Raw genomic sequence first — 57135 nt, forward strand, 5'->3', positions numbered from 1 at the left:
ATCAGATGGATGCAGCCTTAAGTGCAGATGGCAAGATTTCAGCATTGAAAACCAAAATGGTTTCTCAATCAGTAACAGCCAGAGCATTTCCAGCCTTTGTAAAAGATGGTAATGATCCTTTCATGGTGGAGGGTTCCGCAAATCTGACTTACGACATTCCGAACTTAGAAGTTCGTAATGTGATTGAAGAATCTGGAATTCGGGTGGGTTACTGGCGCTCTGTGAGTAATACGCTTAATGCCTTTGCTGTTGAGAGCTTTATGGATGAAGCCGCTAAAGCAGCTGGCAAGGACCCAGTGGCATTTAGACTGAGCGCTTTATCAAAGCAACCTAGGGCTGCCGCAGTCTTGAAATTAGCTGCACAAAAATCGGGTTATCAAGCTGGTAGCAAGCGTTTTGGTGTAGCTCAGATGGAGTGCTATGGAACTTATTCTGCTTGTGTAGTTGAATTAGATCCCTATGCTGCAAGTACTTCAGTGAAAAAAATTACCTTTGTCTCTGATTGCGGAATTGCCATTCATCCTGATCAGGCGAGAGCTCAGCTCACAGGGGGTATTTTGTATGGATTGGGCGCCGCTCTCTATGATGAAATCACCATCGAGCAAGGCCGAGTTCAGCAGAGTAACTTTAATAACTACCAAAGCATCCGAATCAATCAAGCCCCCATCGTTGAGGTCTATCTGGTACCAAGCCAGGAAACGCCGGGTGGTCTTGGCGAGGTTGGGGTACCCCTGGTTGCACCAGCTTTGGTCAATGCGATTGCGGCGGCAACTGGTAAGCGCATTCGGGAGTTACCGATTAAAGTCTAAAACCATTCTGTTTAGAGTGAACGAGCGCGCCTTGAGTGGCGCGCTTCCTTTTTAAGCCTCATCTACAATAATCAAACTATGACCGTAAACCTACCGCTACCTCTCAGAAGTGAACTGCAGCCAGTCAAAGGCTTTCAGATGGGCATTACAGAAGCAGGCATCAAGAGGGCAAATCGTAAAGATTTGCTTGTCATGACCTTGACGCCTGGCTCTCAGGTTGCAGGGGTGTTTACCTTAAACCGCTTCTGTGCAGCACCTGTACAAATTTGTCGAGAGCATCTGGCTCGTCATGGAGGTGCTGGAGATATTCGTGCCTTGGTAGTGAACACAGGCAATGCCAATGCTGGCACGGGCGAGAGTGGCATGAAGCATGCTCAGGAAACTTGCGTCGCTTTAGCAAAAGACTTGCAATTAAAGCCCGAACAAATTCTGCCTTTTTCGACAGGTGTCATTTTGGAGCCTCTGCCGATTGAAAAAATCATCACCGCCTTGCCTAAGGCAATTTCTAACTTAGGTGAGGATAACTGGTTTGATGCCGCAGAAGCCATCATGACTACGGATACTCAGCCTAAGGCCGCCTCCCTTACCGTAACAACATCTGCTGGGAGCGCCACGCTCACCGGTATTTGCAAGGGTGCCGGCATGATTCATCCTAATATGGCAACGATGCTAGGATTTATTGCGACTGATGCTGGATTTGCTCCAGGCTTGTTGACCACGCTGACTAAAGAAGTAGCCGATCTTTCGTTTAATGCCATTACGATTGATGGCGATACTTCAACTAATGATTCATTCATCATTATGGCAACAGGGCAGTCGGGGATTCAGGTTGCTTCGGCACAAGACCCTAATTACGGCTTGCTAAAGGATGGGTTAATCACCTTAGCTAGGCAATTGGCGCAAATGATTGTGCGCGATGGTGAGGGCGCCACTAAATTTATAACGATTGAAGTATTGGGTGGCAAAACTGAGCAAGAATGCAAGATGGTAGCTGAGGCTGTTGCCCACTCTCCTTTGGTGAAGACAGCTTTTTTTGCCAGTGACCCCAATTTAGGTCGAATCTTGGCGGCAATTGGCTATGCCGGCATTACCGACTTAGATGTTGGCCGAGTACAGATGTGGCTTGGCGATGTTTGGGTTGCAAAGGATGGTGGACGCAATCCTCATTACCAAGAGGCTGATGGACAAAGGATCATGAAGGCGCCAGAGATCACGGTCAAGATTGATCTTGGGCGTGGTTCCGCTGCGCAAACGATGTGGACATGCGATCTATCTCATGACTACGTCTCAATTAATGCGGACTACCGCTCATAAGCTGATATGAACGATAAACTTGATAGGCTACTGAGCCATTTAGAAACTTTTTTACCGAAGTCACTTTCTGATGAGCAATGGAAATCGACTACTGCGTTTAGATGGCGTCGGAGGGATAGTATTTTTGGAAGTATTGGTTTTTTGCAGCCAGTCAAGCATGTCTCAGATATCACTTTCGAAGATCTCCAGAATATTGATCGCCAACGTGATGCTATTCGCGACAACACTAAAAACTTTATCCAAAAAAAGCCGGCCAATAATATTTTATTGACGGGCGCGCGAGGTACCGGAAAATCCTCATTGATTAAGGCAAGCTTGCATGAGTTTGCTGCGCAAGGCTTGCGCTTAGTGGAAGTCGAAAAAGAGCATTTAGCAGACTTGGCCGATATTACGGATCTCTTAGCAGATCGCCCTGAGCGTTTCATCATTTTTTGTGATGATCTTTCTTTCGAAGATGGTGAGTCAGGATATAAGGCCATGAAATCCGCCCTCGACGGATCGGTATCTGCCCAGGTCGATAACATTTTGATATACGCGACCTCTAATCGTCGCCATTTACTGCCTGAGTACATGAAAGACAATGAAAGTTACACGCACACTGATGATGGTGAACTTCATCCGGGTGAAGTGGTTGAAGAAAAAATCTCTCTTTCAGAACGTTTTGGTTTGTGGCTCTCTTTTTATCCGCCAAAGCAAGATGAATATCTCGCCATCGTGGCACATTGGCTCCAACATTTTGGGCTTAATGCTCAGCAAATTGAAGCAGCCCGAGCTGAAGCCCTGGTCTGGGCCCTAGAGCGGGGCTCACGCTCCGGTCGTGTTGCCTGGCAATTTGCGAAACACTGGGCTGGTTCGCACGCATAAGTATTCAATGAATGACTGAAATCAATCGTCCAGTAACTGAGGTTGCTGCCGGAATCTTGATTAATCAGGATGGTAAATATCTATTAGGCCAACGTCCAGAAGGCAAGCCTTATGCTGGCTATTGGGAGGTTCCGGGCGGAAAAATAGAGGCTGGTGAAACTGTGTTTGAAGCTCTCAGACGAGAGCTTCAGGAAGAGCTTGGAATTCATATTGATTCTTGCGAAGAATTCATGGTCCTTGAATATGATTATCCACATGCTTATGTCAGACTTCACGTCAATATCATTCGGAGTTGGCAGGGTGAGCCAATAGGCTGCGAGGGGCAGCAACTTTCTTGGCAAGATCTGCTCGCCGAGAAACCCAGTGTTGAGCCTTTATTGCCGGCCGCTTGGCCGATGCTAGAAAAACTGAAATTGAGTCTGAGTTAGAACTGACAGAGTGTCAGCCTAAAGGGCACATCATCGTTCATGAGTTGCGCTTTTTTATCTCGATCGGCTTTAAGAAAACGAATCGATAACAAATATTTATTTGCACTGATCTCCGAATAAAGGCTGTCGTCCTCAAGGGCAATTCTCATCAATTGATAGACCTTGCCCGAGGGTGCTTGCTGAAAGGAGCCGTTATGGCCAATCACATCTTTCGCTTCTCCAGACTGACGCAGTAGACGCAAGAATAATTGTCCCGCTTCATACCAGGGCAATAAAGGAGTAATGTAATTTTCTAGTAAGGCGCGTCGTTCAACGACAGGACTATTTTTCCAAGCATGGTAGCTTGGTAAATCAATCGGGCTGGTGCCACCTGGAATATTTAGGCGAGTACGAATTGCATTAAGCCATTCACTTTCTGTAATGATCGCATTTGGCTTGCCCAGTGAACGATTAATTTTGGATGCAGCAGCATCAATTTCCGTAATCGTTTGTACAAGAGCTTCTTGATCTACTTTTTGCGAGGACTTCAAGCCATTGAGTGAATATTTTTGACGCTCAAATTCTTTTAATAAAAGAGACTTAATATCCCCACGGGCGCCGATATCACCTAAGTCAAACAAAATGGAGATAGCGTTGTGATGAAGTTCGGGATCATCTGATCGTAAAAAATGGTTAAAACGGGCGAACAAATACTCTAGCCGAAGCATGCTCCGGACTAATTCGTTGAAGGGGTATTCGTAGACAATCACAAGACCATATTCTATGACGAACTGGGCTAGCGCTTACGAATCTGTAGGATTTTTTGATGCAAAAGTTGGACTTGAGGCTCAAGGTCTTCTAGGCTACCCATGTTTTCGATGACCGTATCAGCTTGCGCCAAGCGCTCAGCCCGACTTGCCTGAGCCTGGAGGATGCTTTCGACCTCTGCTTTGGTGAGGCCATTTCGCTCCATGACCCGCTTGATCTGAAGCACTTCAGGGCAATCTACCACCACGATATGGTCAATATGCTCAAACCACTCAGAAGACTCTAAGAGCAGGGGAACAACAAAAACGATATACGGCGCCCGATTTTGGATGGCTAGGCTAGCCTCTTCAATTGCTTTAGTCCGAATCAGGGGGTGGGTAATCGCTTCTAGGGCCTTTCTAGACTGTGGGTCTGCGAAGACTAAAACCCGCATTTTTTTCCTGTCTAAAGCGCCATCGGGCTGAATAAATTGAGCACCAAACTGCTCCCGAATAGGCTCAATTGCAGGCCCGCCGGTGCTGGTCACTTGGTGTGCAATGACATCCGAGTCGATGATGGCAGCCCCATAATTTGCTAGCCTCTCTGCAATGGCAGATTTTCCTGATCCAATGCCTCCAGTAAGGCCGACTAATATTGCGGCCTCCTTGAGGGTGCTTAAATTCACTGAATGAGAAGATAGGTTTGAATTGCCTGAGGCCATAAGAGTTCTATGATGCCAGCAAAGGCCAAAAAGGGCCCAAAAGGAAAAGGATGATTGATCTGAGATTTCTGCCACTTGAGCCATAGGAGCCCTCCGACTAGACCGCTCAAAGAGGCAATTAGCAGGATCTCTGGTAAGGCATCGGCACCGAGCCAAGCACCCAAGGCAGCTAGGAGCTTGGCGTCCCCCATGCCAATCCCGCTCTGTTTTTTCAGGGAGCGATAAATGAAGTTCATCAACCATACAAAACCATATCCCAAGACGCATCCGAGGAGGGCATTCGTAGAATTGGTAAAGCGCAGTGGCGTTAGAAAATTAAACATTAGCCCCAAAAAAATCAATGGAATTGTCAGGGCATTAGGAAGTCGAAAGCTAGTGAGGTCGATGTAGGCTAAATAAATGAGCGCTAGAACGAGTGTCATTTGAACCAAGATAATGAGATTGGGTGATTGCATCAGACGACTTGTCCCAAGTTAAATATTGGCAGATACAGAATGACCACTAAGGCCCCAATAATGAGGCCAATGCCAATCATTAGCAAGGGCTCTATGGTTTGACCAAGTGTATTGAGTTGACTGCTCAGGCGAGTTTGCAAAACTTCTGCACGTTTATTGAGCATCTTGGCTAAGGAAGCGCTTTCTGCCCCAATCGATAACAGCTGCAGTGTTTCCTGATCAAATAAATAGTGATGTGGATCAGATCTATTGAGGGATTCTCGCAATGGCCAGCCACGGGTTAGATGTTTAAATAATTCAGCGCTGAGATCGTGACTCAACCAATGATTAGACGATTGGGCCGTGATACGAATGGCATCAGGTAATGCTAATCCAGAATGCAGGAGATGACCCAGGGTGCGACACCAATTACTCAGCGTTGCTAAGCGCAGTAGATTGCCAAAAAGGGGTATCTGAAAGCTGGCTAGATCACATAATTTCTGTAGTCGGATTGACCGAACCCAAAAAAATATAAAGATGCCAACTCCACAAAGGCCTAGTAGAAGGATTAGTAGAAAGAATTCCTGGATTAAATCCGAAGTCGCAATCAACATCGCAGTAGCTGGTGGTAGCTCCGCCCGAAAATTAGCAAACACCTCCTTGAAAACAGGAATTACCCAAATCATCATTACTAGAAGTAAAAAAATAGAGCTCAATAAAGTGATGATGGGATAGGTTAGCGCTTGCCGAATCTGGTTGTTGAGTTCGATTTTTGCACTCAGTTGGCGGGTAATCGTTCTTAAAGCTAATTCAAGATCGCCAGTGCGTTCACTGACCCGAATCAAATTAATAAATTCTGCTGAGAATAGTTCCCCTTGAAGTAATAAGCTCTGAGTAAGGCTATTGCCTTGCTTCAGTTTGGTATACAGCTCAGGCAGAAAGTGGCTATAGTCAGATCCGTTTACTTGTTGTAGCAGTTCAATCGCGTTCAGCAGTGGTAGGCCAGATTCTAGAAGGCTCAGCAGTTGCTCTGCAAACTGCAGTTGGACTTTGATTCCTAAATGACGGCGGAGGATAGAGCGCATCACAGGCAAGCTGACCCAATTTCATGGGCAAGCATATCTGGATTAATCAGACCTTGACGAACATAGCGCATACCCGCTAAATGCAGATCCATTGACGGTTCATTCTGATCAAAAATCATGCGACGATTCAATACTTCATGAATGCCAATTCTGCCGAAGTAGCCAGAACCTTTGCATGTTGAGCAAGCTGAATCAAGAGCTACCCCTTTGCAGGTCTGACAGTAGGTTCTGACTAGGCGCTGGGAGCTAACGCAATGAAGACATGATTCGATATGCTCCCGTTCAATTCCTAAAGTTTTAAGCCGGGCGATAGCGCCCCGTGCATCACGAGTATGGAGCGTGCTGAGAACAAGATGCCCCGTTTGGGCTGCTTCAATAACTACTCGAGCAGAAGCGGAGTCTCTGATTTCGCCAACCATGAGTACATCGGGATCTTGACGTAAAAGTGCTCGAATAATCGTTGCAAAATCCAGACCTGCTTTTTCGTGGAATGCAACTTGATTAACTCCGGGTAGACGAATCTCAATAGGGTCTTCAATAGAGCATAGATTTTTCTCGGGCTGATTCAGCTCTCTTAGGCAGCTATACAGTGTGCGGGTTTTTCCAGACCCAGTTGGCCCAGTAACTAATATCAAACCATGAGGTTGCTGAATTGCTGAGCGAAAAATACTGAGTTGCTCTGGTATCAAACCCACACGCTCCAATGCAAGGTCGCCGATTAGACTTGGAAGAATTCGGACTACTGCTTTTTCTCCATATAGAGTAGGCATGGTTGAGACGCGACAATCAATATCCGGCTTACTAAAGTCGCTACCGATGCATAGTCGGCCATCTTGAGGAAGACGCTTTTCAGCAATATCAAGACGCGCTAATATTTTGATGCGCGTGATTAAGCGTTCATGCAGAGAGTTTGGATAACGCGCTAAAAGTTGTAGTGCGCCATCTATTCTGAGACGAACTACTGTCTCTTGAAGGCCAGCTTCAATATGAATATCCGTAGCCCTAGATTGCAGCGCATTAACTGTAATCTCATGCCAGGCTCGGATAATGAGGCTGTCGTCTTCAAGTTGACTCAAGCCCCACCGATGGGATGATGGGGTTGATGGAGTTTGACAGTTTTAATTCCCTGATCATCAAACTGGACAATTTCCATGACGATGCCCGCAATTCGAATGCTGACATCATGGTCTGGAATAGCTTCCAGCTTTTCTAGGATAAGTCCGTTGAGCGTCCTTGGTCCATCAAGGGGAAGTTCCAAATTAAGAAGTCTGTTGAGATCTCTCAAAGAGGCGCCGCCACTAGCTAGATAAGTGCCGTCTTGAAGCCAGCGAGCCTCATTAGAAAGATTGGAGAATGAAGTGGTGAATTCGCCAATGAGCTCTTCAACAATATCTTCAAAAGTAACAAGGCCTAAGACCTCCCCATATTCATTCACTACCAAGCTAAGGCGCTGCTGATTATCTTGAAAAAATTGCATTTGTTGTAAAACTGGTGTTCCGCTAGGAATGAAATAGGGCTCATTCAATAAAGCCCTAAAGTCTTCATGCTCAAGTTCTTGATGACCAAGGAGACTGAGCGCTTTTTTTACAGACAAAATACCAATAATTTTTTCTGAGTCACCATCGCATACAGGTAATTTATTGTGATAGCAGGTTTCTAGGTCCTCAATCACATCCCGAATAGGTCTCGAGATATCTAGCATTTCAATTTTGGATCTCGGTGTCATGACATCATCGACCAAAATATTTTCGAGATTAAAAAGATTGAGCAAAATATTGCGGTGATGATTAGAAGAGAAGCGACTGGATTCCAAAACCAAACTACGCAGCTCTTCTTTACTCAGTGCTTTATGTTCATTAGAGGCTTGCAGTCTAAATAGACTCATTAAGCTGGATACAAAATAATTAATAAACCAAAGCAAGGGCTTGAGAGCAAAGATTAATGGGAGGATGAGCCAGCCGACGCTGGAAGAAATCCGCTCTGGAAACGCTGCACCAATCACTTTGGGGGTGATTTCACTAAAAACAATGATCAAAAATGCTGCTACCAGGGTCGCAATTGAGAGAACATAACCAGTGTCGCCAAAGAAGTGCAAGGCGATCCCTGTTACCAAGATCGATAAAACCGTATTAATTAAGTTATTCGAAATCAACAGGACTGAAAGTAGGGAATCAATTCTCTTGAGGAGTTTTTCTGCTAGAGCTGCTCCGGTATTGCCAGATTTGGCCATGGCTCGCAAGCGGTGGCGATTGGCAGAGATCATGCTGGTCTCAGCCATCGAGAAAAATCCCGATAGAGCAAGCAAGAATATTACTAGAGCGACTTGAGCATAAAAAGGCCAGTCGTGAAAAAAATTATCCATTGAATCCATCTTTTAATGTCATGGCAATCAATATAGCAAAGTAGTAGCTATAGAGCTATCAACTCGAAGCCTTCGACTACTGCAGCTTTCGTAAACCTATGTCAGAATATTCTGAATGGCTACCCCTAAGTCGACTGCCGACACAGAAGCTTCACATTACTGCGTGATTCAGGCGCCCTTTGGCCGCCTCGGAATCTGGACTGAGGTGGTTGATGGTAGCTTGATGTTGGCAAAGATCGATTACCTGCCAATTCAATCAAAACTGATTGCCCCGAGAAATTTGTTGGCAAAGGAGGTTCAAAGACAGTGTCTAGCCTACTTTAAGGATCCTCACTTTGAGTTTGATATCCCATTAAAGCCCATCGGTACAGCACATCAAGAAAAGGTATGGCGTAATGCCCAACAGATTCCACTTGGCCAAACTGCAACCTATGGCGAGATTGCTAACAAAATGAAAAGTGGACCAAGGGCTGTTGGAAATGCTTGTGGCGCCAATCCTTTTCCGCTCATTACGCCTTGCCATCGAGTAGTGAGCGCCCAAGGACTTGGTGGCTATATGAAAGAGGACTCGCCTGGTTTCTACCGCACGATCAAAATTTGGCTGTTACGTCACGAAGGCGTTTTGTAAGCACTCTTTATTTCAGCAACTTTCTGAGATCTTGACTACTGAGATAGAAAAAAAGTTTAATCAGAAGGTTGCTTTGCGCTGCCAGTTTTGTGAAGCCATAAACTGTCCACACTACTCTACGCGTGAGCTTTTGCTCGGGAATGACCTTGGCTGAGTCTTTGCGGGCAATGGCATTTAGGGTTAAGACAGCTAATCCAAAGGCTAAAAAGCAAAAGCGGCGAATGCCCACATCTTGTTTTGGGATCAGCAAAATGTAATTACGGGCTTCTAAGAGTTTGTTGTAGGCAATTGTGAGTAGATCACTTTGACTCATTTTGGAGGGCCTCCAAGAAACTCCGCGGGCACGATCTTCTGAAGAGTCTTTCAAGATGTTGGTCATCTGTAGAGCTTGCCCAAAACCGATACTCAAGGATTCATTGCCCTGCATACTTTGAGCAAAGTGAGCGGAATGATTGCTAAAGAGATTAGTGAGTAACTCCCCCACAACACCTGCAACGACATAACAGTACTCTTCAAATTCTTTTAAATCGCTTAATCCGGCTGTCGATTGCCTAGTGTGAAAACGAGACATGCCTAAAGACATAATAGAAACACATTTGGTAACGGCCTCTTGATCTTGGGTAGTGCAGGTGTGCAAAATTCTCAAGACCGCAGGAATATGCTCAATCAGATCAAGCTCACTCAGATTGGAATGGTTTTTGAGGGCTGCCAAGCATGGCTCTACAAAAGCCTGGGGGGTCACTTTACCCACCACACTGTCCAAAAATAGTTGGGATAGCGCTTGTTTCGTGGATGGCTCTAGGTCAGATGCATCCTCGATCGTATCGACAATGCGACAGAGTAGGTAGGCGTTGCCGACGACTTTTTCCAAAGACGCTGGCAGTAATGGGATCGTGAGGGCAAAGGTTCTCGAAACCGAGCCCAGAATCGATTTTTGATAGGCTAGGTCGGCTTGCGGATTTGCCGAGGAAGTGTTCACGCCTGAATTATGTCAGAAGGGCTTGCCTCAAGTTGGTTCAAAACCTTCCTTTGCCATAAGTAACAAGATCTTATAATTTGGCAAATTCATAAAGGAACTAGATTGTGCTGATTTGGTTTGTGATCATTTATTGGGTTATATCGGTGGGCATTGGCCTCTGGGCTGCCTTGCGCGTGAAAGACACAGCAGACTTTGCTGCTGCAGGTCACAGCCTGCCACTCCCGATTGTTACCGCCACTGTATTTGCTACCTGGTTTGGTTCAGAAACCGTACTCGGCATTCCAGCAACCTTCTTAAAAGAGGGAATGGGCGGAATCGTCGCAGACCCATTTGGTTCTTCACTCTGTCTCATTCTGGTGGGCCTCTTTTTTGCTCGCCATCTCTACAACCGAAAAATGCTCACTATTGGCGATTTCTTTCGAGAAAAGTATGGCCGTACAGTCGAAGTTTTAGTCACCCTCTGTATTGTTGTGTCTTATCTTGGTTGGGTTGCCGCACAAGTTAAGGCTTTAGGGTTGGTGTTCAACGTTGTTTCTGAAGGAAGTATTTCTCAGACGGGCGGCATGCTCATCGGCGCATGTAGTGTATTGATCTACACCTTGTTTGGAGGAATGTGGTCAGTGGCGATTACAGACTTCATCCAAATGATCATCATCGTGATTGGCATGCTGTATATCGGTGGCGAAATGTCCACGCAAACGGGCGGAGTGATGCCTGTGATTCAACATGCAGCTGCTGCAGGCAAGTTTAATTTCTGGCCCGATATGAATTTAGCTTCAGTACTCGGTTTTATTGCTGCTTTATTCACCATGATGCTAGGCTCAATACCTCAGCAAGATGTGTTCCAACGGATTACCTCATCTAAAAATGTCAATATTGCGGTTCAGGCTGCAATCTTGGGCGGAGTTCTTTATTTCATTTTTGCCTTTGTGCCGCTCTATCTGGCCTACTCTGCAACACTCATTAGTCCTGATTTGGTTAATCAATATCTCGATACTGATCCGCAAATGATCTTGCCTAAGTTAGTCTTAAATCATGCCCCAATGATTGCGCAGATCATGTTTTTTGGTGCCTTGCTCTCCGCGATCAAGAGTTGCGCTAGTGCAACTTTGTTAGCGCCCTCTGTCACTTTTGCAGAAAATATCGTCAAAGGTTTTTTTAGACATCTTTCCGATCAACAGTTGCTCAAGATCATGCGCATCACCGTGATTTGTTTTGCTGTGGTGGTTACTTTCTTTGCAGTCAATTCACAGCTCTCTATTTTTAAGATGGTTGAGAGCGCTTATAAGATCACGCTGGTGGCAGCTTTTGTACCACTGGCTTTCGGGGTGTATTGGTCGAAGGCCAATTCCTTGGGCGGTTTGTTGGCAATTGTGTTTGGGCTCACTATTTGGATTAGTTGTGAAATGTTGGCTCCAGATGCTGTGATGCCGCCCCAGCTTGCTGGTTTATTGGCAAGTATTTTTGGGATGATTGCAGGAGGGTTTACCCCAAGAGCGCTCTTAAAAGCAGTGTAAAGATTGCTATTACCTAAAAATTGAGTCATTTTTGATATTGCACTGCAAAATATTCTCATCTAATATGACAGTAATTCAATATTATTTTGCAAGGCAGTCATGAAAATTTGCGTCATCGGTGGAGGAGGTGCTATCGGCGGATATCTAGCCGTCATGCTAGCCCGAGCTGGAAATGAAGTTACTGTTGTGGCGCGCGGGGCAACCTTAGCTGCCATCCAGGAGCGCGGCTTGGCTTTGATCATGGATGATCAGCCAGAGCCACTAATAGCACAAGTCAAAGCAGTAGAAAAAATTACTGATGTCAAAAATCCTGATATCGTGATTTTGGCGGTGAAGGCTCATCAAGTAGAACCCATCGTTGATGATTTAGCAAACATTATGGGCCCCAAAACCATTTTGATTCCAATGCAAAATGGCATTCCTTGGTGGTACTTCCAAAAACTGGCAGGACCATTTCAGGATCATTCCGTTGAGACGGTCGATGCGGGTGGTAAGGCTAAAAAAGCGATTAACCCCGAAAACATTATTGGCTGCGTTGTTTACCCCGCGACCTTTACCCAGGCGCCTGGAGTGATTCGTCACGTTGAAGGTAATCGCTTTCCGATTGGCGAACTCAATGGTCAAGTTACAGAGCGAATTCAAGCTGTGTCTGAAGTCATGGTTGCTGCCGGATTTAAGTCACCCGTCTTAGAGGATATTCGTTCTGAAATTTGGTTGAAGCTCTGGGGCAATATGACCTTTAATCCCATTAGCGCTTTGACACATGGAACTCTCGAAGGTATTTGTCAGTACCCTCTGACTAGGGAGCTAGCCCGGAGCATGATGGCGGAAGCGCAAACGATTGCTGAGAAATTAGGTGTCACTTTTCGTGTCGATATTGAGCGTCGTATTGCTGGCGCAGAAAAAGTGGGTAAACACAAAACCTCAATGCTGCAAGATTTAGAAGCAGGCCGCAGTTTGGAGGTGGATGCTTTGTTAGGGTCGGTAATTGAATTAGGAAAGATTACTGAGACTCCAACTCCTTGCTTGAATACAGTCTTTGCTTTGACTAAGTATCTTGACGAGAACGTGCAGGCATCCAAAGGAAGTCTATCGCTTCCATCCGTATCAGGATATTAATATTGGCGGTATTGAGTGAGTTGTCAAGCTCACTCAAATATATTGTCGAGTCGACCTACACTATCGATCACGATACTCACTTGACTGCCTGGTTTCATGGAGCCAACGCCAACTGAAGTTCCGCAGGCAATAATGTCGCCCGGTTCAAGTGGAACATCCTGTGAGATGAGACTGACAAGCTTTTCGGGTGGAAAAATCATATCGCTAACAGGGTAGTTTTGGCGCTCTTGCTCATTCAAAATGGTTTTGATGTGGAGTGACATGGGATCAACACCGCTGGTAATGTATGGGCCGAATACACCAAAGGTGTTAAAGCTCTTTGAGCGCGTCCACTGCGCATAACCAGGATCGCGATTGAGAATCTCTATCGCAGTGACATCATTGATGCAGGTGTAACCAAAGATGGAGTTTTGTGCCTCAGACTCAGATGCTTCATAGCAGTGCTTACCAATCACAATACCAAGCTCTCCCTCGTAGACCACTTTGCCGGAATAGGATTTTGGAGTACGAATCACTTTGCCATTCGCTAGGAAGGAATTATTACCCTTCAGAAAATACAAAGGTTCAGCGGGAATTGCATGCTCTAGCTTGCTAACTAAGGCATGAAAGTTATCTACCATCGCAATCATCTTGGAGGGCGCGCAGGGGATATCAATTTCTACCTCTGCAAGAGGAATCCTCTCCCCTGTGGGCTGCGGATTGGCAAACATGTTTCCAGAGTGAACTTGGATCTGTTCTCCTAATAGTTGACCGAAGCCCGGTTTATTGTGATGAGTAAATCTGAGCCATTGCGCCATAGTGTTCCTCGATGAAAGAGATCAATATGATTATCTTACAGGGCAAGCGCTGGTCGGAATGAGAGGATTCGAACCTCCGACCCCCTCGTCCCGAACGAGGTGCGCTACCAGGCTGCGCTACATTCCGTTAGAAATACTTTAGCAATAATTAGGATTGTCTAGCAAGTGAGTATTGGCATAAAGCAAACAAGGCATCAGTAGCCTCATTTTTGGGAAAGGAGGCTAGGCACTCTTTCGCTAAATGCGCCTCTTTCTGAGCGGCCGCCTGGGTGTAATCCAGCGCACCAGAATCTTGAACTGCTTTCAGAATTTGAGCGAAGACATCTTGAGGTAGATCTTGGTTTTGTTCGATCGCTGCCCGCACTAAAAGCTGTTCCTCATGGCTTCCTTTTTCGAGGAGATAAATGAGGGGTAGAGTTGGCTTACCTTCGCGTAAATCATCACCAGCATGCTTTCCCATTTGTTCGGCATCTGCTGTGTAGTCTAGCAAGTCATCCATGAGTTGGAAGGCGGTGCCAATATGGCGACCAAAGGCAGCGGCGGCTTCTCTCTCGGCTTCACCTGCTCCAGCAATGATTGCACCTAGTTCGCTAGATGCTTCAAATAATTTGGCAGTTTTATAGCGAATGACTCTGAGGTAACTTTCTTCGTCGACTTCAGGGTCATTCATATTGAGCAGCTGTAAAACTTCGCCCTCGGCAATCGTATTGGTTGCGTCTGACAGAATCTCCATGACTCTGAGGTCATTAGGGCCGACCATCATTTGAAAGGCTCTTGAGTATAGGAAGTCGCCCACCAGAACACTGGCAGCATTGCCAAAAGCAGCATTGGCGGTTTCGCGCCCTCTCCGAAGCGTGGATTCATCAACCACATCGTCGTGCAGCAAAGTCGCCGTATGAATGAATTCAACTACGGCAGCAAGCTCTAGAGCGTGAGGCATTTCTTTGCCCTTGGATAGGGCCTTGGCAACTAGCATCAGTAGGGCAGGACGGACCCGCTTGCCGCCAGCCTGGATGATATAAGTAGAGATTTGGTCAATTAAGGCCACTTTTGAGGCCAAACGTAGCCGAATGAGGTCGTCTAAGGCCTTGAAATCTAAGGAAATAGGCGCCAGAATCTGGTTTAGCTCATTGTTTTTGACAGAGGTGGTCATGCAAGATATAATAATGGGCTTGGCTAATCCAGGGTGGATTAGCCCAAAATGTAGGCTTAAATTGAGGTTTCAAACCATGTACGCGGTCATAAAAACCGGTGGCAAACAGTATAAAGTTGCTGCTGGCGAAAAATTGAAAATAGAACAGATACCAGCGGAAATCGGCAGCGAAATCACTCTTGACCAAGTCCTCGCCGTAGGCGAAGGCGCATCACTGAAATTAGGTGATCCATTGGTTAATGGTGCAGCTGTGATGGCCACTGTCGTCTCCCAGGGACGTCACGATAAAGTGACAATCTTTAAGATGCGCCGTCGCAAGCATTATCAAAAGCACCAAGGCCATCGTCAGAATTTCACTGAGATTCTGATTAACACGATCAAAGCCTAATTAGGCGGGAATAGCAGGAGAAAGATATGGCACAGAAAAAAGGCGGCGGCTCGACACGAAACGGCCGTGACTCAGAATCGAAACGTCTAGGCGTTAAGGTATTTGGCGGCGAGCATATTAATGCTGGCAGCATCATCATTCGTCAACGTGGCACACGTGTTCATCCAGGTGCTAACGTTGGTATTGGTAAAGATCACACTTTGTTCGCCTTGATTGATGGACAAGTTGAGTTTGGCGTGAAGGGTGCTTTGAAGAAGGCCCAAGTTTCAGTCTTGCCTCGTTCATAAGGCGCCTGACTGAGACACGTTTTAATTCAGATTGATTCCGAATTTAACTCTTAGGAACAGGCCTCGCTAAGCGAGGCCTTTTTTATTCATGAAATTTATAGACGAAGCACGTATCGAAGTAATCGCAGGCCAGGGTGGCGCTGGAAGTGCTTCTATGCGCCGTGAAAAATTCATTGAATTTGGTGGCCCTGATGGTGGTGACGGTGGCAAAGGCGGAAGCGTCTGGGCAATCGCCGATCGCAACATCAATACCTTAATTGATTACCGTTACGCTAAAACCCATACGGCAAAAAATGGGGAGCCAGGGCGAGGCGCTGATTGTTATGGTCGTGCGGGCGATGATATTGAATTGCGTATGCCGGTTGGCACAATCATTGCCGATTACGAAACAGGTGAGCCAATTGCTGACCTTACTACGCATGGGGAGCGTTTGTGCTTAGCCCAGGGCGGAGTTGGTGGTTGGGGCAATATTCACTTTAAAAGCAGTACTAATCGTGCTCCTCGACAAAAAACAAATGGTAAGCCAGGTGAACGCCGAAAACTGAAGCTTGAGCTCAAGGTGTTGGCTGATGTAGGCTTGTTGGGTATGCCAAACGCTGGTAAATCAACCTTGATTACCGCCGTTTCTAATGCGCGCCCCAAAATTGCAGATTACCCATTTACAACCTTGCACCCGAATTTGGGTGTGGTGCGTGTTGGCAGTGAGCGAAGTTTTGTGATTGCCGATATTCCTGGCCTGATCGAGGGTGCCGCAGAAGGTGCCGGCTTAGGCCATCGCTTCTTACGTCACCTTCAGCGTACCGGTGTCTTATTGCATCTCGTAGATCTTGCGCCCTTTGATGAAAATATCGATCCTGTTGCAGATGCAAAGGCAATTGTGAACGAGTTACGTAAGTACGACGAGGCTTTGGTTGAAAAACCCCGTTGGTTGGTGCTCAATAAGGTTGATATGATTCCCGAGGAAGATCGGGCTAAAGTGGTCGCTAATTTTGTGAAGAAGTTTAAGTGGCAAGGTCCTGTTTTTGAAATCTCTGCATTGACAGGCTTGGGTTGCGATAAGCTTTGTTATGCCTTGCAAGATTATTTAGATTCCGTTCGCCGTGATCGTGACGAGGCAGATGAACGTGCTGAGGACCCACGCTATCAAGTAGAAGATAAGAACCCAGATTAAAGTATTCACGCATATGCATAGCAGACAATCAAAACGTGTCGTTGTCAAAGTTGGATCTAGTCTCGTCACCAATAATGGTGAGGGCCTAGACCGGGCAGCGATTGCGAAGTGGGCAGAGCAAATTGCTGCATTGTTAAAAGCAGGGCACCAAGTCCTGATGGTGAGCTCAGGCGCAATTGCTGAGGGTATGCAGCGCTTGGGTTGGGCTACTAGACCACAGGAAATTCATCAGCTGCAAGCAGCAGCAGCGGTTGGGCAAATGGGCTTGGTTCAGGTATACGAAAGCTGTTTTGCACATTTCAATTTACGGAGTGCGCAAATTCTATTAACGAACGCAGATCTGGCAAATGATGAGCGCAATGCTAATGCCAAGGCGACTCTCGAAACGCTATTAAAGCTGGGTGTGATACCCATCATTAATGAAAACGATACTGTAGTGACCGATGAAATTAAATTCGGAGATAACGATAACTTAGCTGCATTAGTAAGTAATTTAATCGAGGCGGATCTTCTGATTATTCTGACGGATCAGGGCGGTTTATATAGTGCTGATCCACGCCATGATGTATCTGCGCATTTAGTCAGTCAAGGTATGGCTGGTGATCCAGCCTTAGAAAAAATGGCGGGTGGTGCAGGCAGTCATCTGAGTAAGGGTGGAATGTTGACTAAAGTATTGGCTGCGAAAGTGGCAGCCCAAACTGGAGCCTCTACAGTGATTGCCTCTGGCAAGGAAGACGATATTCTGACACGCCTACTGTCAGGCGAAAGTATTGGCACCTGCTTAAGCGCCAATTAATCATTAGTTGCCTATCACTCCATTAGAGTTTGAAGGCTGTGTCCCACCAGTAAATTTCTCTGGATTAAGAGCGCGCAAAACTGCCGGCAGATGGGTCTCTTGACTATTAAAGCTGCATAAGGCACCCTGAGCTAGCGCTGCTTGATAGCGGTTTGGGGTATGGAGCTTAATGTCTTTCCACTCGCTTAATGGGTTTGGTCGCCAAGCTCCTGATTCAAAGGTGCCGTAAAGTCGCCACTGGTAAGAATCACAACGTATGCCTTCGTATTGCGCTTGTTGTTGGCCGCTGGGATTAGTCATCACTACGATATACCGAGTTACACCATCAGCTCCAATCAAGATGGCACTCGTATCAATTGAAAACTTGAAAACGGTCTCTTGAGAAACATAAAAAGACTGAAGCTTATCCGGGTTTGGAGGGTTTAAAGGCATCGTTGTTACCCCCTCTTTAAAGACAGTTGGGGCAAAAGGGTCTACGCCGCTCACCATTGGGTCGCCACCGCACGCAGTCAGGATTAAACAAGCAAGGGGAATCAGAATCCTTAAGCCAGTTTTTGAAGAAGATTTAATCATTCGAGTATTTACCCTCTTTCGCGTCTTTGACAGAACCTTCTTTGGGATAAAAAGATTGCATGAGTTCAAGAGGAGATCCCCAGACCAATTCTTGCATTTTGCTACTCCGACTCAGATATCGAGCCAACTCAGAAAGAGCGAGCTGATAAACCTCACGTTTGAATTCAATAACGGAATTGAGCTCAATCCAGAATGGAACCCAGCGCCAAGCATCAAATTCTGGGTGCTCCGATGCTCTTAAATGAATATCACTATCTAGCCCGACTAAACGCAATAGAAACCAGATTTGCTTTTGACCACGATAGGCGGGTCGATGAACGCGGGTAGGGTGTTGTCGCCGCAAGTACTCTTCAGGGACGTCATAGCGAAGCCAATCCCGGGTTCGCCCAATAATTTGGACGTGCTCAGGCAGTAAGCCTACCTCCTCATGCAATTCGCGATACATGGCCTCTTCTGGACTCTCGCCATGCTGAATTCCGCCCTGCGGAAACTGCCACGAATGCTGCCCAACACGTTTTCCCCAGAAAACCTCGTTGTGGCCATTGAGGAGGACAATGCCAACATTGGCTCTATATCCTTCACGGTCAAGCATGATCGTGCCCCAAATCCTTTAAAATCAACGATTTGATTATATCCATACATGAAAGCTTCACAATCATTTCTCGCGACGCTAAAAGAAGCCCCCTCGGATGCTGAGGTGGTCTCGCACAAGCTTATGGTGCGCGCAGGGCTTATTCGAAAATTAAGCGCTGGTATTTATAACTACCTCCCTTTAGGGTTAAAGGTGATTCGTAAGGTAGAAAATATCATTCGCGAGGAAATGAATCGCGCAGGCGCAATTGAATTATTAATGCCCATGATTCAACCTGCCGAGCTTTGGCAAGAAACTGGCCGTTGGGAAAAAATGGGCCCAGAGTTACTCCGCATTAAAGATCGCCATGAGCGTGATTTTTTAATTCAGCCTACATCAGAGGAAGTGATCACTGATCTGGCGCGCAATGAGATCAAGAGTTACAAGCAACTGCCCATCAATTTCTATCAGATTCAAACAAAGTTTCGGGATGAGCGTCGCCCCCGTTTTGGAATCATGCGTGGGCGCGAGTTCAGCATGAAGGATGCTTATTCTTTCGACCGTGATGTAGAAGGCCTAAAGAAATCCTATCAAATGATGTTTGATGCCTACACGCGCATTTTTCAAAGAATGGGTCTCAAGTTCCGTGCTGTAACTGCAGACAACGGGGCGATTGGTGGCTCTGGTAGTCAAGAATTCCATGTGATTGCAGATACGGGCGAGGATGCGATCGTCTATTGCCCAAGTTCGGATTACGCAGCAAATCTAGAGGCCGCTGAATCTTTAGCCTTGATTGCCAGCAGAGCAGATGCAAAACAGGCAATGCAAAAGGTGGCGACTCCAGATAAAACGAACTGTGCAGAAGTGGCGGTGCTATTAAATATCCCACTTGAGACAACAGTGAAGTCTCTCTTATTTGCTGTCGATCAAGAAAAAGGCCCGGCTAAATTATTTATGTTGCTATTGCGTGGTGATCACGAGCTCAATGAAGTGAAAGCGAGCAAGATTCCTGGCATGGCGGATTCTCGTTTTGCAACAGAGGCCGAAATTTCGCAAGCTTGTAACGCTCCAGCGGGATACCTAGGTCCTGTTGGTGTTGGTGCCGATGTCACAGTGGTGGCAGATCGTACTGTCGCCAATATGTCTGACTTTGTTTGTGGTGCCAATCTTGTAGGTCATCACTTGACCGGTGTGAATTGGGTGCGCGACCTACCTGAGCCTGTGGTGATGGATTTGCGCAATGCGGTAATTGGTGATCCATCGCCAGACGGTAAAGGCGTTGTGGATATCTGTCGAGGGATTGAAGTCGGCCACATTTTTCAATTGGGAACACGTTATTCAGAGGCAATGGGCTGTACCTATCTTGATCAGCAAGGTAAATCTCAGCCAATGGTCATGGGTTGCTATGGTATTGGCGTTACGCGTCTTCTTGGGGCTGCTATCGAGCAAGGTCATGATGAGCGCGGTATTGTTTGGCCGATTTCGATGGCGCCGTTTGAAGTCGTGATCTGTCCGATGAATTACGACAAGTCTGAGCAGGTTAAGACCGCTGCTGACGAATTGCATGAACAGTTAATCGCGGCAGGTATTGACGTGATCCTTGATGATCGTGGTGAGCGTCCGGGCGCGATGTTTGCTGACTGGGAGTTGATTGGTGCACCATTCCGGGTAGTGATTGGCGATCGTGGCTTAGCAGATTCGCTGGTGGAATTTAAAGGACGTACTGATGCAGAGTCCAAAAATATTCCGATTGCAGAAATCAAAGACAAAGTAGTTGCTGCTGTGAATGCAGCGAAGCAATTCGTCGTTTAATTACTTTTTAAATAAGCCGCCGATACCCTTGGCGGCTCCCTTAGCGGCCATACCCGCCATAGCGCGGGCCATCTTCCCACCTTTGAATTGCTTCATCATGGTTTGCATTTGCTCAAACTGTGCGAGTAAGCGATTGACCTCTTGAACTTCAACGCCAGCTCCTGCAGCAATGCGACGTTTACGACTGGCTTTCAGAAGTTCAGGTTTGCTGCGTTCTTTTGGTGTCATGCTGTCGATGATCCCGCGCATTCGGATGATTTGTTTGTCAGCCTGACCCATATTGGCTTTACTCGCAGCTTGCGCCATATGACTTGGGAGTTTGTCCATCAGACTCGCCATCCCGCCCATTTGCTGCATTTGAGAAATCTGATCCCGAAAGTCCCCCAGATCAAATCCACCTTTAGATATTTTTGTCGCTAGCTTTTCTGCTTTAGCAACGTCTACATTTTGTTGTGCTTGTTCTACGAGGGCAAGGATGTCGCCCATTCCCAAAATACGGTTTGCCATACGTTCAGCATCAAACGCTTCAAGTCCATCCATCTTCTCCGCAGTGCCAATGAACTTGAGTGGGACGCCAGTGATCTGACGAACCGAGAGTGCGGCACCTCCGCGTGAATCACCATCCAGCTTGGTGAGAATGACGCCCGTTAGTGGCAACGCATCATGAAAAGCTTTGGCGGTATTGACTGCATCTTGACCAAGCATGGCATCGACGACAAATAGGGTCTCAATCGGGTTGAGTTTGTCATGCAGCTCTTGAATCTCTCGCATGAGCACTTCATCAATGCCCAGTCGGCCAGCAGTGTCTACCAGCAGCACATCAAAGTAATGGCGGCGCGCCCAGTCCAGGGCCGCTAGCGCGATGGCAGCAGGTTGTTGATCAATGCTACTCGGAAAGCACTCGGCGCCAACTTGCTTACTAACGGTGGCCAACTGTTCAATAGCAGCAGGACGGTATACGTCGCAGGAAACGGTGAGCACCTTCTTTTTCTTTTTCTCTTGCAGCCATTTAGCCAGTTTGCCTACCGAAGTGGTTTTACCAGCACCTTGCAGGCCAGCCATGAGAATGACTGCTGGAGGTTGGGTTGCTAAATTGATTTCACCGCTCTTTAACCCATCACCAGCCATTACCTGAGCGAGTTCTCGTTGGACTACCCCAACTAAGGCCTGCCCAGGACTCAGACTTCCAACCACCTCTTCACCAAGGGCTTTAAATTTAATTTGCTCAAGAAGCGTTTTAACAACAGGAAGGGCTACGTCAGCCTCCAATAGGGCTAAACGGATTTCCCGAAGCATTTCTGTAGTGTTGCTTTCGGTCAAGCGAGCTTGCCCCCGCATGGTTTTCACAACACGAGATAAGCGATCGGTCAGGTTCTCTAGCATTTATGGATTAGACTTTCTAGATGGACATTTTAGGTTACCTCAGCTGCAGTTGGCTCACACCAGCCCTTTATCTTCTACTTTTAGTCTTTTTGACCTTAAGTGCACAGGCTTTGGCGCAATCCCCATTCTTTATTGGGCTGGTTCGCATCAGCATCTTTTTTATCCTGATCATTCACGGCATCCAGTTGCATGAATCGGTTTTTACAGCGCAAGGCTTCGTTTTTGGCTTTGCTCAAGATCTCTCCCTGATTGCGTGGGCGGGCCTGGCTTTTTATTGGTTCCAGTCTTGGTTTTTGCCCATCGTCAGTTTGCGTTGGATGGCCTTAATCTTTGCGATGGTTTGCTCCGCGCTACCAGGTCTTTTTCCAGGCACTCTCCTGTCCCCGGCTGCGGTCTCTGATCCTTGGTTCAAGGGGCACTTTATTGTTGCCACGCTATCAGTGGGCCTGTTGAGTCTGGCAGCAATGCACGCTATGTTGATGAGTATTCAGGATCGGGCCTTGCATAGACAGCTCAGTATTCGGCCTAATGGATTTTTGGCGCATTGGCTAGAAGATCTGCCACCCTTGCTCACCATGGAAAACCTATTGTTTAGCCTCCTCTATGTTGGCTTTGCGCTCTTAAGTTTGACAGTGTTTTCAGGCTTATTTTTTTCCCAAACTCTGTTTGGCAGACCTTTGGTGTTTGATCACAAAACCGTTTTTGCCCTGATCTCTTGGTTTTTATTTGGCGGCCTGTTAGCAGCGCGCTGGCGAGTTGGGTTACGCGGCAGAGCGGCAGTGCGTTGGGTGTTAAGTGCCTATAGCGCATTGTTGTTGGCATACGTAGGGAGCCGATTTGTTTTGGAAGTCATCCTCCATAAGGTCTGAACTTGATTAAGTGGCTACTTTTAGTGCTGGGCGCTGCTTACTTCTACTATTGGTTTAAAGGTAAGGAGCGGGCTGCACAAGCTAGGCTCGCTCAAGCCCAGCTAGAGGCCCAAAGGAAAGGCGCCATGCCTCAGGTAATGGTGCAGTGTCAGCTTTGCCATGTGCACCTTCCAAAATCTGAGGCGATTAAACAAGAAGACCGTTTTTATTGTTCGGCTCAGCATCTGTACGCTCTAGATCATTCCGGTTGGCTTGGGGCAGCCCTGTGGCGACCCTCCCCAAACCATGATTCCCGTCCAGACGGCTGTAGCCCCGACTTAGTGGTGATGCATCACATTAGTTTGCCGCCCAGTGAGTTTCAGAAGCGCACATGCACCCAATACATTATTGATTTTTTCCAAAATACGCTTGATCCGACTGTGCATCCTTACTTTGCAGAAATTAGTAGCCAAAAAGTATCTAGTCACTTTTTAATCTCTCGCCAGGGTCAAATCTTTCAATTGGTTTCTACCAAGCAAAGGGCCTGGCATGCAGGGGTCTCTGAGTTTTTGGGTAGAGAGCGTTGTAATGATTTCTCGATCGGGATCGAAATGGAGGGGGACGGCGATTCTCCATTTGAAGAAATTCAGTATCAAGAGCTCAGCACATTGATTCAATATTTGGAGAAAGCATTTCCCCAACTGCAATTTGCAGGACATAGTGATATCGCACCTCAAAGAAAAACAGACCCTGGAAAATATTTCGACTGGGCTAAGTTGCAGAAAACAACACTCATTCCTGAGAAAAATTTCCCATTTGGACTGGATTCGCGCTAGTTAAAAATTCTGATGTGAGGATCTACTCACTTCTCTAGCCCCATTGAAAAGGGCTCAAATATTTCAGTTTAAAAATGACTCAAATTGGTGCTGAAGACTAGTGAAAATACTTACGCAAATTTGTAATAAAAGTCTTACTAAACTGGAAATATTTCCCTATACTTAGTATCAAATGAATAAAAAAACACTAGATGTAGTGTTTTCTGTAGACAATAGCCCTTTGTATTTAAAGACTTTTTACCCGATCACTATATATAAGTAGGAAAAACATGACATACGCCAATCCACAAACCGCTGACCAACAAGCTGGGGTAGCCAATCAGGGCTCGAACCCTGGTAGTTCAGTAAGTCAGACGCCTTCCGCTGGCTTTGTGGCCGGCGGGGTAGGTGGGACCCAAGCAACCCAGCTTTCGGACTACAAAATCATTCGTCGTAACGGTTCTGTAGTGGCTTTCGAGCCATCAAAGATTGCCATTGCCGTTACCAAAGCCTTCTTGGCGGTCAATGGTGGTCAAGGCGCTGCTTCTGCTCGTGTGCGTGAACAAGTTGAGCAATTAACCCACGCAGTTGTCCGCGCGTTATTGCGGAGCCGTCCAAATGGTGGCACTTTCCACATTGAAGATATCCAAGATCAAGTGGAATTGGCATTGATGCGCAGTGGCGAGCACAATGTGGCCCGCGCTTATGTGCTTTACCGTGAAAAGCGCAATCAAGAGCGCGCAGCCCAACAAGGCGTTTCACAAGAAGCTCAGGCAGCTACCCAGGCAGGTGAGTCGGGTATTAAGGTGACCGATAACGGCCAAGAGAAGTGGTTGGATATGGCTGCTTTGCGCACCGTCATTGAAGCTGCTTGCGAAGGCCTTGGCAATCACATTGATGCCACACCCATCATTACTGAAACCATCAAAAATCTGTATGACGGTGTGCCAATGGCGCAGGTGTACGACTCTGCGATCTTGGCCTCACGCACTTTGATCGAAAAAGATCCAGCCTATAGTCAAGTGACAGCGCGCATTCTGATGCACGTGATTCGTAAAGAAATTTTGGGTCGTGAAGTGTTGCAAGGTGATATGCAAGCTGAATACAGCACTTACTTCGCTAAGTACATCAACGAAGGTATTGCTGCTGAATTGTTAGATCCGCGCATGCGTGAATACGATTTACCAAGACTGGCTGCCGCTTTGAATGCAAATCGCGATTTGCAATTTAACTACCTTGGCTTGCAAACTTTGTATGACCGCTACTTCTTACATATCGAAGATCGTCGCATTGAAATGCCACAAGCCTTCTTCATGCGGGTTGCTATGGGTCTGGCTTTGAATGAAATGGACCGTGAGCGTCGTGCAATTGAGTTCTATGAAATCTTGTCTACATTTGATTTCATGTCCAGCACACCAACTTTGTTTAACTCAGCTACCACTCGTCCTCAGCTTTCAAGCTGCTACCTGACTACAGTGGATGATGATTTGGATGGCATCTATGAGGCTTTGAAAGAGAACGCCTTACTGTCGAAGTTTGCTGGCGGTCTTGGCAACGACTGGACTAACGTTCGTGCGCTCGGTAGCCACATTAAAGGTACCAACGGTAAATCACAAGGTGTTGTGCCATTCCTCAAGGTGGTGAACGACACAGCAGTTGCGGTTAACCAAGGTGGCAAGCGTAAGGGCGCAGTGTGTGCCTACCTCGAAACATGGCACTTGGATATTGAAGAGTTCTTAGAGTTGCGTAAGAACACTGGCGATGATCGTCGTCGTACTCATGATATGAATACCTCAAACTGGATTCCAGATTTGTTCATGAAGCGCGTTATGGAAAATGGTGACTGGACTTTGTTCTCCCCATCCAACACGCCAGATTTGCATGACAAGTATGGCAAAGCGTTTGAAGAGGCATATGTTGCCTATGAAAAGAAAGCCGATGCTGGCGAGATCAAACCTTTCCGCAGAATTCCGGCGCAGCAGTTATGGCGCAAGATGCTCGGTATGTTGTTTGAGACCGGCCATCCTTGGATTACTTTCAAAGATCCTTGCAACATCCGTAGCCCACAGCAGCATATTGGTGTGGTGCACTCATCTAATCTGTGTACTGAGATCACTCTCAATACCAATGAGTCTGAAATCGCAGTTTGTAACTTAGGCTCAGTGAACTTAACTGCGCACATGACCACAGATGCATCAGGCAAGATGATTTTGGATCACGAGAAGTTGCACAAGACGATCCGCACTGCAATGCGCATGTTGGATAACGTGATCGATATCAACTATTACGCAGTAGCTAAAGCACGCAATTCCAATCTTAAGCATCGTCCAGTTGGTTTGGGCATTATGGGCTTCCAGGATTGCTTGCATATGCAGCGTATTCCTTACGCTAGCGACGAAGCAGTCAAGTTCGCGGATTCTTCAATGGAAGCGATTTGCTATTACGCTTACTTAGCATCTAGCGAGCTGGCTGAAGAGCGCGGCACCTACAGCACCTACAAAGGCTCATTGTGGGATCGCGGCATCCTCCCACAAGACTCGGTAGCTTTGTTAGCACAAGAGCGTGGTGGCTATGTTGAGGTTGATGGCTCCTCACAGATGAATTGGGATAGCTTGCGTAGCCGAATCAAGCAGCATGGCATGCGTAACTCCAACTGTGTAGCGATTGCTCCAACCGCAACGATCTCAAACATCATCGGCGTTTCTGCTTGTATCGAGCCAACTTTCCAGAATCTATTCGTTAAATCGAATCTTTCTGGTGAATTTACGGTTGTAAATGAGTACTTAGTGCGTGATTTGAAAGATCGCGGACTATGGGATGAGGTCATGATTGCCGATCTGAAGTATTTCGATGGCACCTTGTCCAAAATCGATCGTATTCCACAAGATTTACGTGATTTGTACGCAACTGCTTTTGAAGTGGAGCCAGGCTGGTTAGTTGAAGCCGCTTCCCGCCGTCAGAAATGGATTGACCAAGCCCAGTCTTTGAATATTTACATGGCTGGTGCATCCGGCAAGAAATTAGACGACACTTACAAGTTGGCATGGTTACGCGGTTTGAAGACAACCTATTACCTCCGCACAATGGCTGCAACCCACGTTGAGAAATCCACTGTTGCTAGTGGCCAACTCAACTCAGTTTCTAGTGGTGGTGGCGTAAATGGTACCGATGCAGCTGCAGCAAGTGCTGCTGGTGCAGTAGAGGCGGACGGTCCAGTTTGCACAATGCGTCCAGGCGACGCTGGTTTCGAAGAATGTGAAGCATGTCAATAAGCCATTTGCTGATTGACTGACAAGAAAGAATTAAGGAGAGCATGATGTTGAATTGGGAAGAAGAAGTTGCGCCAGCCCTGGCAAGAACCGGACTTGCACCGCAGCCTGTAGTTGCTGAAGTACAGCGCCCACAGCCAGACCAAGTTGCTATCGCACCGCAGCAAGTTGCGCCAGCACCAGTGCAATCTGCCCCTGCGGCAGGCGGCGCAGCATTGCGCGTCAATGCTGCCGATAAGCGCGTGATTAATGCCAAGACTGACGTTAATCAGTTGGTTCCATTTAAATATAAGTGGGCTTGGGAAAAGTATTTGGCGGGTTGTGCAAACCACTGGATGCCACAAGAGATCAATATGAACCGCGACATCGCGCTTTGGAAAGATCCTAATGGCCTGACAGAAGATGAGCGTCGCATTATTAAACGCAATCTCGGTTTCTTTACAACAGCCGACTCTTTGGCTGCGAACAACATTGTTTTGGGTACTTATCGTCACATTACGGCTCCAGAATGCCGCCAGTACCTCTTGCGCCAAGCTTTTGAAGAGGCAATTCATACCCATGCGTACCAATATATTGTGGAATCTTTGGGTCTAGATCAGGCTGAAATCTTCAATGCGTACAACGAAATTGAATCTATTCGCGCTAAAGATCAATTCTTAATCCCATTTATTGATGTCTTAACTGACCCGAATTTTCAGACTGGCACATTAGAAAATGATCAAAAACTACTTCGTTCACTGATTGTTTTTGCTTGCGTAATGGAAGGTTTGTTCTTTTATGTTGGTTTTACGCAAATACTTGCAATGGGTCGCCAAAACAAAATGACGGGTGCTGCTGAGCAGTATCAATACATCTTGCGCGATGAGTCGATGCACTGCAATTTTGGGATTGATTTAATTAACCAAATCAAGCTGGAGAACCCACAGTTATGGACTTCTGCATTCAAAGACGAGATCAAATCCATCTTTGAAAAAGCAGTCGAATTAGAGTATCGATATGCAGAGGATACGATGCCTCGCGGAGTGCTCGGATTGAACGCGCCAATGTTCAAAGGTTACCTAAGATACATCTGTAATCGCAGATGTTTGCAAATAGGACTTGACGCAATGTTCCCAAATGAAGAGAATCCATTCCCATGGATGTCAGAAATGATAGATCTGAAGAAAGAACGAAACTTTTTTGAGACACGCGTTATTGAGTATCAAACCGGTGGTGCGCTAAGTTGGGAGTAGTTAGTCAGTAATAGTGCACATCCGGCTAAATAGGAGATTAGACGGTTGGATAGTATTCAGAGTCAGTTAAACCAGGCGAAATTCCGAAAACCCTTGCTCAAGGGTGTCTGGGCTACTCTCCCTATTTTTTTCACCACATTTAAAAAGCCGTTGCCCTTTGGGGCCGCGGCTTTTTTTCCAAGATTCATTAGCGTGCAGTACAAAGCATCAAGCCGCGCGCCGATGAATGGCTCGCTCGCCAACTCTTTAATGCCGCAAGGCCTTATGGAATGGAGTGGTCGGGTCTTCTTAAACGGTAGTTTGTACTAATCCTCACGTGAAGGAGCAATATTATGGCAATCGCCAAGAAAAAAACCGCTGCAAAGAAACCAGCTGCCAAGAAAGTTGCAGCTAAGAAGCGTCCAGCTGCTAAGAAGCGTCCAGCAGCTAAAAAAGTAGCTGCTAAGAAGCGTCCAGCTGCTAAGAAGAAAGTAGCTGCTAAGAAGCCTGCTGCTAAAAAAGTAGCTGCTAAGAAGCGTCCAGCTGCTAAGAAGAAGGTTGCTGCTAAGAAGCCTGCTGCTAAGAAAGTAGCTGCTAAGAAGCGTAAACCAGCTGCAAAAAAAAAGTAAGTAAGCCTGCTGCGAAGAAAAAAGCGGGCTCTGTTAAAAAGCCTGCTGCCAAAAAAGCTGCAGCTTCAACTCCGTTGAATCCTGCTGCTGCTTGGCCCTTCCCAACTGGCACACGTCCATAAGCCTCGGCTTGTAGGTGTGTGAAGTTCCAAGGGGTCTCTTATGAGGCCCCTTTTTTATTGCCCAAACGCATTAGAAGTGAAAGCCAAAAGCGGTTTTGAACTGAGCGCTAATCTCATCTTTGGAGGGTTTGTGGTTTTGCGGTCCTTGGTGGGTAATTTTGATGGAGCCCATTAGGCTAGCCAGTCGGCCAGTGGTTTCCCAGTCCATGCCATTTTCGAGGCCATAGAGGAGACCGCCTCTGAATGCGTCGCCACAGCCGGTGGGGTCAACAACTTTGGCGGCGGGTACTGGAGGAATAGCAATCTTTTTGCTGCCTGAATAAACTTCAGCACCCTCGGCACCCTTGGTCACAATCAGCGCCTTCACCCGCTCAGCAATTTTGTCTAGACTCATCCCGGTTCTTTTGGCAAGCATTTCACCTTCGTAGTCATTGACTGCCAGGTAGCTAGCCAAATCGATCAATTCTAATAATTCAGGGCCATTAAACATGGGCAAACCCTGTCCCGGATCAAAGATGAATGGGATTTCTGCGTTAGCCAACTGATGACAGTGTTCCCACATGCCTTGACGACCATCTGGAGCCACAATACCGATTTTGGCTTGCCCCTTTTTGCTTTGGGTGCGTTCGTCAACCACTCTAGAGACTAAATTGAGGTGCGATTCATTCATGGCGCCAGGATGAAAGGCCGTAATTTGATTATTGGATTGATCGGTCGTGATCATTGCTTGCGCAGTAAAAGCATCGTTGATCTGGCGAATATGGGTGGCATCAATCTGGAGTGCTTGAAGATGATGTAGGTAAGGATCAGCATCACCACCGACTGTTGCCATGATGATGGGATCCCCGCCGAGGAGATGCAGGTTATAGGCAATATTGCCTGCACAGCCCCCGAATTCTCGACGCATAGTGGGTACTAGAAAGGCCACATTGAGAATATGAATTTGCTCAGGAAGAATTTGATCAGCAAATTTGCCTTCAAAATTCATGATGGTGTCGTAAGCGACTGAACCGCAAATTAAGCTGGCCATAAAAAGATTCCGTTTAAGAGAAAAAATTAGTGAGAAGGATAAAACAGTCGAACACGGTAGCCCGCCACTTGATTAGGCAGGGTAATTACTAGTTCAGTATGAATATTTTCTAAAGCAGGTGCGCCAGTGCGCAAAAAGTTGGGATGAAGTTCTTGAAACTGAGCAGGGATCCATTCGGAAGGAGAAAATTCAATCGTTTGAATTACGGTTTCCTCGGGATCTGTCAAAGAAATTTCTAAATTGGGCCATAAAACAGCAATTCCAATGCGATTGTTGATGTCAACTTTCAAAATAGATTGCTTAGAAGGATTTTTAAGCACCTCTTGAGCGTGATCGAGTGCAAGACTAGCCGAGTTGATCTTCCATGCTGAAAAATCGCTTACAGGGCGATCTATGCAGCCTAAGGCGCTACATAACTTGCGATCAATTTGTTGCAGCACAAAAAAAGCACGGTGTGAAAACGTATTTGCATTGTTATCTGAGATTGGTGCTAATGCTGGGAGTAGGGTTTGTCTAAACATATGCTCGCCAAACAAGAGAGTCAGAATCAAAAACAAGACTAACAAGACTGGCCTAACTTTTTTTTTGAGCCCGACTAAAAAATGACCCTGGGATTTGCTTGGTAGGGTTCCCTGCAAACAAACCCATCCATCACTTTCTTTCCAGACCGATAGCTCTAGCCATTGGCGATAGGTCGCTATGACCTCATCTGCTTGGCGCGCCAAGACACCAGACAACACAATTTGGCCGTCCGGGCGGATTTTGTTGACCAAAGCTGGTGCTAAAACTTGAAGAGGGTTAGCAAGGATGTTCGCCATCACAATGTCGTATTTAGCCTCAGGTGCAAGTTCAACCGCTCCCTCATTCGGAAGAACAAATTGAATATCGACCTGATTGATTTGGGCGTTGCTTTGAGCGGCGACGATCGCTTGTGGATCAATATCAGTTCCAACGACGGCAGTGCACCCAAGTTTTGCAGCCGCGATTGCCAATATGCCTGAGCCACACCCGTAATCGAGCAAGGTTTGATTACGCAATTGAGTATGTTGCTCTAGCCAGAGCAAACAGAGGTGGGTGGTGGGGTGACTACCAGTGCCAAACGCTAACCCCGGGTCTACTGCAAGACAAATCGCTTGAGGATCGTTCGACGGCGTCTCATGCCAAGAGGGAACTACCCAGATGCGTTTACCGATCTGAATTGGTGCAAATTGACTTTGTGTCAGCCGCACCCAATCTTGTTCTTCAACACGCTTTTCTTCTGGAGCGGGAATCTCAAAACCCAGATCCTTTAGAGCTGCCAACAAGTTGCTGATGAAATCCGGTGCATCGGATTGATCCATTTCAGGATTGAAGAGCGCTGTGACGGATGAGCGATCCCAAGCTTGAACCTCGGGAGATAAACCTGGCTCACCATACAGCGGGTTTTCATCATAGCCACCTGCTGCGTCATCTTCTACGGTGACAGAGAGGGCTCCGAGTTCGAGCAGTGCATCCCCTAGGGGTTCTGCAATTTCAGCAACGACCGTAAAAATCAGTTCACGATAGGCCATCTTTAGGTTTTACCGCGACTGGCTGCTTGCTCTTCTAGGCGGTGCTCTAGGTAATGAATGCTGGTTCCACCCTCGATGAAGTTCGGATCAAGCATCAACTCGCGATGCAGCGGGACATTGGTTGTGATGCCATCAATCACCATTTCTGAGAGAGCGATTTGCATGCGACGAATTGCTTGCTCGCGAGTATTGCCGTAGGAAATCAGTTTGCCGATCATCGAGTCATAGTTTGATGGCACTACATAGCCGCTGTAAGCATGAGAGTCAACCCGAATACCGGGTCCTCCTGGCATATGCCAAGACTGAATCCGGCCAGGACTGGGAGTGAACTTGAAAGGGTCTTCGGCATTGAGGCGGCACTCGATAGCATGTCCACGAAAGACAATATCTTTTTGACGGTAGGCCAACTTCAGACCAGCTGCAATTCGAATTTGCTCTTGCACAATATCTACACCCGTAATCATTTCGGTAACAGGATGCTCAACCTGTACACGGGTGTTCATTTCAATGAAGAAAAATTCACCATCTTCATAGAGGAACTCAAAGGTGCCGGCACCACGATAGCCAATTTTTCTGCAGGCCTCGGCACAACGCTCGCCGATCTTGGCAATCAAGCGACGATCAATTCCAGGAGCTGGTGCTTCCTCAATCACTTTTTGGTGACGGCGTTGCATCGAGCAATCGCGTTCGCCTAACCAGATGGCATTACCATGGGTATCAGCGAGTATCTGAATCTCAACATGGCGTGGCTTCTCTAAAAACTTTTCCATGTAAACCTCTGGATTGCCAAAGGCCCTGCCCGCTTCTTCACGCGTCATATTGACGGCATTAATCAGGGCCGCTTCAGTATGTACCACACGCATGCCGCGTCCACCACCACCGCCAGCTGCTTTAATAATCACTGGGTAACCAACCCGTTTTGCTGTTGCAATGATTTCTTTAGGATCATCGGGTAGGGCGCCTTCTGAACCAGGTACACAGGGGACGCCTGCTTTGATCATGGCCCGTTTGGCAGAGACTTTATCGCCCATGAGGCGAATGGACTCCGCCTTGGGTCCGATGAAAGCAAAACCAGATTTCTCAACACGCTCTGCAAAGTCAGCATTCTCGGAAAGAAAACCGTACCCAGGATGAATTGCCTCAGCATCAGTGACTTCTGCAGCAGAAATAATGGCTGGCATATTGAGGTAACTTAAGGGTGAGGGTGGCGGCCCAATACAAACCGCCTCATCGGCTAACTTGACGTACTTTGCCTCTTTGTCGGCAGTGGAATAGACCACAACTGTTTTAATACCCAATTCTCGGCAAGCGCGTTGAATCCGCAGAGCGATTTCGCCCCGATTAGCAATCAGAATCTTATCGAACATGGCGACCTAAAGTTAAGCGATGACGAAGAGCGGTTGATCGAATTCAACACCCTGACCGTTTTCACACAGAATTTGTTTAATGACGCCCGCTTTTTCAGCCTCAATCTCATTGAGTAATTTCATAGCTTCGATGATGCACAGTGTTTGACCTACCGCGACGGTATCACCTACTTTTACAAAATCTGGAGACTCGGGATTGGGTGCCCTGTAGAAAGTGCCGACCATCGGCGAGTGCACTGTGAATCCAGTTTCTACAACAGGACTTTCAGTAGCTACTGGTGCGCTAGCTGTGGAGGCGACGGGAGCAGGGGCAGAATGCATCACTTGCATCGGTGTGGGGTTGGCATAAACCACTTGCCCACCACCAGTATTTGATGTTCCAGCGTTCACAATGCGAACGCGATCTTCGCCTTCGTTCACTTCTAATTCTGAGATGCCGGATTCAGCAACAAGATCGATCAAGGTTTTGAGTTTTCTAAGATCCATGGTTTAACCCTTTTTCTATCAACAGTTATTTTTGTACGCGGGCAATTGCCGCTGTCATTGCTAATTCATAACCCAGTGCACCAAGACCGCAAATCACTCCGATAGCAATATCGGATAAATAAGAATGTTTCCGGAATTCTTCTCGCTGGTGAATATTGGAGAGATGAACTTCAATAAAGGGAATGGCTACACCCGCCAGGACATCCCGCAGGGCAACGCTCGTATGGGTAAACGCGCCCGGGTTAATGATGATGAAATCTACTCCATCCTGTTTGGCTTTCTGAATGCGATCAATTAGCTCGCCTTCATGGTTACTTTGAAAGGTATCTAAGCTCACAGCATGGCTTTTAGCCAATTGCTCCAGCTTTCGGTGGATATCTTCCAAGGTAGTTTTGCCATAAACCTCGGGCTCACGACTACCTAGTAGATTGAGATTAGGACCTTGAACTACCAGAATTGAAGGATTTTTTGACATAGATAGGTGTTTTTAAGCGCTTTTGAGATCAGTTGATGAATTTGGCTTTTGGCTAAAAAGGCTGATTTAAGGGGTTTTTGAGGCCGTCCAGTTCCAGCTCAGTATACCCTTTCAGGAGGTTTAAAAACCAATCTTTTAACGATGAATCACCCTAATATGAAAGGAATTTTGCTTAAAAAGTAGGCAAAATGCCATCAATATCTGATGAATGAATCTCAGTAAATTTGTCTAAGATCTTCTATAAATTAGCTTTTATGATGCTTTTTAGCTCATCTTCGCTTATTTTTCCTAATTTACTACTAACCGCTTTCCCTTGAGGGTTAATGATAACCGTAAAGGGAAGAGCTCCTTGAGTATTGCCCATCTCTTTGCTGATATTGCTGCCATCTATTCCCCCAATCACTATCGAATAAGTAACTGGAGTCTTTTTAAGGAATTCGCGAATATTAGAGGGTGAATCGATGCCAATGCCGACAAATACGACATTTTGTTGCTTAAACTCAGTTTGAAGACGGCTTAAAGCAGGCATTTCTTCGACGCAGGGAGGGCACCAAGATGCCCAAAAGTTCACCACCAAGAGTTTGCCTTGCCAATCAGCGCTGTTAGTTGGCTTGCCATCGGGATCTTGCCATTCATGGCTCAGAAAATGCTGAATAGCGACCTCACTCGCTAGCTGGGATTGGTTCATCCAGCGCGAGCTGAAGACCCCAGCAAGGAGGGAAAAAAAACCGATTGCGATGATGATGAGCCATTGTCTGCGATTCATTACTAGTCCTTAGCTAAAATTCCTTCATGCATATTCATATCTTAGGCATTTGCGGCACCTTTATGGGCGGCATTGCTGCTATCGCCAGGCAGGCAGGCCATCGTGTAACGGGATGTGATGCAAACGTCTATCCACCAATGAGTACCCAGCTTGAAGCCCAGGGTATTGAATTGATAGAAGGATATTCCCCAGAACAATTATCTCAGTTTGAAACCATGCCCGATCTATTCGTGATTGGTAATGTGGTTTCTCGTGGGAATCCGTTGATGGAGGCTATCCTCAATCAAGGCCTGCCTTATATCTCAGGCCCACAGTGGTTGGGCGAGCAAGTTTTATTTGGTCGTCATGTTTTAGCAGTTGCGGGTACGCATGGAAAAACGACCACCTCCGCTATGCTCACATGGATTTTGGAATACAACAATTACAAACCAGGCTACTTAATTGGTGGGGTGCCTCTCAACTTTACGGTATCTGCACGCTTAGGCGAGAGTCCATATTTTGTAATCGAAGCCGATGAATACGACACTGCCTTTTTTGATAAACGCAGTAAGTTTGTTCACTATCGACCCCGTACTGCAATTCTGAATAATTTGGAATTTGATCACGCCGATATTTTTTCTGATCTGGCAGCGATTGAAGCTCAATTTCATCATTTGGTGAGAACAGTGCCTAGTAACGGTTTGGTCGTTGTTAATGGCGAAGAGCCTGCATTAGAGCGTGTCATTACTCGAGGAGCTTGGGCTCCAGTAGAGACATTTGGTCAAGAGTCACAAAATACGTGGGGGCTGATTTCCTTGCCAGGAGACGATTTCACTGTCCTACATTCTGGGAAAGAGGTGGCCACGGTGAGATGGGCAATAGATTCTGGAGTAATGGGGCGCCATAACCAACTCAATGCCTTAGCAGCGATTGCGGCTGCAAATCACATTGGCATTCGTCCTGAAGACGCTGCAAACGCCTTGAGTGAATTTAGGAATGTGAAGCGTCGTTTAGAAACGATTGGCATGGTAAATGAGATCACCGTCTATGACGATTTTGCACACCATCCCACAGCCATCGCCACCACCTTAGATGGTCTGCGTCGCAGAGTGGGTAATGCCAGAATTTTGGCTGTACTTGAACCTCGTTCTAACACCATGAAGCTTGGCGTGATGAAAGCACAACTCCCTGCCAGCTTGGACAAAGCCGATTTTATTTTTGCCTATGGCGCCAAATCCGGTAAAGAGAGTTTGGGCTGGGATTTAGCAGCAGTCTTGTCGCCCTTGAATCAACGATCGGCTAGGGCTCAGGCGCATGATGACTTAAATGTTTTGGTCAAAGCAATCACCAAAGAAGCAAAGCCGGGGGATCATATTTTAGTGATGAGCAACGGTGGCTTTGGCGGCGTGCACCAAATGATTTTGCAAGCACTATGAATGCATTCAAGGAAGTCTTTAGTAAAGAAAAGAAAATCTAAATGAGCGAAAGACTGAAAGATAAGGTTGCCATCATTACTGGTGCCGCTAAAGGTATTGGCTTTGCAACTGCCAAGCGCTTTGCCGAAGAGGGCGCAAAAGTAATGATTGCCGATGTCAGCCTCGAAGCTGTCAAGTCTGCGGCTGCCCAAATACCCAATGCAGAGCCTTATGTAGTGAATGTCACTGATCGTGCCAGCATTCAGTCAGCGTTAGATCAAATTCTGGAGCGTCATGGAAAGATCGATATTTTGATCAATAACGCCGGTATTACACAGGACGCCAGACTCGTCAAAATGACCGAGGCTCAGTTCGATGCCGTCATTGATGTCAATCTGAAGGGTGTTTTTAATTGCACTCAACTTGTCGTACCGTACATGCTAGAAAAAGGCAAAGGCGCTGTTGTCAATGCATCGAGTGTGGTTGGCATCTACGGAAATTTTGGACAAACCAATTATTCGGCGACGAAGTTCGGCGTCATTGGATTCACTAAGACTTGGGCTCGCGAACTTGGGGCTAAGGGCGTACGAGTGAATGCGGTCTGCCCTGGTTTTATTTCGACGGAGATGGTGAAAGCAATGCCAGAAAATATTCTCCAAGATATTGAAAAACGGAGTTGGCTTGGTCGTTTGGGCACTCCAGAAGAAATGGCTAATGTGTATTTATTCTTAGCTAGTGATGAAGCAAGTTATGTCAATGGCGTTGCACTCGAAGCCAGCGGCGGAATCTCCCTTTAAACATGCATCTTTTATTCGAAGAGGGTGGCGATCTCAAGATTGCTACCACTCAATCTGCCAGCGGTTCAGGAGATACAGAATCGTGGCAAGCTACAACGCTCTCAGGCAAAAAAATCAAACTCAAGGCGAAAGAGGTTTGGTTACGCTTTGAAAATGTGGATGCGCATACTGTCATGAGTGAGGCCAATGATTTGTCGGCCAGTATTGATTTGCAATTATTGTGGGACTGCGCTCCTGATGAGGAATTTGGTTTAGTTGATGTTGCGCAAGAGTATTTTGGTAATCAAGCTAGTATTGCGCAACAAGTGGCTCTCGGTCTCGCATTGCAAGGTGCTCCCGTATTTTTTCGGCGCAAGGGGCGCGGACGTTTTCAGCGAGCCCCCTTAGAGCAATTACAGGCAGGGTTGGCAGCGATTGAACGCAAGAAAAAAGAATTAGAGCAGCAACAAGTTTGGCAACAGGATTTGATTGCAGGCCAATTTCCGGAAACTTTGCGTTCTATCGCGAAGCAGTTGTTATTCAATCCTGATAAAAACACCAATGCCTACAAGGCACTGCAAGCTGCATGTGTAGAGACTGGTGAGTCTGCAGCTCAATTGATGATTCGTTGTGGCGCTATCGACTCTCCGCTGGCCTTTCATCAAGAAATGTTTCTCAAGACCCATTTCCCGCATGGCGCTGAGCATCATGAGCAAACGATCATTGACCAAGCCCTTTGTGACCTTGCTTTTGCTGAGTTGCCGGTGGCGCAGGTCAAAGCATTTTCTATTGATGACTCTGGCACTACAGAGATTGATGATGCTCTATCGGTCACACCATTAGAGGGTGGTGGTCACCGCATCGGCATTCATATCGCAGCTCCTGGATTGGTAATTGCAAAGGATGACCCAATTGATTTGGTAGCACGTCATCGTATGTCGACAGTCTATTTTCCCGGTGACAAGATGACGATGTTGCCTGATTCCGTCATTGCACAATTTTCGCTGGATGAGGGTGGGGAGCGTGCCGCACTCTCAATGTATGTAGACCTGGATGTAGATGGTGTAATCCAGCAGGGGACTCTCGAGATTCTTGCTGAGCGTGTCCCGATTGTTGCTAATTTGCGCCTTGAAGATCTCGAGCATTTAGTGACCGAAGAAGCGCTCGCGCAAAATGGGGCATTCCCATTTCAAGAGGAGTTAGCAATCTTGTGGAAGGGCGCCCAACATTTGCATGCTGCACGCCAAGAGCGGCGCGTGGCAAACGGTCTGCGGGCTGAACAATTGGGCTTCATCGATCCTAATGCGCTTGCAAGAGATTTCTATTTTGAGATTCAGGAGCGCGCTGGTGAACAGTGCGTTGAAATTGTGCCACGTCAGCGCGGTTCAATATTGGATACGATTGTTGCTGAGTGGATGATCTTTTGTAATAGCAGAGCAGGACATTTGCTATCAGAGCACGGCTTACCCGGTTTATTTCGAACCCAAAAAGGTTGGGGCCCATTGCGCACTCGGATGCAAACGACGCCAGGCCCTCATGAGGGTTTAGGTTTGGATTACTACGCCTGGTCTACGTCGCCATTGCGCCGCTATACCGATTTAGTGAATCAATGGCAATTGATTGCCTTGGCTAAGCATGGTGTTACCGCCAAAATGGTGGCACCTTTTTCTCCAAAGGATGCCAGCTTGATGGGAATCGCTGCGGATTTTGAGACCTGCTATCAAGCTTATGGTGAGTTTCAGGATCGCCTAGAAAAATATTGGTGTCTACGCTGGTTGCAACAACAGGTTTTACCTAAAACCGTTTTTGTACGACACCTCAAGGAAGGGATGTCGCGTCTTGAGGCGGTACCTTTGCATATCGCGATTCCTGAGTTAGCGACCCATCCCCGTATGACAAGAGCTGAGGTTGAAATTACGGATCTCGATTTACTGCAGCTAAGCGCAAGTGCTCGGGTATTGCAGATTGAGTCTGCACCAGAGATTGGTGGGGATGATGCCAGCACTTCCTAGGCAGACATGGCTCCATCTGGGCAAAGCCCAGACCTTTTTTGAGCAAGCTTGGCGCCGTCATCCTTTGGGATTAGCAATCTGCGTTTCTTTGATCATCCATCTGATCTTTTTATCGTTTCGCTGGGGTTTGGGAGAAATTCAAGCTCGTCGACTTAATACCCCATTGAGCGTGGTTCTGGTGAACTCGACTAGTCATGCGAAAACTCAAGAGGCAAACAAATTAGCGCAAGTTGATTTACAGGGCGGCGGTTCTACCTTGGATCGGGACGCCACTGCCTTGCATCGAGCGCGCTTGGGTGCTGAGGCGCGTCTGGAGGTATTGGAGAAACAGCAAAAACAAATGCTGGCGAAATTAAAGGCCGAACAATCCCAGTCTGGCGGTCAAAAAAGTGGCGAAGCACAGCATATTGCTCCCCAGTTCAACTCCTTGGAAGCTGAGTTAGCAAAACGGCTACAAATTGAGGGGCGAGGGATGCGCCATCAAGTCATGACCAGTGCGAGTACTAAGTCAGTGGTCTTTGCCCATTACTACGACGCTATGCGACAAAAGATAGAGGCCTATGGCAGCAGCTTCTTTCCTCGCGCTAATGGGCACCCCCTCTATGGCAGCCTCGTGATTGTCGTGAGCGTGGATTCTCAGGGGCGAATTATTAATAACCCCCAAGGAAAGGATGGCCTGAGTATTGGTCGAAGCTCTGGAAATCCTGAGCTAGATCGTCAAGCTCTCGCGATTGTGCGAGCCTCGGCTCCGTTTGGCGTGTTCCCAGAGCCGATGCAAAAACAAATTGATATCTTGGATTGGATTGCTACCTTTGACTTTACTCGGGATGGTGCTGACCGCCTAGAGTTGCGTCATTAGTAAATTCGCTTATCCTCTAGTTAAGATGAGCTCGAACCATACCCCCATTCATTTAGACACCGACCCCAGTCACTTTCCAGGCCTGGATGTGTATGCCGTAGTCGGAAATCCGATTGCCCATAGCAAGTCGCCGCAGATTCATGCGCAATTCGCTCAGCAATCTCAGCAAGCAATGCACTATGGATATCTTGCAGCGCCCTTGAATGGTTTTATGCAAACCGCAACCGCATTTTTTGCTGCGGGTGGTAAGGGCATGAACGTCACCGTTCCCTTCAAGCTAGATGCAACAGCATTTGCAGATATCCTTACGTCAAGAGCTGAGTTAGCAGGTGCAGTAAATACTTTGTGGATTCAGTCTGGGAAAATCCATGGGGACAATACCGATGGGGCTGGTTTGGTCAAGGATCTATTGGCTCAGGGTATTCGTTTGCAGGATGCACGCATTTTGTTAGTCGGTGCTGGCGGTGCTGCACGCGGTGTCTTGGGGCCGCTCTTGGATCAAAAGCCACAAGCTTTAGTCATTACTAATCGCTCGCTTGATAAAGCACAAGACTTGAGTAAGCTTTTTTCAGGCACAGCCAAAGTGCTGAATGTTGTTTTATCAGTTCGGTCTTTAGATGACCTTGAGAACGCTGCAATTACTGACACCCCATTTGATCTGGTCATCAATGCCAGCGCTGCGGGTTTAACAGATGAATCCCCACTAAGCGATCAGGCTGCAGCCAATATATTTACACCCGCTAGCTTTGCCTATGACATGGTGTACGGCAAGAGTACGCCATTGATGAAGCAGGCCCTGCAGCGGGGTGCGCGAGTGAGTGATGGCTTGGGGATGTTGGTTGAGCAAGCTGCTGATGCATTCCAGATTTGGCGCGGACCTGAAGTGAGTGCCCATATTCAACCCCGTTCAGTCTTAGCTCAATTACGTTCTTGATTCAGTAATGCGTTGGTTTGCTTATCTTGCAAAATGCTTGCTCAGTGGCTTGATTGTCATGCAGCTCTATTTTGTTCTGCAGATCAGTCTGTGGTCTTGGTTCAATCCTAGCAATACCGCTTTCGAGAGAGCAGAGCGCTGGCGCTTATGTGGCATGCATTGGTCTTGCGGATTGCGTTCCGATTGGGTTCCCTACCAGCAGATTTCCTCAAACTTAAAACGTGCTGTACTGGTCAGTGAAGATGATATCTTTTTTCAGCACCATGGTGTCCGTGTAGAAGATATGGAAAAAGCCTGGGAAAAGAATCAGCAGCGAAAAGGACAATCTAAGACAGCCTTACGAGGTGGCTCAACGATTACCCAGCAGCTTGCTAAAAACTTATTTCTGTCCTCAGAGCAGGATTACTTGCGTAAAGGTCAAGAGCTTCTCATTACTGCTTATTTAGAACTCATTCTTCCCAAACAAAGATTATTTGAGATCTATCTCAACTCCGTCGAGTGGGGTGAGGGCGTCTTTGGCGTGGGGGCAGCGAGCCAACATTATTTTGCGATTAGTCCAGCCGCCTTATCTCGTGAAGAGTCTGCAGCCCTAGCCTCGGCGCTGCCGGCACCAAAGTGTTTTGATAAGGGCCAATATTGTCGTAGGGGCAGTATTGATTACCCCCTTCGCCAAGAATTTATTCTGGAGAATATGGATCGGGTTGCATTGTCACCAAACCCAAAAAGTCACTCTCGTTAATTCAAGCTACAGCGGCGTTTAGAGCATCCCTTGTGCTCAGCGCTACTTTTCTTGCGGCTTGAGCAAAGTCTTCACCACTACTTGCATACAAAATCGCTCGAGAGGAATTAATGATCATGCCAGTGCCGGGTTTTTGAGTAACGCTTCCGGCTTTAACGGTTGCTTCAATATCGCCACCTTGCGCCCCAATTCCGGGGATGAGCAGTGGCATATCGCCGACTAGATTTCTGACCTTAGCAATTTCCTCTGGGAAGGTAGCGCCAACGACTAATCCAATTTGACCCGAGGTATTCCATTTGCTTGCAGCGAGCTTGGCTACCTCGATATAGAGCGGTTCACCAGATGATGCATTCTGGAGAAATTGCAAATCAGATCCCCCTGGATTGGAGGTGCGACAAAGAACAATCACGCCTTTCTCAGGGTAACGCAAATAGGGCTCAATTGAATCGAATCCCATATAGGGATTCACAGTCACTGCATCTGCACCATAGCGCTCAAATGCCTCAAGGGCGTAATGTTCTGCGGTACTACCAATGTCTCCCCGCTTGGCATCTAGAATGACCGGAATATGGGGGTAATGCGTCTTGAGGTGGGCAATGAGTTTCTCGAGTTGAGCCTCCGCGCCCTGCGAGGCAAAGTAGGCAATTTGGGGCTTGAAGGCGCAGACAAGATCTGCTGTGGCATCAGCAATTGCTTTGCAGAATTTAAAAATGGGCTCAGGTTTGTCGGCTAAGGAGGCCGGTATTCTTTTGGGGTCGGGGTCAAAACCCACACACAGCATGCTGCCTTGAGAAGCCCATGCAGCTTGGAGTTGCTGGGTAAAGCTAGGGGACTTGGTATTCATCGGCTTCAGCCTTCATTTATCGAAACTGTCATGAGCTATAGGATAAACTAGCGCACATTCCTTAGGAGTTCACCATGATCAACTTGTTCGTCCTGCAAAATGGCCGCCTCTCTCAAGAGCAAGTCGAAGATCGCAATGAATTATTGCAATATACCAACCCCATTTGGATTGACGTAGTTGATCCAGAAGAAGAGGAGCTCCTCTGGATTAAAGAGGCCTTCGGTGTCTTGCTCCCAGAATTGGATGATTTGGGTGACTTAGAGGCATCTGCTCGCTATTTTGAGGCGGATGATGGTCATCTACACATTCGTACGGATTTCTTATTGGATGAAGAAGAAGTCTCCCGCAACATTCGGGTCGCTTTTGTCCTAACTAAGCAAGTTTTATTTTCGATTCATGACGAAGATTTGCCGGTCTTTAGATTGGTCCGTTTGCGCGCGCGTTTGCGTCCGGGATCCGTCAGTAACGCCAAAGATGTTTTGCTGGATTTATATTCAACTGATGCTGAGTATTCTGCTGATGCTTTGGAAGAAGTCTACGAGAACCTGGAGCGTGCAGGACACCAAGTGTTATCGGATGACATCAACGATGCCACCGCAGCTGAAGTGTTGGAGACAATCGCTAAAGAAGAAGATACCAACGGCCATATTCGTCGCAATGTGATGGATACCCGCCGCGCACTTTCTTTTTTAATGCGCAGCAAACTACTCTCAGATGAGCAGCAAGAAGAAGCGCGCCAAATTCTGCGTGACATTGACTCTCTTGAAAACCATACTGCTTTCCTCTTCGATAAGATTAACTTCTTGATGGATGCGACGGTAGGTTTCATTAACTTGAACCAAAGTAAGATCATTAAAATCTTCTCCGTGGTATCGGTTGCCTTAATGCCGCCAACCCTGTTGGCCAGTATTTGGGGTATGAACTACAAGTACATGCCTGAGTTGGATCTCTTTTTGGGATACCCAGCCGCATTGGGCTTAATGGTGGTATCAGCCATTATTCCTTTATGGTATTTCCACCATAAAGGTTGGATGAAGTAATTATTTCAGCAGCGTCAGCAGCTCTGTTAAAGCGTAAGCACAAGCCTGCTCACGAATCTCTTGTCGATCGCCAGTAAATAATTGGGTTTTGCAAACCGTCGACTCCATCACCGACCAGGCAAAGCAGACCGTTCCAACTGGCTTCTGTGGTGATCCACCCGTAGGACCCGCGATGCCGGTGATAGCAACGCCCACATTGACTGCTGCATTTCTTCGGGCACCTTCAGCCATCGCTTTAGCCACTGGCTCACTCACTGCCCCAAATGATTCAATCGTTTCAGGAGGCACTCCAAGACACTCTGCTTTAGCTACATTGCTATAAGTGATGTAGCCTCTCTCAAACCAATCGCTTGATCCAGCTAGCTCGGTTAGCGTGGCACAAACGAGGCCGCCAGTACAGGATTCTGCAAGCGCAATCTTCCACGATTTTTGGATCAGGACGAGGGATAACGCTTTTGCCAAGCTAGATGATGAATGCATATTATTTGAGTAGAGATTGTCCAAGTGCGATCACGAGAAGCGTAAAAAAAGCAGCAGCGAGATCGTCAATCATGATGCCAAAGCCCTGCCATAGATTGGCTTTCAGTGAGTAGGTGCTGGCCGATTGAGCATCTTCAGTAGCTTTGAAGTAACGATCGATCATCCCGATTGGACCAGGCTTGATGGCATCAAAAAACCGAAAGAGAATAAATGCAATCGCTTGCAGCCAAATTGCGGTTGGCATGATGATGACTAGCACTAGCCAGAAGGCCACAATCTCATCCCAAACAATACCGCCGAAATCTTTTTTACCCAACTCTTCGCTAACTTGACCGCAGACCGAGCAGCCCAGTACAAAGCTCAAAGCGATGACCCAAAGCCAATCTTCTGAAGAAAAAATAGTTTGCCCAAGGTAGAAGGCCCCCCATGCCCACAGCGTGCCTGCGGTGCCCGGTGCGATGGGGCTGAGACCGCTGCCAAAACCAAATGCGAGTGTGCGACCCGCAGTTTGAAATACCCACTTAAAGGAGGGTGAGTTGCTGGGAAGTTTGATGGGGAGCTTCATGCGAAGTGATCAAATGATTGCATTAATTTTGCCCCAGCTTCGGCACTCCATTGTTGACCATCCCGACCAATTAAGGTGATCTTCGCTTCGGTAGATGCGGGAGTGTGGATTTCTCCAATACGAGTTAGTGCTAGGGACAGTTCTTTACTTAGCGCTTCAATTGCTGATGTATTTTCAGCGGCGGCAGTAAAGCAGATTTCATAATCATCACCACCATTGGCTGCGCATTGATCCTGTAATGCTTGACTCTGTCGAAGCAGGGTTTTGGATTTAGGTAAGTTTGCCAAGAAAATATTGGCATCTACCTGAGAAGCATCCAGAATGTGTTGCAGGTCGCCTAGCAGACCGTCGGAGACGTCTAGGGCTGCGCTAGCAAAATTCTGTAACGCGATTCCCAATGCCACTCTGGGGGTGGGTTGATGTAGGCGAGCCTCAATTATTTTGAGTTGATCAGCAGGCAAATCAATTTCATGACGCAGTGCAGCAAGTGCGAGTCTCGCATCACCTAAGGAGCCAGAGACCCAAATCTGATCTCCGGGCTTAGCACCTGAACGTTTAATGGCTGCCCCCTTTGCAACAGTGCCTAGGGCGCTAATACAGATATTGAGAGGCCCCTTGCAGGTATCTCCACCAATTAAAGGGCAAGAAAATTCCTTGGCCGCTTGAAACAGGCCATTGCTAAAGGATTCCAGCCAGTGGCTATCGGCTTGAGGGAGGGCCAGCGCAAGCGTAAAGCCTAAGGGCTTAGCGCCCATCGCCGCCAGGTCTGAGAGGTTGGCTGCCAGGGCTTTGTAGCCCAGCCATTCAGGGTTAGCGTCGCTAAAAAAGTGCCGACCTTCAACCAGCATATCGGTGGTCACTGTGAGCTCTTCATGGGCTTTGGCAGCCACTAACGCGCAATCATCCCCAATGCCCATCACAATCCCTGAGTCATCTGAAAAACCCATGGCTTTTGCCTTGGATTTAAAAAATGCCTCAATCAGCTCAAATTCAGAAATTGGCTTGCTGGAAGGAGAAGTCATGCCCTCATTTTAGGGTGCTTGGAAGTAAGTCATCTAGGAGGAATAGAATTACAGTCTTCATTCTGTTTTATTGACGAGTAATTTCATGAGTTCATCTGGCGATACCAAAGAGCAACAAATTGCATCCTTAAGAGAAGCAGCCCTTCACTATCACGAGTTTCCAGTGCCCGGCAAAATTGAAATTGCCCCCACTAAACAGCTCACTAATCAACGCGATCTAGCACTAGCCTACACCCCGGGTGTTGCCGCTGCCTGTGAGGAGATTGCTAAAGACCCCGCAAATGCATTTCGTTATACCGCTCGTGGTAACTTGGTGGGCGTCATCACCAACGGCACCGCAGTCTTAGGATTAGGCAATATTGGACCGCTTGCAAGTAAACCCGTAATGGAGGGGAAGTCTGTCCTCTTTAAAAAATTTGCAGGCATTGATGTTTTCGATATCGAAGTCAATGAAAACGATCCCGATAAATTAGTGGAGATCATTGCAGCACTCGAGCCTACCTTCGGCGGCATTAATCTTGAAGATATCAAGGCGCCTGATTGTTTCGTGGTTGAACGCAAACTTCAAGCGCGCATGAAGATCCCCGTCTTTCATGATGACCAGCATGGCACCGCGATTGTGGTCGCTGCGGCGATTATTAATGGCCTTAAGGTAGTCGGCAAAGAGCTTGGTAAGGTCAAGCTGGTAACTTCTGGAGCTGGAGCGGCAGCTTTGGCTTGTTTAGACTTGCTGGTAGATTTGGGAATTGCTCGTGAAAATATATGGGTAACCGATTTAGCGGGTGTGGCTTACAAAGGCCGCAAGGAGTTAATGGATCCCGAGAAAGAGCCATTCTGCCAAGATACTAAATTAAGAACATTGGCGGAAGTGATCGAGGGCGCTGATATTTTCTTGGGCTTATCTGCCGGCGGCGTACTAAAGCAAGACATGGTCAAGAAAATGGCTGATAAGCCATTAATTTATGCGCTTGCTAACCCCACTCCAGAAATCTTGCCTGAGGAAGTCAAGGCAGTCCGTCCAGATGCTGTCATGGCAACAGGACGTACCGATTATCCCAACCAAGTAAACAACGTTCTATGTTTCCCATTTATTTTCCGTGGGGCTTTAGACGTTGGTGCCACGACGATTACCCGCGGCATGGAAGTGGCTGCAGTCAAGGCTGTCGCTGAGTTGGCACAGGCAGAGCAGAGCGAAGTAGTCACATCGGTTTACGGTAATGACAACTTATCCTTTGGCCCCGATTATTTGATTCCGAAGCCATTCGACCCTCGCTTAATTACCGCAATTGCACCAGCAGTAGCTAAAGCGGCCATGGATGATGGCGTTGCACTTCGTCCAATTAAAGACTTCGACGCTTATCGCAATCAGTTGCAGCAATTTGTGTACCACTCTGGTACTTTGATGAAACCCTTATTCAATATTGCTAAACGGGTTCCTGCAAATCAAAAACGCATTGTCTATGCCGAAGGTGAGGATGAGCGTGTGTTACGCGCAGTGCAAATTGCGCTGGATGAGAATTTAGCAGTACCAATTTTGATTGGTCGCCCTGAGGTGATTGACTATCGGATTGATAAATTTGGCCTGCGCATGAAACCGGGCGTTGACTTTGAGATTGTGAATCCTGAAAGTGATGCTCGCTTTAGAGATTTCTGGCAGACCTATCTTGCGCTTACCGAGCGCAAAGGTGTCACACAAACCTTTGCCAAGCTCGAGATGCGTCGCCGCCATACATTAATTGGCTCGATTCTGATCAGTAAAGGTATGGCTGATGGGATGATTTGTGGCACGGTTGGGAATTCGGCAACGCACCTCAAGTACATCGATGAAGTAATTGGTCACGAAGCTGGTGCGACTGTCTATGGCGCAATGTCTGGATTGGTTTTGCCTGGTCGCCAAGTCTTCTTGGTCGATACCCACATTAATCTTGATCCAAGTGCCGCAGAGTTGGCTGAAATTACCTTGATGGCTGCAAGTGAAATGCGCAAGCTTGGAATTGCGCCTAAAGTTGCCCTGTTGTCGCATTCGAACTTTGGCTCTAGTAATGCGCCTTCAGCAGTCAAGATGCGTGAAGTCTTGGCCTTAATTCAGAAGGCCGATCCCACTCTTGAAGTGGATGGAGAGATGCATGGAGATAGTGCTTTAGACGAATCCATTCGTTCTAGCGCGGTTACCTCATCACCGCTCAAGGGCGACGCGAATCTCCTCGTTCTTCCCAATATTGACGCTGCCAACATTTCTTACAACTTGTTAAAGACTGCGGCTGGTAATGGTGTTTCCATTGGACCTCTGCTTTTAGGGGTGGCTAAGCCGATTCATATCTTGACCCCGGCTGCCACAGTCCGCAGGATTGTGAATGTGACCGCTTTGACTGTTGTAGAGGCTGCTAGCAACGCACGAGGGCTTTCCTAAACGGGATTAATATATGTAAGTTAGTATTTACTTACATATATTAATATTATATAAATCAATGACTTATATAATAAGCACATAATTCGGGCTTGATTTGATGACGTGATCGGGGTAACCTAGCATCCATCATGAATAATCAACCTGAAAACACCAGCTCAGCAGTCTGGGATGAACATAGTCGGGCTGAAAGTTGGGATAGCTCTGATCGTCTTGAGACCGAATCTTCAGCAGCCAACGTTTATGCCCAAGGCGGTTTATCCCGTTTGCAAAATTTTGCAGCTAACCAAGCTACCGGAAAAAAAGTGACCGCTTCGTGGCGTGCTGCTTTAGCAGTCCGCGATGCCGGACCGCCTGCAATGTTGCGTAGCGTGCGCACTAATATTGTTCAGTCCATCCGCGCGTTCCGTACGCCAGATTTGGCTGAGGCCGCTAGTGAACTTGGTCAACATTTCATTTATGCAAATTGCGCAAACGCGATGACTAAGGGCGAGGTTTTAGAAGCCATTGCCAATGCGTATATGTTTACAAAACAACAGGCTAAAAATTTCGATCCATTGTTAGATTCTTTGACAACGATGGTCGATAAGGCGGGTCCTCAGCCTGGTTTCGTAGTGGTATTGGAAGGCTTGCCTTGCACACAAAAATTTGACAAAGAAGCCCGCGAGACTTTGCTTGATGTGTTCCGTGATGCTGTTGACTTCTGGTCAGAGCGTCGCATCCCATATCGAGTGTTCTACTCTTTCGCTTAAGCCTTTAGGAGCCTAGGCTCCAGACAGTATTGACGGCCGTAATCGCAACGATTCCGGCCGTTTCTGTTCTGAGAACCCGCTCACCCAAAGAAACCTTTTGATACCCCGCAGCCTGCGCTAGCGCTTCTTCTTCGGGTGAATGCCCGCCCTCTGGACCAATTAGCAAAATGACATCTTGTGGCGGCATTTTGCTCAGCACCGAGACCATGCTAGCGGTAGCATCTGGACTCAGAAGTAGTTTTAAGGAGGTAGCAGGGCTCTGCAAAAATTCCTCAAAGTTTTGGATATGCTCCAAATCAGCTAGGACGGTTCGATCGCATTGTTCGCAAGCCGCTTGAATGATTCCTTGCCAATGCGCCAGTCTTTTCTGAGCCCGCTCTGCATCGCTCGTACGATTTAATTTGATGACAGAGCGTTCACATTGCAAGGGAATGATTTTCTGGGCGCCAGTTTCAACCGCTTTTTCAACAATCCAATCCATTTTGTCGCCGCCAGCTAGTGCTTGAGCCAAAGTAATAGCGTAAGGGGTTTCTCGATGGATGTCGGTCCGAATAGCGCTTAATTCCACTTCCCCGGTTTTTTTACCCAAAGAGAGCAATTTCGCGCTGGCTACCTGGCCTCGTCCATCAAAGACGGGAAAGGTCTCCCCAGGCTCGATGCGCCTGACACGGAGATGATGAGCCACCTCCGGATTAAGGGTAGTCGGCTTTTGGGTTTCCCATGGCCCGGGAAGATAAAATTGAGGCATTACTGAAATATAGCCAATTTATTTTCCAAGAGAGCCTTTTTACGATGTCAAACCTTCAAATTCGAATGGCTAATGCCATTCGCGCTCTTTCAATGGATGCAGTTCAACAAGCAAACTCGGGGCATCCAGGTATGCCGATGGGCATGGCAGATATTGCTGTTGCCCTATGGAACGATCATTTGCAACACAATCCAACGGATCCACATTGGATGAACCGCGATCGCTTTGTTTTATCCAATGGTCATGGTTCGATGCTGCTCTACTCCTTGTTGCATCTCACCGGCTACGACTTACCGATTGGCGAGCTAAAAAATTTCCGTCAATTGCACAGTAAAACGCCTGGGCATCCCGAGTATGGAATCACTCCTGGGGTAGAGACCACGACAGGTCCATTAGGTCAAGGCATCTCTAATGCGGTTGGCATGGCGCTTGCTGAAAAATTATTAGCAGAAGAATTTAATCGTCCTGGCCACGACATCGTGAATCACTACACCTACGTATTTTTAGGTGATGGTTGTTTGATGGAGGGCATTAGTCATGAAGTCTGTTCATTGGCAGGTACTCTCAAGTTAAATAAACTGATTGCCTTATGGGATGACAACGGTATCTCAATCGATGGCAAGGTCGTGTCTTGGTTCAATGAAGACACGCCTAAACGTTTTGAAGCCTACGGCTGGAATGTGATTCGCAATGTGGATGGTCATGATGCTGAAGCAGTATCTGCGGCAATTGCACAGGCGAAGAAGAGCGACAAACCCTCCTTAATATGCTGTAAGACTGCGATTGGTCAGGGTGCGCCTAATATGGCTGGCAGCGATAAGGTGCATGGCTCTCCATTGGGTGCCGATGAAATCGCAGCGACTCGAGTTGCGCTCAATTGGCCTTATGCCCCTTTTGAAATTCCGCAAGATATTTATCAAGCCTGGGATTTTAAAAAGCGTGGTCAAGCGGTAGAGCATGAATGGAATAAAGATTTTCAGTCCTACAAAACAAAATATCCTGAGCTTGCTTCTGAATTGCAGCGTCGTATGCAGGGGGATTTATCAAAAGATTTTAGTAAGACTGTTAAAGAATATTTAGAGCGTTGCCAAAGCAAGGCAGAAACAATTGCAACTCGTAAGGCAAGTCAAAATGCGATCGAGGCTTTAGCTCCCGCACTTCCAGAATTCATGGGTGGCTCTGCTGATCTCACTGGATCGAACTTAACCAATTGGAGCGCTTGTAAACCCGTTCGAGCGAATCAATGGGGTAATCACATTAATTATGGTGTCCGAGAATTCGGTATGAGCGCCATCATGAATGGCATTGCTTTGCATGGCGGCTACATTCCTTTTGGCGGTACCTTTTTAACTTTCTCAGACTACAGTCGTAACGCCATCCGGATGGCGGCCTTGATGAAGTTACGGAGTATCTTTGTTTTTACCCATGACTCTATTGGTTTGGGTGAAGACGGTCCGACACATCAATCCGTTGAGCATGTTGCCAGCTTGCGTTTAATTCCAAACCTGATGGTTTGGCGTCCTTGCGATACCTCTGAAACAGCCGTGGCTTGGGCCTCTGCAGTAGAGCGTAAGCAGGGGCCAAGTGCTTTAATTTTCAGTCGGCAAAACTGCCCCTTCGTAGCTCGCAGTGCGCAGCAAATTAAAGATATTGCGCGGGGCGGCTACGTCTTGCGTGGTTCCAAATCTACGCCGGCTGCGGTGATTATGGCGACTGGCTCTGAAGTGGGATTGGCATTACAAACTGCAGAACGTTTAGAGGAAGAGGGTATTGCGATTTGGGTTGTCTCGATACCATCTACTACCGTATTTGATCAGCAAGATCCTGCATACAAAGCGAGCGTCTTGCCAGCTGGTGTACCTCGCATTGCAGTTGAGGCAGGCGTTAGTGATTTTTGGTGGAAGTATGCTTGCGCAGCAGTCCATGGTGTGGATACCTTTGGTGAGTCTGCGCCCGCTGCACAACTGTATGAATACTTTGGTTTAACTGTCGACCAGATTTCGAAAACAGTTCGACAAGTCATTAGTCAGCAATAAGTTCTGATTAACGAATAGATTTAAGATTAGCTAGGAAAAGAAGATGACGATTCGAGTTGCAATTAATGGTTATGGAAGAATTGGGCGCATGGTCTTGCGCGCCCTTTATGAGGATCAAGCCAACGGAAAGCCAAGGCGTGATATCAACATTGTGGCGATCAATGCGATGGGCGATATTGATATCAATGCCCATCTCACGCAATATGACTCAGCCCATGGACGCTTTCCTGGTGAGGTGAAGGTGGACGGCGATTGCATGGTGGTGAATGGTGATCGCATCAAGATGTTTTCGACCCGCAATCCATTGGAAACCCCTTGGGGCGAGTTGGGCGTCGATTTGGTATTGGAATGCTCTGGCAAGTTCACCTCTAAAGAAAAAGCGATGGTGCATATTCAGCAGGGCGCTAAGAAGGTGTTGATTTCTGCTCCAGGCGAAAAGGATGTTGATGCGACGATTGTCTATGGCGTGAATCAAAATGTATTGAAGCCAAGTGATATTGTTGTTTCAAATGCGAGTTGCACTACAAATTGTTTGGCGCCATTAGTCAAACCTCTGCTCGAAAAAATTGGTATTGAATCTGGTTTGATGACCACGATTCATGCCTTTACGAATGATCAAGTGCTCACCGATGTGTATCACAAGGATATGCGTCGAGCACGCTCTGCAGTCAGTAGCATGATTCCAACCAAGACCGGCGCTGCTAAAGCAGTAGGTTTGGTACTGCCTGCATTGGCTGGACGTTTTGATGGATTTGCGATGCGTGTCCCAGTGATCAATGTGTCAGTGGTCGATCTCACTTTTGCAGCGAGCCGCGCAACCAGCGTGGATGAGGTGAGTACGATCTTGAAGGCTGCGAGTGAGGGCGAATTAAAAGGCATTTTGGGATTCAATACCTTGCCTTTGGTATCGATCGACTTCAATCATGACCCCCGTCCCAGTATTTATGACGCTTCACAGACCCGAGTTTCTGCTGACGGTAAGTTAGTGAAAGTCTTGGCTTGGTACGACAATGAATGGGGTTATTCAGTGCAGATGCTCAACGCTGCTGAAGCCCTGATGGCAGTCAAATGAGCTCGATGGCTTAAAAAGCCAAAAAGTACCTGTTTTATGTGAAAAAGACCTCAAATTGAGGTCTTTTTTATTATTTCTGCTTATTTCTACAGTTTTTCTTGAGACAGTGTCCATACATTGCCAGAGCGTGCTCCTGAAGCTTGAAACCCAGGTTTTTGGCAATATCCTTTTGTCTTTTTTCAATTGCCTCGTCCACAAACTCTTCTACGTGGCCGCAGTCAAGGCAAACCAGGTGATCATGGTGCTGTCCTTCGTTAAGCTCATAAATTGCCCTACCGTCACCTTTGCTGGACTCAAAATGGCTCCTCAGGAGCAACCCAGCTTGCTCAAATTGGGTCAGTACCCGATAAACGGTGGCTAAGCCGATTTCATGGTCATCTTTTGCCAAGGCAACGTGGACATCCTCAGCACTGAAGTGGGTGCCCGCATTTTGATGGAAAAAATCCAAGATTTTCATTCTTGGACCAGTGGCTTTGAGGCCAATATCGCGTAAATCTGCAGTAGTAGGGTTTTGGTTCGTGGCCATGGCTTTGGGAGCTAAAATCAATGTCTTAATGATACGGCCAGCTATGCAAAATTGCTCTCAACTTTTTAGTCGTTTTTTAAAACCCTCTACGGAAGGTTTTTATGCATCTTTACGTCTAATTGGCTTTCTTGGGCTTTTGCTGGGGGTGCTTGGCATGAGTGCTTGCTCTACCGCGGTAGATGACACTCAGCGTGTTTGGGCTAATAAGATTTTTCAACCCTATGTTCCTGATGTGGTTCAGGGAAACTTTATTTCCAGCGAACAGTACTCCAAGTTGGAATTAGGGATGTCCCGTGAACAGGTTCGCCAAATCATGGGAACTCCTTTGCTTGCAGATTACTTTCACGCCAACCGTTGGGACTACGTGTTTGAATTTAAGCGTGATGGTCAGAAGATCGCAAAAGATCGTCGTGTCACGATATTTTTTGATGGAAACAAGGTCGTGAAATTTGATGGCGACGCACTGCCAACTGAGGTGGAATTGGTGGCTGAGATTGATGGTTACTCTAAAGTCAAACGCAGCTTTTGGCAAAGAATTACAGGGACTGGCAAAGGTCCAGTAACTCCTCCCTTGCAACAACCCGAATTATTAGTTCCTAGCAAAACTGAGGCCGTGTCGACAAGCTCAACACTTCCTGCTGGCGCTACAACAACAAGCGATAACAATACAACTACTACTAAGCAGTAGACAAAGAGATGACGATGAAAATTGCAATTGCCGGTGCTACTGGTCGGATGGGAAAGATGCTCATCGAGGCAGTACTCAACACACCTGACGCTCAACTGGTTGGAGCCCTTGAGCATACTGGCTCTACTCAGGTCGGCGAGGATGCCGGTGCATTTTTGGGTAAGAAAACAGGAGTCACGATCACCGCAGATATTGCTGCTGCACTAAGTGGTGCGGAATACTTGATTGATTTCACACGCCCTGAAGGAACGATGGCGCATTTGGCGATTGCGCAAAAGACCGGTAGCAAAATGATTATTGGCACTACCGGCTTGAATGCCGAGCAGCTCGATTCCCTCAAGATCGCTTCTAAAAATTTAGCAATCGTGTTTGCGCCCAATATGAGTGTGGGCGTGAATGTCACATTTAAGTTATTGGAAGTCGCAGCAAAAATGTTGAGCGAGGGCTATGACATTGAAGTTATCGAAGCGCATCATCGCCATAAAGTGGATGCTCCGTCCGGTACCGCTTTGCGCATGGGCGAGGTGATTGCTGAGGCTCTGGGAGAAAAGCTTGACGAAGTTGCCGTATATGCTCGTGAAGGTCACACTGGTGAGCGTAAGCAGGGCAGCATTGGCTTTGCGACTATTCGGGGTGGCGATATTGTGGGGGATCACACGGTCTTATTCGCAGGCGAAGGTGAGCGAATTGAGATTAGTCACAAATCGTCTAGCCGCCAGTCTTACGCTCAGGGCTCTTTGCGGGCTGCACGTTTTCTGCAAAAACAAGCAACAGGCTTATTCGATATGCAGGATGTATTGGGCTTGCGTAATTAAAACAAGAAGAAAAGAGTTGTTCTGAATGAGCAAGGATTATGACTACCGCAAAATAGAAGCGGCAGCACGAGCTGACTGGGAGTCGGCACAGGTTTATCGCGTCACTGAAGATGCCAAAGACTCTACAGGCAATCTAAAGCCGAAGTACTACGCTTGTTCCATGTTGCCCTATCCTTCGGGCAAGTTGCATATGGGTCACGTGCGCAACTACACCATCAATGATGTGATGGCACGTCAGCTCCGAATGCAGGGCTATAACGTTTTGATGCCCATGGGCTGGGATGCATTTGGTATGCCTGCCGAGAATGCAGCGATTCAGAATAAAGTACCTCCTGCAAAATGGACCTACGACAACATTGCTTATATGAAGAAGCAAATGGCTGCAATGGGCCTTGCAATTGACTGGTCTAGAGAGGTGGCTACTTGCAGTCCCGATTACTACCGCTGGAATCAGTGGCTCTTTTTAAAGATGTTGGAAAAAGGGATTGCTTATCGCAAAACTCAAGTAGTGAATTGGGATCCCATTGATCAAACGGTTTTAGCCAACGAACAAGTAATCGATGGGCGTGGCTGGCGTTCTGGTGCTTTAGTTGAGAAACGCGAAATTCCTGGTTACTACTTCAACATTACTGCTTATGCAGAATCCCTCTTAGATGGCCTGGAAGATTTAGGTTGGCCGGAGCGCGTCAAGACCATGCAGCAAAATTGGATTGGTAAAAGCAAAGGCGTTCGCTTCTCTTTTAAGCATGAGATAAAAGGACATGATGGCCAGTTTATTCAGGATGGTCGCTTGTATGTTTTTACCACCCGCCCAGATACGATTATGGGCGTCACTTTCTGTGCTGTAGCTGCCGAGCATCCATTGGCAACTAAGGCTGCTGCAAGCAATCCAGAGTTGGCTCGTTTTATTGAGAAATGCAAGCAGGGCAGTGTGATTGAAGCTGATCTCGCCACCCAAGAAAAAGAAGGTATGTTCACGGGCTTATATGTGACGCATCCTTTCACGGATGAGCCTATTCCTGTTTGGGTAGGCAATTATGTTTTGATGTCCTATGGCGATGGTGCCGTGATGGGTGTGCCGGCACATGATGAGCGTGACTTTGCTTTTGCCCTGAAATACGAGTTGCCAATCAAGCAAGTGATCGCCCAAAAAGGTGCTTCCTCCATGTTCAATGCTACGCATTGGCAAGACTGGTATGCACAGAAGGACTCGGTTGAATGCCTCAATAGCGGTCGCTACGATGGAATGTCTCATGATGAGGCCTTCCAGGCGGTAGCTGATGATTTAGCTAAGCTTGGCGTTGGAGAAATTAAAACGACTTATCGTTTGCGCGATTGGGGTATCTCCCGTCAGCGTTATTGGGGTACCCCCATTCCGATTATTCACTGTGGTGATGAGCAGCACCCTGGTTGCGGTGCGGTTCCAGTGCCTGAAGCAGATCTGCCGGTGGTATTACCAGAGGACTGCGTTCCAGACGGTAGTGGTAATCCACTTAATAAGCGTGCTGACTTCATTAACGTGAAGTGTCCTAAATGCGGTAAGCCTGCCAAGCGGGAAACTGACACTATGGATACCTTCGTTGATTCGTCTTGGTATTTCATGCGCTATGCAAACCCGGGCGCAGATTCGATGGTCGATGCCCGAAACGAATACTGGATGCCGATGGATCAATATATCGGTGGTATTGAGCACGCTATTTTGCATTTACTGTATGCGCGTTTTTGGACTAAGGTTATGTTTGACTTAGGCCTCATTTCTTTTAAAGAACCTTTTCAAAATTTATTAACGCAGGGTATGGTTCTGAATGAAACCTATTACTCTGAGGATGCTTCAGGCAAAAAGACTTGGCTCAATCCTTTGGATGTCGAGTTAGAGCTGGATGACAAGGGTCGTCCGCTGGGCGCCAAATTAACAGGAGATCCTTCAACACAAGTCATGATTGGCGGTGTTGAGAAGATGTCGAAGAGTAAAAATAATGGTGTTGATCCACAGTCGCTGATTGATGAATATGGTGCAGATACCGCTCGTTTATTTACGATGTTCGCTGCACCTCCTGAGCAGCAATTGGAGTGGTCCGGCGCAGGCGTAGATGGTGCATCCCGTTTCTTGCGGCGTGTGTGGGTTTATGCGAGCAGTCAAGCGCCGATCATTAGTGCAATGAGCAAGATAGATCTAGCGATCCCTTCTAAGCTCACCGATGCAGAAAAAGAATTGCGCCGTGAGGTGCATCACATTTTGAAGCAAGCGAATTTTGATTATCAACGTCGCCAATACAATACGGTGGTTTCTGCGGCTATGAAAATGCTGAACTTGCTTGAGCCATTTAAGTTGAACGAGGCATGCGCCATCGGTACCCCTGTATTGGCTGAATGCATCAGTATCTTGTTGCGTATTCTTTATCCCGTTGTGCCGCACATGACCCATGTGCTGTGGCAGGACTTGGGATATGCCCCTGCTTTTGGGCCCCTATTGGATGCACCATGGCCAGTGGTAGATGAGAGTGCCCTCATTCAGACAGAAATCAATCTCATGTTGCAAATCAACGGCAAGCTCAGGGGCGAGATTCGGGTGCCAGCAGAGGCCACTAAAGAGCAAATCGAGTCTCTAGCTTTGCAGAGCACACCAGCCATTAAAGCGCTGGATGGGGCAATTCCTAAAAAAGTGATTGTGGTTCCTGGCCGCCTCGTTAATATTGTGGCTTAACAAACTTATTAAATTGAAATACCGGGCAAATGAAGAGAACCAGCAAGCCACAACTTGAAATCGCATTGCTTAGCCCCCAAAGAAGGTCTTTACTTGCTTTGTTTGGAGCCTTGCCAATCATTTCTCTTGCGGGCTGTGGTTATCGCATGCGGGGGATGGTCGCAATCCCATATAAGGTTATTGCTATTACTGGTAATCCATCCCCACCATTGCGTGCAGATTTGCAGAGAGTGATTC

Annotated in this window: 55 protein-coding genes, 1 tRNA gene and 2 pseudogenes (2 of these 58 only partly in view); 32 read left to right on the forward strand and 26 right to left on the reverse strand. The window is 47.2% G+C overall.

Annotated elements, in window-relative coordinates:
* The 4 genes from ICU98_RS00935 to mutT form a co-directional block, all read left to right on the forward strand.
* Positions 1 to 809, forward strand: partial view of a molybdopterin cofactor-binding domain-containing protein gene (locus ICU98_RS00935; protein WP_215352291.1) — the 3' portion only. 1312 nt of this gene lie to the left of the window's left edge; only the last 809 of its 2121 coding nucleotides appear in the window; its start codon lies beyond the left edge, outside the window; it ends in the stop codon at positions 807 to 809.
* Positions 810 to 887: 78 nt separating this feature from the next.
* Entirely contained in the window at positions 888 to 2123 is a 1236-nt protein-coding gene (gene argJ, locus ICU98_RS00940) for a bifunctional glutamate N-acetyltransferase/amino-acid acetyltransferase ArgJ (RefSeq protein ID WP_215352292.1), read from the forward strand.
* Positions 2124 to 2129: 6 nt separating this feature from the next.
* The gene (locus ICU98_RS00945) at positions 2130 to 2987 is read left to right on the forward strand and encodes an ATP-binding protein (protein WP_215352293.1); all 858 of its coding nucleotides are present in this window, start codon (positions 2130 to 2132) and stop codon (positions 2985 to 2987) included.
* An 11-nt stretch (positions 2988 to 2998) separates the two neighbouring features.
* Positions 2999 to 3415 carry an 8-oxo-dGTP diphosphatase MutT gene (gene mutT / locus ICU98_RS00950; protein ID WP_215352294.1) on the forward strand — a complete coding sequence of 139 codons (417 nt, stop codon included), beginning with the start codon at positions 2999 to 3001 and terminating at the stop codon, positions 3413 to 3415.
* On the opposite strand, the gene zapD is transcribed toward mutT, so the two are convergent.
* From zapD to ICU98_RS00980, 6 genes are read right to left on the reverse strand one after another with little or no spacing between them, the layout of a single operon-like run.
* Positions 3412 to 4164 (reverse strand): cell division protein ZapD, encoded by a 753-nt coding sequence (gene zapD / locus ICU98_RS00955; RefSeq protein WP_215352295.1) that lies wholly within the window; start codon positions 4162 to 4164, stop codon positions 3412 to 3414. The two genes, mutT and zapD, sit on opposite strands and share 4 nt — an antisense overlap.
* 26 nt (positions 4165 to 4190) lie before the next feature.
* Positions 4191 to 4826 carry a dephospho-CoA kinase gene (gene coaE / locus ICU98_RS00960; RefSeq protein WP_251365355.1) on the reverse strand — a complete coding sequence of 212 codons (636 nt, stop codon included), beginning with the start codon at positions 4824 to 4826 and terminating at the stop codon, positions 4191 to 4193.
* Positions 4823 to 5317 carry an A24 family peptidase gene (locus ICU98_RS00965; protein WP_215352297.1) on the reverse strand — a complete coding sequence of 165 codons (495 nt, stop codon included), beginning with the start codon at positions 5315 to 5317 and terminating at the stop codon, positions 4823 to 4825. Before ICU98_RS00965 ends, coaE begins: the two co-directional genes overlap by 4 nt.
* On the reverse strand, positions 5317 to 6381 hold the full coding sequence (locus ICU98_RS00970; RefSeq protein WP_215352298.1) for a type II secretion system F family protein: 1065 nt from the start codon (positions 6379 to 6381) through the stop codon (positions 5317 to 5319). Before ICU98_RS00970 ends, ICU98_RS00965 begins: the two co-directional genes overlap by 1 nt.
* Positions 6381 to 7457 carry a GspE/PulE family protein gene (locus tag ICU98_RS00975; RefSeq protein WP_215352299.1) on the reverse strand — a complete coding sequence of 359 codons (1077 nt, stop codon included), beginning with the start codon at positions 7455 to 7457 and terminating at the stop codon, positions 6381 to 6383. Before ICU98_RS00975 ends, ICU98_RS00970 begins: the two co-directional genes overlap by 1 nt.
* A complete protein-coding gene (locus ICU98_RS00980; RefSeq protein WP_215336876.1) occupies positions 7454 to 8743 on the reverse strand; it encodes an HlyC/CorC family transporter in 1290 nt (429 codons plus the stop codon). Before ICU98_RS00980 ends, ICU98_RS00975 begins: the two co-directional genes overlap by 4 nt.
* 115 nt (positions 8744 to 8858) lie before the next feature.
* On the opposite strand from ICU98_RS00980, the gene ICU98_RS00985 reads away from it, so the two are divergent.
* Entirely contained in the window at positions 8859 to 9371 is a 513-nt protein-coding gene (locus ICU98_RS00985) for a methylated-DNA--[protein]-cysteine S-methyltransferase (RefSeq protein WP_215352300.1), read from the forward strand.
* 7 nt (positions 9372 to 9378) lie between these two features.
* Here the strand turns inward: ICU98_RS00985 and ICU98_RS00990 are convergent, their stop codons facing one another.
* Entirely contained in the window at positions 9379 to 10350 is a 972-nt protein-coding gene (locus tag ICU98_RS00990; protein ID WP_215352301.1) for a squalene/phytoene synthase family protein, read from the reverse strand.
* A gap of 104 nt (positions 10351 to 10454) precedes the next feature.
* Between ICU98_RS00990 and ICU98_RS00995 the strand changes: the two genes are divergently transcribed.
* Both ICU98_RS00995 and ICU98_RS01000 read left to right on the forward strand, forming a co-directional pair.
* On the forward strand, positions 10455 to 11867 hold the full coding sequence (locus tag ICU98_RS00995; RefSeq protein WP_215352303.1) for a sodium:solute symporter family protein: 1413 nt from the start codon (positions 10455 to 10457) through the stop codon (positions 11865 to 11867).
* A 99-nt stretch (positions 11868 to 11966) separates the two neighbouring features.
* Entirely contained in the window at positions 11967 to 12986 is a 1020-nt protein-coding gene (locus tag ICU98_RS01000; protein WP_215352305.1) for a 2-dehydropantoate 2-reductase, read from the forward strand.
* Between the two features lie 29 nt (positions 12987 to 13015).
* Here the strand turns inward: ICU98_RS01000 and ICU98_RS01005 are convergent, their stop codons facing one another.
* From ICU98_RS01005 to ICU98_RS01015, 3 genes are all read right to left on the reverse strand, one after another.
* Positions 13016 to 13783 carry a fumarylacetoacetate hydrolase family protein gene (locus ICU98_RS01005; protein ID WP_215352306.1) on the reverse strand — a complete coding sequence of 256 codons (768 nt, stop codon included), beginning with the start codon at positions 13781 to 13783 and terminating at the stop codon, positions 13016 to 13018.
* Positions 13784 to 13833: 50 nt separating this feature from the next.
* Positions 13834 to 13910 (reverse strand) — tRNA-Pro (locus ICU98_RS01010).
* A 21-nt stretch (positions 13911 to 13931) separates the two neighbouring features.
* Positions 13932 to 14936, reverse strand: coding sequence for a polyprenyl synthetase family protein (locus ICU98_RS01015; RefSeq protein ID WP_215352307.1), 1005 nt, complete (start codon positions 14934 to 14936; stop codon positions 13932 to 13934).
* A gap of 76 nt (positions 14937 to 15012) precedes the next feature.
* Here ICU98_RS01015 and rplU point away from each other — a divergent pair, with 76 nt between their 5' ends.
* The 4 genes and pseudogenes from rplU to proB all read left to right on the forward strand — a co-directional run.
* Entirely contained in the window at positions 15013 to 15324 is a 312-nt protein-coding gene (rplU, locus tag ICU98_RS01020) for a 50S ribosomal protein L21 (protein WP_011902040.1), read from the forward strand.
* A 26-nt stretch (positions 15325 to 15350) separates the two neighbouring features.
* Positions 15351 to 15611, forward strand: coding sequence for a 50S ribosomal protein L27 (rpmA, locus tag ICU98_RS01025; protein WP_011902041.1), 261 nt, complete (start codon positions 15351 to 15353; stop codon positions 15609 to 15611).
* An 88-nt stretch (positions 15612 to 15699) separates the two neighbouring features.
* On the forward strand, positions 15700 to 16782 hold the full coding sequence (cgtA, locus tag ICU98_RS01030; protein WP_215352308.1) for an Obg family GTPase CgtA: 1083 nt from the start codon (positions 15700 to 15702) through the stop codon (positions 16780 to 16782).
* A 13-nt stretch (positions 16783 to 16795) separates the two neighbouring features.
* Positions 16796 to 17572: pseudogene (gene proB, locus ICU98_RS01035) on the forward strand (glutamate 5-kinase); the annotation flags it as partial.
* Between the two features lie 9 nt (positions 17573 to 17581).
* On the opposite strand, the gene ICU98_RS01040 reads toward proB, so the two are convergent.
* Both ICU98_RS01040 and ICU98_RS01045 read right to left on the reverse strand, forming a co-directional pair.
* Positions 17582 to 18151: a CNP1-like family protein gene (locus ICU98_RS01040; RefSeq protein WP_215336893.1), complete on the reverse strand. Its 570-nt coding sequence runs from the start codon at positions 18149 to 18151 to the stop codon at positions 17582 to 17584.
* Positions 18144 to 18743 carry an RNA pyrophosphohydrolase gene (locus ICU98_RS01045; RefSeq protein ID WP_215352310.1) on the reverse strand — a complete coding sequence of 200 codons (600 nt, stop codon included), beginning with the start codon at positions 18741 to 18743 and terminating at the stop codon, positions 18144 to 18146. Before ICU98_RS01045 ends, ICU98_RS01040 begins: the two co-directional genes overlap by 8 nt.
* A gap of 48 nt (positions 18744 to 18791) precedes the next feature.
* Between ICU98_RS01045 and ICU98_RS01050 the strand changes: the two genes are divergently transcribed.
* Positions 18792 to 20534: a proline--tRNA ligase gene (locus ICU98_RS01050; protein WP_215352311.1), complete on the forward strand. Its 1743-nt coding sequence runs from the start codon at positions 18792 to 18794 to the stop codon at positions 20532 to 20534.
* Here the strand turns inward: ICU98_RS01050 and ffh are convergent, their stop codons facing one another.
* The gene (gene ffh, locus ICU98_RS01055; protein ID WP_215352312.1) at positions 20535 to 21917 is read right to left on the reverse strand and encodes a signal recognition particle protein; all 1383 of its coding nucleotides are present in this window, start codon (positions 21915 to 21917) and stop codon (positions 20535 to 20537) included.
* Positions 21918 to 21937: 20 nt separating this feature from the next.
* On the opposite strand from ffh, the gene ICU98_RS01060 reads away from it, so the two are divergent.
* The 5 genes from ICU98_RS01060 (at position 21938) to ICU98_RS01080 (ending at position 28689) form a co-directional block, all read left to right on the forward strand.
* On the forward strand, positions 21938 to 22786 hold the full coding sequence (locus tag ICU98_RS01060) for an inner membrane protein YpjD (RefSeq protein WP_215352313.1): 849 nt from the start codon (positions 21938 to 21940) through the stop codon (positions 22784 to 22786).
* Positions 22787 to 22788: 2 nt separating this feature from the next.
* Entirely contained in the window at positions 22789 to 23601 is an 813-nt protein-coding gene (gene ampD, locus ICU98_RS01065) for a 1,6-anhydro-N-acetylmuramyl-L-alanine amidase AmpD (protein ID WP_371818426.1), read from the forward strand.
* A gap of 269 nt (positions 23602 to 23870) precedes the next feature.
* Positions 23871 to 26852, forward strand: coding sequence for a ribonucleoside-diphosphate reductase subunit alpha (locus ICU98_RS01070; RefSeq protein WP_215352314.1), 2982 nt, complete (start codon positions 23871 to 23873; stop codon positions 26850 to 26852).
* A gap of 44 nt (positions 26853 to 26896) precedes the next feature.
* Positions 26897 to 28081: a ribonucleotide-diphosphate reductase subunit beta gene (locus tag ICU98_RS01075; protein WP_215337046.1), complete on the forward strand. Its 1185-nt coding sequence runs from the start codon at positions 26897 to 26899 to the stop codon at positions 28079 to 28081.
* A 332-nt stretch (positions 28082 to 28413) separates the two neighbouring features.
* Positions 28414 to 28689, forward strand: coding sequence for a hypothetical protein (locus ICU98_RS01080; RefSeq protein WP_371818427.1), 276 nt, complete (start codon positions 28414 to 28416; stop codon positions 28687 to 28689).
* Between the two features lie 192 nt (positions 28690 to 28881).
* Here ICU98_RS01080 and ICU98_RS01085 read toward each other — a convergent pair whose 3' ends face one another.
* The 7 genes and pseudogenes from ICU98_RS01085 to ICU98_RS01110 all read right to left on the reverse strand — a co-directional run bounded on the left by ICU98_RS01085 (position 28882) and on the right by ICU98_RS01110 (position 34485).
* Complete coding sequence (locus ICU98_RS01085) at positions 28882 to 29841, reverse strand: carbohydrate kinase family protein (protein ID WP_215352315.1); 960 nt, start codon at positions 29839 to 29841, stop codon at positions 28882 to 28884.
* 26 nt (positions 29842 to 29867) lie between these two features.
* The gene (locus ICU98_RS08885) at positions 29868 to 30362 is read right to left on the reverse strand and encodes a DUF3426 domain-containing protein (RefSeq protein WP_251365399.1); all 495 of its coding nucleotides are present in this window, start codon (positions 30360 to 30362) and stop codon (positions 29868 to 29870) included.
* Positions 30363 to 30467: 105 nt separating this feature from the next.
* A pseudogene (gene prmA, locus ICU98_RS08890) lies at positions 30468 to 31391 on the reverse strand (50S ribosomal protein L11 methyltransferase); the annotation flags it as partial.
* 2 nt (positions 31392 to 31393) lie between these two features.
* Positions 31394 to 32758 carry an acetyl-CoA carboxylase biotin carboxylase subunit gene (accC, locus tag ICU98_RS01095; protein ID WP_215336903.1) on the reverse strand — a complete coding sequence of 455 codons (1365 nt, stop codon included), beginning with the start codon at positions 32756 to 32758 and terminating at the stop codon, positions 31394 to 31396.
* Positions 32759 to 32770: 12 nt separating this feature from the next.
* On the reverse strand, positions 32771 to 33244 hold the full coding sequence (gene accB, locus ICU98_RS01100; protein ID WP_215352317.1) for an acetyl-CoA carboxylase biotin carboxyl carrier protein: 474 nt from the start codon (positions 33242 to 33244) through the stop codon (positions 32771 to 32773).
* A 25-nt stretch (positions 33245 to 33269) separates the two neighbouring features.
* A complete protein-coding gene (gene aroQ / locus ICU98_RS01105) occupies positions 33270 to 33719 on the reverse strand; it encodes a type II 3-dehydroquinate dehydratase (protein WP_215336905.1) in 450 nt (149 codons plus the stop codon).
* Positions 33720 to 33957: 238 nt separating this feature from the next.
* The gene (locus tag ICU98_RS01110; RefSeq protein WP_215352318.1) at positions 33958 to 34485 is read right to left on the reverse strand and encodes a TlpA disulfide reductase family protein; all 528 of its coding nucleotides are present in this window, start codon (positions 34483 to 34485) and stop codon (positions 33958 to 33960) included.
* 26 nt (positions 34486 to 34511) lie between these two features.
* On the opposite strand from ICU98_RS01110, the gene mpl reads away from it, so the two are divergent.
* Genes mpl through mtgA form a run of 6 tightly spaced genes read left to right on the forward strand, consistent with a single transcriptional unit; the run spans position 34512 to position 41199 of the window.
* Positions 34512 to 35900 carry a UDP-N-acetylmuramate:L-alanyl-gamma-D-glutamyl-meso-diaminopimelate ligase gene (mpl, locus tag ICU98_RS01115; protein WP_215352319.1) on the forward strand — a complete coding sequence of 463 codons (1389 nt, stop codon included), beginning with the start codon at positions 34512 to 34514 and terminating at the stop codon, positions 35898 to 35900.
* 41 nt (positions 35901 to 35941) lie between these two features.
* Positions 35942 to 36676 carry a 3-oxoacyl-ACP reductase FabG gene (gene fabG, locus ICU98_RS01120; protein ID WP_215352320.1) on the forward strand — a complete coding sequence of 245 codons (735 nt, stop codon included), beginning with the start codon at positions 35942 to 35944 and terminating at the stop codon, positions 36674 to 36676.
* 2 nt (positions 36677 to 36678) lie between these two features.
* Positions 36679 to 38667: a ribonuclease catalytic domain-containing protein gene (locus ICU98_RS01125; RefSeq protein WP_215352321.1), complete on the forward strand. Its 1989-nt coding sequence runs from the start codon at positions 36679 to 36681 to the stop codon at positions 38665 to 38667.
* Complete coding sequence (locus ICU98_RS01130; protein WP_251365356.1) at positions 38648 to 39526, forward strand: energy transducer TonB; 879 nt, start codon at positions 38648 to 38650, stop codon at positions 39524 to 39526. The genes ICU98_RS01125 and ICU98_RS01130 overlap by 20 nt, the downstream gene beginning before the upstream one ends.
* Positions 39527 to 39551: 25 nt before the next feature.
* Entirely contained in the window at positions 39552 to 40460 is a 909-nt protein-coding gene (gene aroE / locus ICU98_RS01135; RefSeq protein WP_215352322.1) for a shikimate dehydrogenase, read from the forward strand.
* 7 nt (positions 40461 to 40467) lie between these two features.
* A complete protein-coding gene (gene mtgA / locus ICU98_RS01140) occupies positions 40468 to 41199 on the forward strand; it encodes a monofunctional biosynthetic peptidoglycan transglycosylase (protein WP_215352323.1) in 732 nt (243 codons plus the stop codon).
* Between the two features lies 1 nt (position 41200).
* On the opposite strand, the gene pyrF is transcribed toward mtgA, so the two are convergent.
* Entirely contained in the window at positions 41201 to 42043 is an 843-nt protein-coding gene (gene pyrF / locus ICU98_RS01145; RefSeq protein ID WP_215352324.1) for an orotidine-5'-phosphate decarboxylase, read from the reverse strand.
* Between the two features lie 74 nt (positions 42044 to 42117).
* Here pyrF and corA point away from each other — a divergent pair, with 74 nt between their 5' ends.
* Positions 42118 to 43083: a magnesium/cobalt transporter CorA gene (gene corA / locus ICU98_RS01150; RefSeq protein WP_215272068.1), complete on the forward strand. Its 966-nt coding sequence runs from the start codon at positions 42118 to 42120 to the stop codon at positions 43081 to 43083.
* On the opposite strand, the gene ICU98_RS01155 is transcribed toward corA, so the two are convergent.
* From ICU98_RS01155 to thiL, 3 genes are read right to left on the reverse strand one after another with little or no spacing between them, the layout of a single operon-like run.
* Positions 43084 to 43563: a CinA family protein gene (locus ICU98_RS01155; RefSeq protein ID WP_215352325.1), complete on the reverse strand. Its 480-nt coding sequence runs from the start codon at positions 43561 to 43563 to the stop codon at positions 43084 to 43086.
* 1 nt (position 43564) lies between these two features.
* Positions 43565 to 44128, reverse strand: a complete 564-nt coding sequence (locus ICU98_RS01160) for a phosphatidylglycerophosphatase A (protein WP_215352326.1) — start codon at positions 44126 to 44128, stop codon at positions 43565 to 43567.
* Positions 44125 to 45150 (reverse strand): thiamine-phosphate kinase, encoded by a 1026-nt coding sequence (thiL, locus tag ICU98_RS01165; protein WP_215352327.1) that lies wholly within the window; start codon positions 45148 to 45150, stop codon positions 44125 to 44127. The genes ICU98_RS01160 and thiL overlap by 4 nt, the downstream gene beginning before the upstream one ends.
* Positions 45151 to 45235: 85 nt before the next feature.
* On the opposite strand from thiL, the gene ICU98_RS01170 reads away from it, so the two are divergent.
* Both ICU98_RS01170 and ICU98_RS08895 read left to right on the forward strand, forming a co-directional pair.
* Positions 45236 to 47560, forward strand: coding sequence for an NADP-dependent malic enzyme (locus tag ICU98_RS01170; protein ID WP_215352328.1), 2325 nt, complete (start codon positions 45236 to 45238; stop codon positions 47558 to 47560).
* 128 nt (positions 47561 to 47688) lie between these two features.
* A complete protein-coding gene (locus tag ICU98_RS08895) occupies positions 47689 to 48309 on the forward strand; it encodes a barstar family protein (protein WP_251365357.1) in 621 nt (206 codons plus the stop codon).
* A gap of 4 nt (positions 48310 to 48313) precedes the next feature.
* Here ICU98_RS08895 and ICU98_RS01180 read toward each other — a convergent pair whose 3' ends face one another.
* The gene (locus ICU98_RS01180; protein WP_215352329.1) at positions 48314 to 49057 is read right to left on the reverse strand and encodes a 16S rRNA (uracil(1498)-N(3))-methyltransferase; all 744 of its coding nucleotides are present in this window, start codon (positions 49055 to 49057) and stop codon (positions 48314 to 48316) included.
* Positions 49058 to 49101: 44 nt separating this feature from the next.
* Here ICU98_RS01180 and tkt point away from each other — a divergent pair, with 44 nt between their 5' ends.
* Positions 49102 to 51093, forward strand: coding sequence for a transketolase (tkt, locus tag ICU98_RS01185; protein ID WP_251365358.1), 1992 nt, complete (start codon positions 49102 to 49104; stop codon positions 51091 to 51093).
* Positions 51094 to 51136: 43 nt separating this feature from the next.
* The gene (gene gap / locus ICU98_RS01190) at positions 51137 to 52165 is read left to right on the forward strand and encodes a type I glyceraldehyde-3-phosphate dehydrogenase (RefSeq protein WP_215352330.1); all 1029 of its coding nucleotides are present in this window, start codon (positions 51137 to 51139) and stop codon (positions 52163 to 52165) included.
* A gap of 70 nt (positions 52166 to 52235) precedes the next feature.
* Here the strand turns inward: gap and fur are convergent, their stop codons facing one another.
* Positions 52236 to 52691, reverse strand: coding sequence for a ferric iron uptake transcriptional regulator (gene fur / locus ICU98_RS01195; RefSeq protein ID WP_215352331.1), 456 nt, complete (start codon positions 52689 to 52691; stop codon positions 52236 to 52238).
* Between the two features lie 154 nt (positions 52692 to 52845).
* Between fur and ICU98_RS01200 the strand changes: the two genes are divergently transcribed.
* The 4 genes in view from ICU98_RS01200 to lptE are tightly spaced (at most 29 nt apart) and all read left to right on the forward strand, a layout consistent with a single transcriptional unit that may run on beyond the window.
* Positions 52846 to 53379: an outer membrane protein assembly factor BamE gene (locus ICU98_RS01200; protein ID WP_251365359.1), complete on the forward strand. Its 534-nt coding sequence runs from the start codon at positions 52846 to 52848 to the stop codon at positions 53377 to 53379.
* A 14-nt stretch (positions 53380 to 53393) separates the two neighbouring features.
* The gene (gene dapB / locus ICU98_RS01205) at positions 53394 to 54194 is read left to right on the forward strand and encodes a 4-hydroxy-tetrahydrodipicolinate reductase (protein WP_215352333.1); all 801 of its coding nucleotides are present in this window, start codon (positions 53394 to 53396) and stop codon (positions 54192 to 54194) included.
* 25 nt (positions 54195 to 54219) lie between these two features.
* On the forward strand, positions 54220 to 56898 hold the full coding sequence (gene leuS / locus ICU98_RS01210) for a leucine--tRNA ligase (RefSeq protein ID WP_215352334.1): 2679 nt from the start codon (positions 54220 to 54222) through the stop codon (positions 56896 to 56898).
* Positions 56899 to 56927: 29 nt separating this feature from the next.
* Positions 56928 to 57135, forward strand: the 5' end (the start) of a protein-coding gene (lptE, locus tag ICU98_RS01215) for an LPS assembly lipoprotein LptE (RefSeq protein ID WP_215352335.1). The gene runs 353 nt beyond the window's last position; 208 of the gene's 561 nt are visible here — the first part of the coding sequence; its start codon is at positions 56928 to 56930; its stop codon lies off the right edge, out of view.

Origin of the sequence: Polynucleobacter sp. MWH-P3-07-1 (assembly GCF_018687555.1) — a bacterium.
Classification (GTDB): domain Bacteria; phylum Pseudomonadota; class Gammaproteobacteria; order Burkholderiales; family Burkholderiaceae; genus Polynucleobacter.

Bases quoted from the DNA above. Each gene is read 5' to 3' on its own strand.
- ICU98_RS01040 (WP_215336893.1), bottom strand. From the start codon at position 18,151: ATGATTAAATCTTCTTCAAAAACTGGCTTAAGGATTCTGATTCCCCTT.
- ICU98_RS00965 (WP_215352297.1), bottom strand. From the start codon at position 5,317: ATGCAATCACCCAATCTCATTATCTTGGTTCAAATGACACTCGTTCTA.
- mtgA (WP_215352323.1), top strand. From the start codon at position 40,468: ATGCGTTGGTTTGCTTATCTTGCAAAATGCTTGCTCAGTGGCTTGATT.
- thiL (WP_215352327.1), bottom strand. From the start codon at position 45,150: ATGACTTCTCCTTCCAGCAAGCCAATTTCTGAATTTGAGCTGATTGAG.
- ICU98_RS01050 (WP_215352311.1), top strand. From the start codon at position 18,792: ATGAAAGCTTCACAATCATTTCTCGCGACGCTAAAAGAAGCCCCCTCG.
- leuS (WP_215352334.1), top strand. From the start codon at position 54,220: ATGAGCAAGGATTATGACTACCGCAAAATAGAAGCGGCAGCACGAGCT.
- aroQ (WP_215336905.1), bottom strand. From the start codon at position 33,719: ATGTCAAAAAATCCTTCAATTCTGGTAGTTCAAGGTCCTAATCTCAAT.
- ICU98_RS01180 (WP_215352329.1), bottom strand. From the start codon at position 49,057: ATGCCTCAATTTTATCTTCCCGGGCCATGGGAAACCCAAAAGCCGACT.
- ICU98_RS08885 (WP_251365399.1), bottom strand. From the start codon at position 30,362: ATGTTTAGACAAACCCTACTCCCAGCATTAGCACCAATCTCAGATAAC.
- ICU98_RS01085 (WP_215352315.1), bottom strand. From the start codon at position 29,841: ATGGCCAGCTTAATTTGCGGTTCAGTCGCTTACGACACCATCATGAAT.
- ICU98_RS01045 (WP_215352310.1), bottom strand. From the start codon at position 18,743: ATGCTTGACCGTGAAGGATATAGAGCCAATGTTGGCATTGTCCTCCTC.
- fur (WP_215352331.1), bottom strand. From the start codon at position 52,691: ATGGCCACGAACCAAAACCCTACTACTGCAGATTTACGCGATATTGGC.
- cgtA (WP_215352308.1), top strand. From the start codon at position 15,700: ATGAAATTTATAGACGAAGCACGTATCGAAGTAATCGCAGGCCAGGGT.
- rplU (WP_011902040.1), top strand. From the start codon at position 15,013: ATGTACGCGGTCATAAAAACCGGTGGCAAACAGTATAAAGTTGCTGCT.
- ICU98_RS01155 (WP_215352325.1), bottom strand. From the start codon at position 43,563: ATGCATTCATCATCTAGCTTGGCAAAAGCGTTATCCCTCGTCCTGATC.
- fabG (WP_215352320.1), top strand. From the start codon at position 35,942: ATGAGCGAAAGACTGAAAGATAAGGTTGCCATCATTACTGGTGCCGCT.
- ICU98_RS01000 (WP_215352305.1), top strand. From the start codon at position 11,967: ATGAAAATTTGCGTCATCGGTGGAGGAGGTGCTATCGGCGGATATCTA.
- ICU98_RS01080 (WP_371818427.1), top strand. From the start codon at position 28,414: ATGGCAATCGCCAAGAAAAAAACCGCTGCAAAGAAACCAGCTGCCAAG.
- aroE (WP_215352322.1), top strand. From the start codon at position 39,552: ATGAGCTCGAACCATACCCCCATTCATTTAGACACCGACCCCAGTCAC.
- mutT (WP_215352294.1), top strand. From the start codon at position 2,999: ATGACTGAAATCAATCGTCCAGTAACTGAGGTTGCTGCCGGAATCTTG.
- ICU98_RS01005 (WP_215352306.1), bottom strand. From the start codon at position 13,783: ATGGCGCAATGGCTCAGATTTACTCATCACAATAAACCGGGCTTCGGT.
- ICU98_RS01015 (WP_215352307.1), bottom strand. From the start codon at position 14,936: ATGACCACCTCTGTCAAAAACAATGAGCTAAACCAGATTCTGGCGCCT.
- argJ (WP_215352292.1), top strand. From the start codon at position 888: ATGACCGTAAACCTACCGCTACCTCTCAGAAGTGAACTGCAGCCAGTC.
- ICU98_RS01125 (WP_215352321.1), top strand. From the start codon at position 36,679: ATGCATCTTTTATTCGAAGAGGGTGGCGATCTCAAGATTGCTACCACT.
- ICU98_RS01075 (WP_215337046.1), top strand. From the start codon at position 26,897: ATGTTGAATTGGGAAGAAGAAGTTGCGCCAGCCCTGGCAAGAACCGGA.
- ICU98_RS01170 (WP_215352328.1), top strand. From the start codon at position 45,236: ATGAGTTCATCTGGCGATACCAAAGAGCAACAAATTGCATCCTTAAGA.
- accB (WP_215352317.1), bottom strand. From the start codon at position 33,244: ATGGATCTTAGAAAACTCAAAACCTTGATCGATCTTGTTGCTGAATCC.
- ICU98_RS01130 (WP_251365356.1), top strand. From the start codon at position 38,648: ATGATGCCAGCACTTCCTAGGCAGACATGGCTCCATCTGGGCAAAGCC.
- gap (WP_215352330.1), top strand. From the start codon at position 51,137: ATGACGATTCGAGTTGCAATTAATGGTTATGGAAGAATTGGGCGCATG.
- dapB (WP_215352333.1), top strand. From the start codon at position 53,394: ATGAAAATTGCAATTGCCGGTGCTACTGGTCGGATGGGAAAGATGCTC.
- ICU98_RS00970 (WP_215352298.1), bottom strand. From the start codon at position 6,381: ATGCGCTCTATCCTCCGCCGTCATTTAGGAATCAAAGTCCAACTGCAG.
- ICU98_RS01110 (WP_215352318.1), bottom strand. From the start codon at position 34,485: ATGAATCGCAGACAATGGCTCATCATCATCGCAATCGGTTTTTTTTCC.
- accC (WP_215336903.1), bottom strand. From the start codon at position 32,758: ATGTTCGATAAGATTCTGATTGCTAATCGGGGCGAAATCGCTCTGCGG.
- ICU98_RS00945 (WP_215352293.1), top strand. From the start codon at position 2,130: ATGAACGATAAACTTGATAGGCTACTGAGCCATTTAGAAACTTTTTTA.
- ICU98_RS01070 (WP_215352314.1), top strand. From the start codon at position 23,871: ATGACATACGCCAATCCACAAACCGCTGACCAACAAGCTGGGGTAGCC.
- ICU98_RS01060 (WP_215352313.1), top strand. From the start codon at position 21,938: ATGGACATTTTAGGTTACCTCAGCTGCAGTTGGCTCACACCAGCCCTT.
- tkt (WP_251365358.1), top strand. From the start codon at position 49,102: ATGTCAAACCTTCAAATTCGAATGGCTAATGCCATTCGCGCTCTTTCA.
- ICU98_RS01200 (WP_251365359.1), top strand. From the start codon at position 52,846: ATGAGTGCTTGCTCTACCGCGGTAGATGACACTCAGCGTGTTTGGGCT.
- ffh (WP_215352312.1), bottom strand. From the start codon at position 21,917: ATGCTAGAGAACCTGACCGATCGCTTATCTCGTGTTGTGAAAACCATG.
- ICU98_RS08895 (WP_251365357.1), top strand. From the start codon at position 47,689: ATGAATAATCAACCTGAAAACACCAGCTCAGCAGTCTGGGATGAACAT.
- ICU98_RS00985 (WP_215352300.1), top strand. From the start codon at position 8,859: ATGGCTACCCCTAAGTCGACTGCCGACACAGAAGCTTCACATTACTGC.
- rpmA (WP_011902041.1), top strand. From the start codon at position 15,351: ATGGCACAGAAAAAAGGCGGCGGCTCGACACGAAACGGCCGTGACTCA.
- mpl (WP_215352319.1), top strand. From the start codon at position 34,512: ATGCATATTCATATCTTAGGCATTTGCGGCACCTTTATGGGCGGCATT.
- ICU98_RS00980 (WP_215336876.1), bottom strand. From the start codon at position 8,743: ATGGATAATTTTTTTCACGACTGGCCTTTTTATGCTCAAGTCGCTCTA.
- corA (WP_215272068.1), top strand. From the start codon at position 42,118: ATGATCAACTTGTTCGTCCTGCAAAATGGCCGCCTCTCTCAAGAGCAA.
- pyrF (WP_215352324.1), bottom strand. From the start codon at position 42,043: ATGAATACCAAGTCCCCTAGCTTTACCCAGCAACTCCAAGCTGCATGG.
- ICU98_RS01160 (WP_215352326.1), bottom strand. From the start codon at position 44,128: ATGAAGCTCCCCATCAAACTTCCCAGCAACTCACCCTCCTTTAAGTGG.